Genomic DNA, 45442 nt, shown 5'->3' with positions numbered 1-45442 from the left:
CCTGAAAGGCCGGCGCGAAGACCGGGCATTCCGTCACCGCGGCCTCCGATCCTACCATGCGGCCTCCACCTCGGCAGCGTTTCTACACAGCCTCGACCCAGAGCAGACATTGGTGATTCCGCACCAGGCTGATAATATTGCCAGAGAGACAGGGGTTAACCGATGGCTTGGTGGAAGAGACTGTTCGGGCGGGCGAAAGATGAATCACTCGACGGAACGATGTATCGAGTTGCTTCCACCGTCTATAGCAAGGACGGCAAACGGTCCGCTGAGATTCGCAATTTTTCTAACGGTAAGACTTACCTTCTCGAAAGTGAATGGGTCGAGGGGACTACATTCAAGGATCGACATGCGGGAAAGCTGGTCGGCCCCTTTGGGTCGCCGAAGCTCGCGGAGCGATTTATCGTAGCAACGTCGTGGTTCAACGGCACCGAGCAATAGGTCCTTACTGGACGTCAGCGGAACAGCAGCTAACCACCATCCCGGCCGGCAAGACCCAAATCGGATCAGATTACCGGTTTCCACCACCCTCAGCCATTTTCGCTTGATGCGTTCACAACCTGCTCCGCCCCAAGCCCCTAAAACAGCCCCGGCACCTGCTGCTGCGCCGCCGTCGGCCGCAACGGCATCAGCAGGTCGCGCCGTTCGCCCGGCGCGCGCAGCGACTGGGTGGTGATCGGGGCCGGGCTGATCGCGGTGCAGCTTTGGCCTGCGATGAAGTTGAGCGCCTGGCGGGTCGATCCTTCCTGCGGATCGCCCATCCCGCGGGCGAGATCGTCCGGGGCCTGGCAACTCGCCTCCACGGTGCCGGCCAGACCATCGAAATAGCCGCCCTGCCGCGCGCTATTTTGCGTCGCAAAAGCGATCACGCGCAGGCGATCGTCGCACTGGCTGCGATCGAGCGCGATCTGGCCGACCGGCTTGCCATAGGTGTTGGTGCCGATCAGTGCGTTGCGGTTGTGGAGATAGGGGATGAAGGCGTTGATCACGAGTTCGCTGGCCGATGCCGTCCCGCCCGTGCCGATGAAGGCGATATGGGTGGGCGCCACCGATTGCGGCTGCTGCGCGAAGAACGCGGTGGAATTGCTCGACGATTTTTCCGAGCGAAATGTCGTGAAATCGAAGACCTCGGTCGACGCGCGATCGCGGCCGAGCAGATTGCCGAGCAGCTCGGCGATCGAGACCAGACCACCGCCATTGTAGCGCAGATCGACGATGACATCGGTGATGCCGGCCGCGCGGAACTGCGCAAAGGCATTGCGCAAGGCCGGATCGGCGGTGTCGATGAAGGTGCGCAGATTGACATAGCCGATCTGGCGGCCGGCATCGGTAATGATCTTGGCGCCGTAACGCGACGATACCGGCGTCAGCGCATAATCGACCTTGCTGACAGTGATGTCGTGCGTGCCGCTGCTGTCGGCAACGCGCAGCAGGCGGGTGACACCGGCGGTGCTCGGCCCGAGTGCGTCGGTGACGCCGGTGCTGCCGCTGGCCGCGATGATATCGCTGACGGTGCGCAGATCGGCGGTGCTGGTGCCAATCGCCAATATCTCGGTGCCGCGATCGATGCCGGCGGCGAGCGCGGGCGCCCCTTCGAACGCTTCGGTTACGAACACGCGCCGCGCCGTTGTGTCGATCGACAGGCGAATACCGATGCCGGCGCTCGATCCGGCCGAGAAGAAGGCATTCTCGGCGGCAATCGAGGTCAGATAGGTGAAATAGCGATCACGCCGTTGCGCGCGCGCCGTGGCCGTCAGCGCATCGACATAGTCGGAGACGCTCGCATAAGGCGTGGGATCGAGGCTGGTCGGCAGGGTTTCGGGGAAGAGATACCATTCCTTCATCTGCGCGAAGGCCCAATCCTGGCGGTCGCGCAGCGAACAGGTCGTGCCGGCGGTGGATGTCGAGCCCGTACCGGTGGTGCCCGTCACCGGGGTCGACGCGGTCGCGCTACCCGATCCCGATCCCGATCCGCCGCCGCCGCACGCCGACGTCATGGCGAACAGACCCAGGATCGTCAGAAACTGCCCGAGCTTCATATCTGCTCCCTACAGCCAATCAGCGCCACATAAGATCCGATCCCTAACGGCGCTTGCGCCCGGCCGGCCCCCACCCCCATATCGCCTTATGATCACCGCCCCGCAAGCCGCCACATATACGCCCGATCCGAAGCTGCTCGATATGGAGGGGCGGATCTACGATCCGGTCGCCCCCGCCGATTTCCCCACGCACCGCCTGCGCTTCCGCAACGATCGCTGGCATGGCGCCGTCGGCCTGAGCGAGCTGACCGACAGCGAATGGATCGGGCATTTCGGACGGTTCGATCCGATGCCCGGCAATTTGCCGCAGCCATTGGCGCTGCGCTATCATGGCCACCAGTTCCGTTCGTATAATCCCGATATCGGCGATGGCCGCGGCTTCACCTTTGCCCAGTTGCGCGACGGCGCGGGCCGGCTGCTCGATTTCGGGACCAAGGGATCGGGGACGACGCCGTACAGCCGGTTCGGCGACGGACGACTGACCTTGAAGGGCGGAATGCGCGAGGTGCTGGCGACCGAGATGCTCGAAGCGCTGGGCGTCGAAACCTCGAAGAGCTTTTCGCTGATCGAAACCGGCGAGCAACTGACGCGCAACGACGAGCCATCGCCCACGCGCGCCTCGGTGCTGGTGCGGCTCAGCCATGGCCATATCCGCATCGGCAGCTTCCAGCGGCTCGCCACCTTGCGCGACGAGGAAACGATGCGGCGGCTGATAGATTATGTGCTGGTCAACCTTTATGGCGAAACGCCGAACAGCACGCCGGCGGGGCAATTGCTGAACCTCGTCTGCGGGCGTACCGCGCGGCTGGCGGCCAGCTATATGGCGGCCGGCTTCGTCCATGGCGTGCTCAACAGCGACAATATCAATGTGACCGGCGAGAGCTTCGATTACGGCCCGTGGCGCTTCACGCCTTCATGGACGCCGGGCTTCACCGCCGCGTATTTCGACCGTCAGGGGCTCTACGCTTTCGGGCGGCAGGCGCAGGCGATCCACTGGGATGTCGTGCAGCTCGCGCTCGCGCTGCGGCTGATCGCCGAGCCCGAGGAACTGGCGCCGCCGCTCGATATGTGGCCCGAGCTGTATGAGGTCGCGCTGCGCGACGCGATGTTCGCGCGCCTCGGCATCGCGGCGAAAGACGATGCGAGCGACATTGCCCTGCTGCAGGCGATCGATACCGCGCTGCAGGCGAGCGAAGTCGGCGTGGATCGCTTCTTCTTCGATTGGCGCGGCGGGCGGCGGCGCGGGGCGTCGCCGGCTGATCCCGCTTATGATGGCGACAATTTCGCGACCTTTCGGGAGGCCATTGCAACCTTCGATGCCGCCGCCGATCTCTCGCATCCCTATTGGGCCGATGCCGATCCCTGTTCGATGCTGATCGACGAGGTCGAAGCGCTGTGGAGCGCGATCGACGAACGCGACGATTGGGCTCCGTTCGAGGCGAAAGTGGCGGCGATCCGGCGAATGGGAGAGGCGATGGGAGCTTCTTCCAGGTCGTGACTTCGATGATATCGCCGCCAAATAGTGCAGGCACGTTCGGGTGAAGGCGAGGCTGCCCCCTACCGCGTCACGACCATGAACAGCCGCGGGAACGGCAGCAGCACCGTGCCGTCCTCCAACTCCGGATAAGCGCCGGCCAGCGCCTCCTCATAGCGGGCGAGAAACATCTCCCGTTCGGCCGGATCGAGCGGTGCGAGGAAGGGCAGCAGGCCGGAGCCCTTGAACCATTCCACCACCGCAGCCGCGCCGCCGGCCAGCGGATGGAAATAGATCGTCCGCCAGATGTCGATCGCCGCAACCCGCCCCCGGAGCAGGCCGTAATAATAATTGGCGTCGCGAACATCGGTGCGTGCCCGCGACGCGCCGGCGAGCTTAGCCGCCCACGGGCCGTCGGCGGCGATATCCCGCATCAGGCTGTGTGCCGGCTCCTCGAGATTGTCGGGCATCTGGACGGCCAGACAACCGCCCTCGCGAAGGCGGGCGCACAACGCGGGCATCAGGGCGGTATGATCGGGAACCCAGTGCAGCACCGCGTTCGACAGGATCAGGTCGAACGGCCCGGGATCGCGCCATGTCGCGATATCGTCGATTTCGAAACGCAGCGCCGGCAGGCGCTTGCGCGCGGCCGCGATCATATCGGGCGAACTGTCTATGCCGATGATGTCGGCGTGCCGATAACGATACCGCAGCGCTTCGGTCGAATTGCCGGGGCCGCATCCGATATCGGCCGCCTTTCGCACATCGGGCGCCCTAATGCGGCCAAGCAGATCACCGATCGGCCGGTTCCGCTCCGCTTCGAACTTGGTATATTGGGCCGAAGACCAGCTCATGACACCCTCCTGAAGCAATATGCGTCAGGCTCACGTAGCGAGTTTTCGGTTCCACTTGAAAGCCGCAAGCCGGGCGTTTGCCCGGTTTGCCGGATTCAGGCGACGTGCCGCCACTTATGACCCTGGCGGATCAGCGCGCCCTGTTCCTGAAGGCGGCACATGATCGTGGCATGAGAACGGCGGCCAATCTTGCCGTTGAACATCCGCAGCAGCGATTCCCGCACTTCCTGCGCCGTCAGCCCCTCTTCGTGGCTGGCGACGATATCGATGATGGCGGATTTGATACGCCCGTGATTGGTAGCCGGAACGTCTGACAGCGCGGCAGCGTCATCGGTCGCCGATTGCCTGATTACGTCCAGCTCGTGGCTGAGATCGAGCAGTTCAGTTGCCATACGTGACAGTCGATCCGCAAGCTCGCTTGCTTCGATTGAATGTGAGGCCATATGTATAATCTTCCATCGGCATGTTCAGTAATCGGCTCCATGGGAGAGTGTAAAAATCCAGCCCGCAATATTACGGGTCAGAAACATTACAACGTCAATATCATGAACACCGGATTGATCAAGAAGCTTTCCCCCACCACCTCGCACCGCCCTCGCGAGATACAGCCCCCTATTTTCAAGGAATCTGTGCTTTATTGGGTCAAAGCGATCTCCGATGCGGCAATTACACCTGCCATCGCATGTCGCGCCGCGATTACATGCCTGGCAACATCGTCAGGAGCCCGGCTGATCGGCAAGCCTACCGATCCATGACCGATCCATGACTGTGTTGAGAGGCCTCTAGACCAAGCGGCTTACGCTAACCTTACAGATGGAAAGCGGGTGATCCGATTGAGCCCAATCGTTAAGATCGCGCCGCCAGTCGAGCGATTTTCGGCACTTAACCGCCCTTCGTGCGCGGAAACGATGCGTTCGACGATGGACAGGCCGATCCCCGCGCTATCGCTGCGCGCATGATCGGCGCGCCAGAATCGGGTTTGCAGCATGCCGATATCGGCCGCGGCGATGCCCGGCCCGTCGTCTTCGACGGCGACTGATCCGTCGGCACCGAGCACAACCTCGATATGCGTGCCCTTGGGTGTATGCCGGGTGGCATTGTCGATCAGGTTGGTCAGCGCCAGCGACATCAGCGTATCGCGCCCGGCCACCATGATCGGCCCTTCGCTGCCGGACAAGGCGATCGTTCGCTGTCCCTCGAACACCATGGGCGCGAGCGCCGCGACGACATCGCGCGCGACGACCGCGAGATCGAACATCTCCTCTGCGCCGATCATCAGTTGTTCGAGCGCTGCCAGATCGAGCAGTTGCGAGACCACATGGGAAATGCGCTGGATCGATGCGCTCAGCGATGCCTTGCGCGCCGGATCGTCGAGCCCGTCGATCTGGAGGCGGAGCAACGACAATGGCGTGCGCAGTTCATGCGCGACATTGGCGATGAACTCGCTCTGCGTCCGGAACGCCGCTTCGAGCCGATCGAGCGCCTGGTTCGTGGCATCGACCAAAGGCACGATTTCCACGGGCAACTGAGCCGAACTCAGCCGGATATCGAGATGGGTGGGATCGACCTGCGCGGCGCGGCGCGAAACCCGTAGCACCGCCTGGGTCGAACGCCAGATCAGCAGGGCGTTGATGATTGGCAGCAGCAGCAATACCGGCAGCAGGCACAGCAGGAAGCGGAACAGGAACGCCTCGACGATATCGTCCGCGACCACCTCCGGATTGTCCATGTCCTGCGTCATGACGATCCACAGATCGGTTCGCCCGCGCCGGACGGGGACGCTCAACCCCTCGACATTGCCTGCCCGGAAAAAAGTCGCCCGCCCGCCATGAGGCGCGGCCGATGCCGCCGCGCCGACGACATTACGGCTGACCGCCAGCGCCCGCCCGGCGCGATCGACCACGGCATAAGCCCGGCCGTCATAGCCCGCGGCGTAAAGCGCCCCCAATGTCGGATCGAGATTCACATGCCAGCCATGCCCCGGGTCCGCCACCAGCCCGCGTGCCACGGCCTGCGCCTGATGCGACAATACCCGTTTCTGATACCGCGTGCCGGTACTTTGCAGGAGGTAGGAAACGAGCAACGGCAATGCGAGCGCCGCTATGATCACCGTGGCCAGATGCGCCCAGACGATCTGCCAGAACAAAGAACGCGGATAGTATCTCATTCGACCGGGCGGAGCATGTAGCCGACGCCGCGCACCGTATCGATGCGTACGGCCGCACCCGTCGCCTCAAGGCGCTTGCGCAGGCGGTGGGCATAGACTTCGATCGCGTTCGATCCCAGGCTTTCGCTAGCCCCGAACAACTGATCCTCGGCCATCCGCTTCGGCACCACCCGCCCGATCCGGCGCAGCAACAGTTCGAGCAGATCGGTTTCGCGCACCGTGAGGATGATCGGTTCGTCATCGACAAACACTTCGCGCGTGCCGGTATCAAAACCGACATTGCCGACCATCAGCTTGCGATTGAGATAGCCGCCCTGCCGTCGAAGCACGGCATCGAGCCGGGCCTGCAGCTCATCGAAATCGACCGGCTTGACCAGATAATCGTCCGCCCCGGCGTTGAGCCCGCGAATGCGATCCTCGACGCTGCTGCGGGCCGTGAGCACAAGGACGGGGATTGGATCGTCGTTGCGGCGCAACCGCTTGAGCGCGGCCAGCCCATCCTCATCGGGCAGGCCGAGATCGAGGATGATCGCGGCATAGCGCACCGCATTCAGCAGCAATTCCGCATCGCCGACGCTCGCCGCATGATCGACGGCGATATCGCGCCGCGCGAAGGCCGCCGCGAGTGCCGCGGCCAGATCGGGATCGTCTTCAACAATCAGCAGCCGCATGTCTGCCCCACATTTCAAAGCCGGTTGGGTAGCGCGCCGATCCTGCGGGTCGGCCGCTGACGGTCGCTTCAACCTTCGATGAAGTCGAGAAACGCCACCACGTCATTTTCCGTCGCGAAGTACAGCGCGGCCTGCATATCCGCAGGTTGGCGCGCCGCAAGTGCCACGGCCTCTCCCAGCTTTCCGTAGAACAAAGTCACGGCCGAACCGCCGTCGTCCCCGTCATCGAGATGATAGAGCCGAACGGACACGGTATCGGATATCGTTCGCATGATCCCCAAACTCCCCCAAAATGGATCGATCCGCAAGCCGCATTGCCCAAACCCCCGTTATCGCTAGTCTAGACGCCACCGCCGGACAGGAGTCGCACGCTGCCGAGCTACCGAATCGACCTGGCCGGAACACGCCATGGGTTCGGCGATCTCCGCCGGCTGCTGGCCGCCGCAACGCCGCCGCGATCGGGCGACATGCTGGCCGGTATCGCCGCCGACAGCGACGAGCAGCGTGTGGCCGCCCGCTACATCCTGGCCGATCTGCCGCTCGGCACCTTCCTCGCAGATCTCGTCATTCCCTATGAGGCCGACGAGGTTTCCCGGCTGATCATCGACAGCCATGACGCCGCCGCCTTCGCCCCTATCGCGCATCTGACGGTGGGCGGCTTTCGCGAATGGCTGCTCGCCAACGAAACTGATGGCCCGATGATCGCGGCGGTCGCGCAAGCGATCACGCCCGAAATGGCCGCCGCGGTCTCCAAGCTGATGCGCAACCAGGATCTGATCGCCGTTGCCCGCAAGATTTCGGTCGTCACCGCCTTTCGCGACACGATCGGCCTGCCGGGGCACCTCTCGACGCGGTTGCAGCCAAACCACCCGACCGACGATCCCGCCGGCATCGCCGTCTCGATCCTCGACGGGCTGCTGATGGGATCGGGCGATGCGGTGATCGGCATCAACCCCGCGACCGACAGCATCGACACCGCCGCCCGGCTGCTGAACTTGCTCGACGAGGTGCGGCAGGCTTATGCGATCCCCACGCAAAGCTGCGTGCTCACCCATGTCACCAACACGCTCGCGTTGATCGAGCGCGGCGCACCGGTGGACCTCACCTTTCAGTCGATCGCCGGCACCGAAGCCGCCAATCGCGGGTTCGGGATCGATCTGGCCCTGCTCGGCGAAGCGCATCAGGCGACGCTTTCGCTGGGGCGCGGCACGATCGGCAATCATGTGATGTATTTCGAAACCGGCCAGGGATCGGCGCTGTCGGCCGACGCGCATCACGGCGTCGACCAGCAGACGCTCGAGGCGCGCGCTTATGCGGTGGCGCGCGCCTTCCGCCCGCTGCTGGTGAATTCGGTCGTGGGCTTCATCGGCCCCGAATATCTCTATGACGGCAAGCAAATCCTGCGCGCCGCGCTGGAGGATCATTTCTGCGGCAAATTGCTCGGCCTGCCGATGGGGCTCGACATCTGCTACACCAACCATGCCGAGGCCGATCAGGACGATATGGATGCGATCCTGACCCTGCTCGGCGTGGCCGGCGTCAGTTTCGTGATGGGCGTGCCCGGCGCCGATGACATCATGCTCAACTATCAATCGACCAGTTTCCATGATGCGCTCTATCTGCGCGAGACGCTGGGGCTGCGGCCGGCGCCCGAGTTTGAGGCGTGGCTCGCGGCGATCGGCCTGACCGACGAACGCGGACGGCTGCAGACGCCGCCGCGCGCCGCCCTCCCCTATCGCGCGATACCGGCGCTCGCGCATCTCGATGGCTGATCAGCCCGCTTTGCCCGATCGGCTGCGCGCGCTGACCCAGGCGCGGATCGGCCTCGGCCGGAGCGGACAGGCACTGCCGACATCAGCGATGCTCGACTTCCAGCTCGCCGCCGCGCGAGCGCGCGACGCGGTCCATGCCGAGCTGAGCGTCGACGGCTTTTCGGCGGCGATCGGCGGCCGGCCGGTGATCGCGGTCCGCAGCCGCGCGGACGACCGCACCACCTATCTCCAGCGCCCCGATCTCGGCCGGCTGCTCGACGAAGCCGACGCGGCGAGATTGCCGCGCACCGATGCGCAGGCCGCGTTCGTCGTTGGTGACGGCCTCTCGGCGAATGCCGTCCACGCCCATGCGGCGTCGCTGCTGCTCGCTCTGTTCGATCGCCTACCCGACTGGACGATCGCGCCGATCGTGGTTGCCCGGCATGCGCGGGTGGCGCTCGGCGACGAGATCGGTGCGGCGCTCGGTGTCGATCTGGTCGTGATGCTGATCGGCGAACGCCCCGGCCTCAGCGCGCCCGACAGCCTCGGCTGCTATCTGACCTGGGGCCCGCGGCGGGGCCGGCGCGACAGCGAGCGCAACTGCGTATCGAACATCCGCCCACCCGGCGGGCTCGATTATGCGACGGCCGCCTCACGCATCGCCTGGCTGATGCGCGAGGCCCGATCGCGGGGGCTGACGGGGGTGGCGTTGAAGGATGAGGCGGGCGGGGTTCCGCCGATTACGGGACCGGTCGGGGTGGTGGACTCATGATAGGGATCGTCGGGCAAGATCGCAGCGCAATTGGGTGAGCTACACCGCACAGAACTGATACGATCACGGCTTTGAACGATCGCTGTTCGCGTCGGCATGACAGATATCAAGTGTCCCACAAGCGGACAAAGCCAGTAAGCTCGCCAATCCGATAATACGGATGATCAACCTCTCAGATTTCTCCCGGCTACAAATCGAGCGATGCGACGCCTTAACTATAGGGTTTCCACGCCAAAATCCGCGACAGCCTCTTTCCTTTGGCCGATCAGAGCCATCGACATCGCCGAAAATAGGCATTGCATATGGTGCCGCAAAGCCCCGCGCTACCCCCGGTTCGTCAGACTGCAGGCGCTTCCGCCACAGCGTTGCCCAAGGTGTCGGCGTTCATCAGCGCGGCATCGAACACAACCCCCGTGGCCGCGCTAATCTGCGCGAGGGGCACCTGATAACGGGCATATTCGCCAGAGGCGAACTCGACGCCGAAGCGGGCGATCACATCTTTTTGGGACAGCAGAAAGCCATAGGTTCGCAAGGAACGTACCCCACCGGCATCTTGTGACGCCACTGCGACGACTTTCCAAAAGGTCTCCGGATATTGGACCAGGCCCGTCCCGAAATCCTCCTTCGGATCATCCGCCGCGAGGACGGGCCCGGCCAGGATGCAGGCCCGTGTATCGTCCGTCTGAAGGTTTTTCTGGATATGCCCCTCGAAGCCGCCCCATATGCCGACGACACCCGCATATTTGCCGCCAGCATTCTCGCGGTTGAAGGCTGCATGTTGCGGCGTGCAGTTGGTCCAATGGAATGTGTCGGCGTTGGCAAACTCGACCTCGCTCGCAGTATTACCCCAGGCATTGTCCTCGCGGCGCACGATATGGCCGCGATCGAACTGTCCCGCCGGACCATAAACGTCCACATCGGCGAGTTGGAACTTGGCCGGAATGCGTGGATCCCCAATCCAGCGATCGGTACCGAAAAACTGCCGCCCGCTGACCATTCGCTTGGCAGAATCATAGTCGACATTCACTGCGGACCACATCTGAATGCGGCGGCTCGCGTTTACGGCCAGGCTAAAGTGATGATATTTGAGAATGAGGATCTGCCCACTCTCCTTGACCATTTCGCTTTCGCGCGCCGCAGCGACCATGGGGAGCGGCACCGAAATGCCTTCCCCCAGAAATTCCGGATCATAGCCTTCGCGGTTGTCATAATCGGGATCAAATCGCAGCGATTTCTCATTCGCAGAGGCGCTTGTGGGCGTGACGGTAGCAAATGCAGCCGAGGTCGATGGCGCGCCCCCAACATAGATGGTTACCGGTCCCGAGAAGTTCATCGTCACGGCCATGTTTGCCCCCATGAATGATTGCGGTGCCGGAGGCGCGACTGTCGATCCGACCTTGGGCGCCGCCTCCGCTGCGCCTTGGGTCGTGAGCTTGGAGACATCGTCCGCAGGATCGATCGTGCCCTCGAGCAGTTCGTCGAGCAGGCGTCGACCGACGGGATTGACGGGCGTCACGGCGCTCATGGCCTTTACGACAAAGCTGATCCGAATACCTTCGTTGGCAATCCAGTCGATATCGTCGTCCGGCTCTCCGGGCGTCCAGACCGAACCATCCTTGTTCAAGACATCGTCACCGCGAACGCGCGGGATCGACGCATGATGGAGTGCACAAACCTCCCAAGCCTCGCTGAAACATGGCGAGCCGGATGAGCCTTCAGACGTGTCGGTTTCGTAGCGCAGGAAGCCATCGTCGCGCAGCTCCAGCAGTTTGCAATTGCTGGTGGCGTAACGTTTTGCACCACCGTCAGGATACTCCACCATGAGCATCGGCATTCCAGGCAGAATCTTCGAGGCTGACGCGTTGATCGACAGGAAGTTCAGCGGTGAGAGCAATTCCCCAGTCGGCGCGGTGGGACGCACAGCAACGATCGCGTAATCCAAACTCTCATCAGAATGGAACAATGTGTCAGGGTCGAGCTCGAAAGTGATGCCTCGCGCGACGCCTCGATCCCCCGCCTCGTGGAGAAAATTGGCCCCGGTACCGCGCGCGGATGCGATGTCGGGAAAAACGTGCCAATTTGTCAGCAGCACGGAGGGCGAAATCAAAAATCCGGTGGCAAAGCCAATCGGCTCCACCTTGGGGTCGGCCGAGACGACGATCCGCGCGACGGGGCGCCCCGCGGCGCGCGCAGCCTCAGTCGGCGGAGCCGCAATCCAGTCGAGCGTCGGGCCGATCTTACGTTCGATAAACACCGGGAGTCGCCCTTGCATCCGGAGCTCCCCGGCGTGGATCAGGCTGGCGCGGCGGGCATCGAAGCGGGCTTGTTGGGATGGCGAAATCGCGGTTGTTGCCGCGGTCGGCGGTTGCGCCTTCCAGCGCGCCGCAGCGGCGAGCATCATCACCCGGCGGCGTTGATCGACCAGATTGGTGTTCGCCATAACGGTCCCCTTGCAAGGTCAATCGGTTCTAGCAAACATTTGTGACGAAGCATCGACACTTATATTTTATCCAAGTCGTAAACTACGGAAACTCCATCCATCTTGGTTACATCTTCTGCACGTGATTTTTCGCTTTCGCGGGGCCGCCCTATCCTGTTCTTCGGCGCTTTGGCCGCCCTCCCGCCAACATTGAGCATTCATTACACCACAGGCATAAGGATCGCAGTCGGCGCGAACCGGCGACGGCAGAAGGGGTTGCGATGAACAGGGACGGGCTCCGGTGAACATGCGGCAGCAAGGCATCGGGACGATGCTTCGCCGCGCCGCCTTGCGGCATGGCGACCGCGAGGCCCTGATCTGCGGCGAGACCAGCTGGAGCTATCGCGATCTTGATGCGATCGCCGATCGGCTGTGCAACGGATTGCGGGATCGGGGGGTGGCCAAGGGCGATCGGGTCGCGATCATGGCCCGGAACAGCCATGCCTTCGTTGCGCTGCGTTTCGCCATAGCGCGTTCGGGCGCGATCCTGGTGCCGATCAACTTCATGCTGTGCGCCGATGATGCCCGCTATATCCTTGAACATGCCGGTGCGCGCCTGCTGTTTGTCGATGCCACGACGGCCGCCGTCGCCCGGGACGCGGGGAGCGGCATAATCGCGATCTATGGATTGCCCGGCGAACATGATGCCGCGCCCGCCGGCCTGGCAAGCTGGGACGAGCTGATGGGTGCGGCGGCGCGGGCCGAGGACCACACCGACGGCGAGGATATCCTGCAGATCATCTATACCAGCGGCACAGAATCGCGGCCGAAAGGCGCCGTCCTCACCCACTCGGCCGTTCTGTGGCAATATCAGAGCTGCGTGATCGACTGCGAATGGACCACCGACACGGTGGCGCTGCATGCCTTGCCTTTATATCACTGCGCGCAGCTCGATGCGATGCTCGGGCCGGCGCTGCAGGTGGGCGCGCGCAATATCGTGACGGCGCGGCCGTCGCCCGAAAACCTCATTCCTTTGATTGCCGGGCACCGCGTCTCCGCCTTCTTCGCGCCGCCCACCGTCTGGATCTCGCTGCTCCGTTCGCCGCTGTTCGACGCCTATGATCTTTCATGCCTGGCCAAGGGCTATTTCGGCGCGTCGATCATGCCCGAAGAAGTCCTGCGCGAAATGATGCGGCGCCTGCCGGGGCTGCGGCTCTGGAATCTCTATGGGCAGACCGAGATGGCGCCGGTCGCGACCGTCCTGTTCCCGCATGAGCAGGAAGCCCGCCTGTCCTCCTGCGGCCGCGCGGCGCTGCATGTGACGACGCGGGTCGTGGATGATGACATGCGCGATGTCGCGCCGGGCGAAGTGGGCGAAATCATCCATCGCTCGCCGCATCTGATGATCGGTTACTGGAACGATCCCGAGCGGACGCAGGCTGCGTTCGAGGGTGGCTGGCTCCATAGCGGCGACCTCGCGACGATCGACAGCGACGGCTACATCACCATCGTCGACCGCAAGAAGGACATGATCAAGACCGGCGGCGAGAATGTTTCCTCGCGCGAGGTCGAGGAGATCATCTACGCCCATCATTGCGTCAGCGAGGCGGCCGTCGTCGGGATCGCGCATCCCCGCTGGATCGAGGCCGTTACCGCATTTGTCGTGCCCCGGGCCGGCAGCAATATCACCGGGGACGAGCTCATCGCTTTTTGCCGCACGCGGCTGTCCGCGTTCAAGGTGCCGCGCACGATCCATCTGGTCGAGGATCTGCCGCGCAACGCCAGTGGCAAGATCCTAAAGCGCGAACTGCGCGCGCGATCCGAATGACTGAGAGGGGCGGCGATGCGCAAAATGCCGGCCATGATCAGCCGCGAAAGAAAAGTTCGCCCGCCCCAAAGCATCCTTCATTTGCGCAATGCGGGATGCCGGGCCATCTGGGCACCATGGTTTCCTTGCTCGATCCCAATGCGCGTGGGCGCGTGATCCTTGTCGGCGCCGGTCCGGGCGATCCCGGCCTGCTGACGGTGCGTGCCGTCGAAGCGCTGAGGATCGCCGATGTCGTGGTTCATGACGGGCTGATCGACATGCGCGTGCTCGATATCGCGCCCGTCGCCGCACAGCGCATCTCGGTCGCCAAGAAGCGCGATCGCCATACGCTGTCGCAGGAGGCGATCAACGCCTTGATCATCGCCCATGTGAAGACCGGATCGATCGTCGTGCGGCTGAAGGGCGGCGATCCGTTCATGTTCGGGCGCGGCGGCGAAGAGGTCGAGGCGGTGCGCGCGGCCGGCCTCAAGGTCGAGGTCATTCCCGGCGTTTCTTCCGCGCTCGGTTGCGCGGCCGAGGCGATGCTGCCGCTCACGCATCGCGACTGGTCGAGCGCGGTCAGCTTCGTCGCCGGCACCTGCCAGGGGCTGAGCGAGCAGAACTGGTCCGGGCTCGCCGGGCAAGGCCGCACGCTCGTCATCTATATGGGCGTGACCTGCGCCGGGCTGATCGCCGACAAGTTGATGGCTGATGGCGTGGCGCCGGACATGCCCGTGGCCGTGCTCGAGCGCGGCACGCTGGAGGGCTCCCGCGCGATGCGGACCTTGCTCGCCGATCTCGGCGACATGATGATCCGCGAACAGGTTATCAGCCCGGCGATCATCGTCGTGGGTGAAGTGGTATTGCTGTCCGATGCCGAAGATCGGCTGCGGAAGCTGGCCGTACAGGCCGAAACGGTAAGGGGTGACGCTTGAAAATCGTGACGGGGAACGATCTGGTGACCGGCGACGTGATCTGGTGGACCGGCAATGGCTGGTCGCGCCATGTCGCGGACGCGGTCGACGTGGGCCATGATGGCGACGGCATCGCCGCGCGCGAGGAAGCCGCATTGCGGGTCAACGGGCCTTATGTGATCGAGGCGACGGCTTCGAATGCCGGCCCCGTGCCGGGCCACATCAAGGATCGCATTCGCGCGCGCGGGCCGACCGTGCGCCTTGATCTCAATATCCAGCCGGCCGATCCGGCGGCGGGCAACTGGGTGATCTGATGTACAAATATGACGAATATGACCAGGCGATGGTCGAGGCGCGCGTCGAGGAATTCCGCGATCAGGTGCGCCGCCGCATCGCCGGCGAAATCACCGAGGACCAGTTCAAGCCGCTCCGGCTGATGAACGGCCTCTATCTGCAGCTCCACGCCTATATGCTGCGGATCGCGGTGCCTTATGGCACGATGAGCAGCCGCCAGATGCGGATGCTCGCGCATGTCGCGCGCAAATATGATCGCGATTACGGCCATTTCACCACGCGGCAGAACCTCCAGCTCAACTGGATCAAGCTGAGCGATGCGCCCGATATCCTCGCCGAACTGGCGACGGTAGAGATGCACGCGATCCAGACGAGCGGAAACTGCATCCGCAACATATCATCGGATCAGTTCGCCGGCGCCGCCGCCGACGAGGTCGAGGATCCGCGACCGTGGGCCGAACTGCTGCGCCAATGGTCGACCTTCCACCCGGAATTCACCTATCTGCCGCGCAAGTTCAAGATTGCGGTGATCGCGGCGGAAGAGGATCGCGCGGCGGTGCGGCTCCACGATATCGGGCTGCAGATCCATCGCAATGCCGATGGCGAGGTGGGCTTCCGCGTGTTCGTGGGCGGCGGCATGGGCCGCACGCCGATGATCGCGCCGGTGATCCGCGAGTTCCTGCCCAAGGCCGAGCTGATGAGCTATATGGAGGCGTGCCTGCGCGTCTATAATCGCTATGGCCGCCGCGACAATATCTACAAGGCCCGGATCAAGATCCTGATCCACGAACTGGGCGCTGACGAATATCGCCGCCAGGTGGAGGAGGAGTTTCTCCAGATCAAGCCGCTCGGGCTCGATGCGCCCGCATCCGAACATGCCCGGATCGCCGCGGCCTTCGCGCCGCCGCCGTTCGAAACCGGCCTGCCCGACACGATCGATCGCAGCGATCCCGATTTCGCCGTATGGGTCGACCAGAATGTCCGCGCGCACAAGGCGCCGGGCTATGCGATCGTCAATATCAGCTTGAAGCCGACCGTCGGCATCCCCGGCGACGCCACATCGGCGCAGATGGACGTAATGGCCGATCTCGGCGAGCGTTACGGCATGGACGAACTGCGCGTCACCCATGCACAGAACATCGTCCTGCCGCATGTGAAGAAGGCCGATCTCTATGCCGTGTGGCAGGCGCTCGACGCGGCCGGGTTGGCAACCGCCAATCTCGATCTGATCGGCGACATCATCGCCTGCCCGGGCCTCGATTATTGCGCTTTGGCCAATGCCCGTTCGATTCCGCTCGCGCAGAAGATCGCGGCACGTTTCGCGAACCTCGACGAACAGCGCGATCTGGGCGAGCTCAAGCTCAAGATTTCGGGCTGCATCAACGCCTGCGGCCACCACCATGCCGGCCATATCGGCATCCTGGGTGTCGACAAGAAGGGCGAGGAGAATTTCCAACTGCTGTTCGGCGGTTCGGCGGCGCAGGATACGAGCCTCGCCAAGATCGTCGGCCCCGGCTTCTCCGAAGATGGCGTCGTCGACGCGATCGAGACGGCCGTAAATGTCTATAAATCGCTGCGGTCCGAGGGCGAGCGCTTCGTCGACACCTACCGCCGCGTCGGCGAGAAGCCGTTCAAGGAGGCGATCTATGGGTAATGTCATCCGCTATCGCGACGATGCCGAGCATGAAGAACCGGCCGTCACGCTCGACGCCTTCCTCGGCCAGACCAACGCCACCGCCGTGCGGATCGAAACCGGCGACGATGCGCGCAAGCTGCTGCCTTTTCTCGATCGGCTGGCACTGATCGAGGTCTCCTTCCCGAAATTTCGCGACGGCCGCGGCTATTCATCGGCGCGGATCCTGCGCGAGGCCGGCTATACGGGCGAATTGCGCGCGGCCGGCGACGTGCTCGTCGATCAGATCCTGCCGATGCGCCGCTGCGGCTTCGACAGTTTCGTCGCCGATGCCGAAATCGACGAGGCGGTGCTGGCCAAGCTGAGCGGCCTTTACGATAATGTCTATCAGCGGACGGCCGACGGCCGCGCCCCGATCTGGGCACGCCGGCATGGCTGATCTGGCGCGCGTCATCGATCGGATCGACACATCTCCCCGCTTCACGGCGGCCGACGTCGCGCGCCTGAACGCGCGCTTCGCCGGGGTCGGCACCGAAGCGATGATGCGCACCGTATTGCAGGAAAAGCTGCTGGACGAGGTGGCGATCGTCTCGTCCTTCGGCGCGGAATCGGCGGTGCTGCTGCATCTGGTGGCGTCGATCGATCCGTCTGTGCCGGTGCTGTTCCTCGACACCGGCAAGATGTTCCCGGAAACGCTGGCCTATCGCGATCTGCTCGTCGAGCGGCTGGGCCTGACCGATTTCCGCAACCTGACCCCCGATGCCGACGTGCTCGCCAGGAAAGACGGGACCGGTTTGCGCTGGTCCTATGATCCCGACGGCTGCTGCGAGATCCGCAAGGTGATCCCGCTCGAAAAGGCGATGCGTGGCTTCACCGCCTCGATCACCGGCCGCAAGGGATTCCAGGCATCGACCCGGAGCGGCCTGGCCTTCTTCGAACTCGACGGCGATCGCATCAAGTTCAACCCGCTCGCCAATTGGGCCAAGGCCGATCTCGACGCCTATTTCGCGGCGCACGATTTGCCGCGCCATCCGCTGGAGGCACAGGGCTATCTGTCGATCGGCTGCGCGCCCTGCACGAGCATCGTCAAGCCGGGCGAAGACCCGCGCGCGGGCCGCTGGCGTGGCTGGGACAAGGTGGAGTGCGGAATCCACGGCGAAGTGATCGTGAAGCCAGGGGAAGAGCCGGTTTTCTGATCCTCTCGCGACAGGTGGTTTTCGATTATCCTGTTGCTCGCAGGAGAGCGGCTATGACGAGAAAACCCGGAAGAACTTCATAACTTCGTCATGCTGAACTTGTTTCAGCATCCACCTATTCACAAGTGATGCGCTGCATGTTGAAGAGTGGATCCTGAAACAAGTTCAGGATGACGGCCGATTATGTTTCTGCCGAGCCCTCAACTGGATGCTCTGCTGCTCCGCATTCGCCGCCCCCGATCACTCGTCCATCGGCGTGAAATAATCCTCCGCCAGATCCGAGAATTTCGTAATCCGGCTTTCGAACTTCATGGCGACCGTCCCCGTCGAACCATGGCGTTGCTTGGCGATGATCAGGTCCGCGCGGCTGTGCGCTTTCTCCATGCGGCGCTGCCATTCCTCGAACGCGGTCACGTCGGCCGCGGAATCGCCCTCGGCGATCGACGCCTCCTTCGGGCTGCTCAACGCAACATAATATTCCTCGCGATAGACGAACCACACCATGTCGGCGTCCTGCTCGATCGATCCCGATTCGCGCAGATCCGACAGCACCGGCTTCTTGTTCTCGCGCTGCTCGACCGCGCGGCTGAGCTGCGACAGCGCGATCACCGGCACGTTGAGTTCCTTGGCCAATGTCTTCAGGCCGCGGCTGATCTCGGAGATTTCCTGCACGCGATTGCCGTCCGAACTGCGGCCCGAGCCCTGCAAGAGCTGAAGATAGTCGACGACGATCAGGCCAATCCCGCGCTGGCGCTTCAACCGGCGCGCCCGGGTTCTGAGCGCGGCGATCGTCAGCGCCGGCGTATCGTCGATATAGAGCGGCAGCGTTTCCAGTTCACCGGCTGCCCGCGCCAGATTGCGGAAATCCTGCTGGCTGATCTTGCCCATGCGCAGATTTTCCGAGCTGATCCCCGATTGTTCGGACAGGATGCGCGTCGCGAGCTGATCCGCCGACATTTCGAGGCTGAAAAAGGCCACCGCTGCCCCCACCGATTTTTCGTCGGGGATATTCGCCTCGTGGTCCCGCACCAGCCGCATCGCCGCGTTGAACGCAATGTTGGTGGCAAGCGAGGTCTTGCCCATGCCGGGACGGCCGGCGAGGATGATCAGATCGGACGGGTGCAGGCCGCCGACCTTGGCGTTGATGCTGTCGAGTCCGGTGGTAATGCCCGAAACATGCCCGCCCGAATTGAGCGCACGTTCGGCGGTGGCGACCGCAATCCGGGTCGCCTGGCCGAACGTCTTGACCCCGCCTTCCTCGCCGCCCTGTTCGGCGACCCGATACAGCGCGACTTCCGCTTCCTCGATCTGCGACTTGGGATCGACCGACTCGCTGGTATCGAGCGCGGTTTCGACCATGCCGCGGCCGACCGCGATGAGGGCGCGCAGCAGCGCAAGCTCATAGACCTGCGTCGCGAAATCGCGCGCGCCGATCAGCGCCGCGCCGCTTCCGGTCAATTGCGCCAGATAGCCCGCCCCGCCGAGATCACGCATCGACACATCGGCCTCGAACATCGGCCGCAAGGTCACGGGGTTGGCGATCATATTCTTGTCGACCAGCCGCAATATCGCTTCATAGACGCGGCCGTGCAGCGGTTCGAAGAAATGTTCGGGCCGCAGCTTGAGCTGCACATCCTCGGCGATGCGATTGTCGATCATCATCGCACCCAGCAGCGCCGCTTCCGCCTCGATATTGTGCGGCAGGCTGGGCGCTTCGGGCTCCGACGGAGCACCGGAAAGGATACGGATCGGTTCTAGCATGCGCGCCTTATCCTCCTGTGCGGAGCGATGCTCAAGCGGCTGCGCAAAAAGATGACGGGACAAGCTTGTGGATAAAATTACCGCCAGCATCGTTCTCGCTTGCAACAGGAGAAGCAAGCCATCACAATGTAAGCATGCTTGCAACTCTGTTCAACACAGTCCCGGCGCTCGTCCACGACATCACCCGCCAGGTGCGATACCGGTTTGATGCGCGTACGCGCACGATCGGCGTAACGCGGCCGCAATGGCGCGTGCTGCTGGTGATCGCGCGGCTGGATCGCCCGTCGCAAAGCGAAGTCGCCGAATTGCTCGAGGTGGAGCGCATCACGTTGTGCCGGATGGTCGATCGGCTGGCCGAGATCGGCCTGGTCGAGCGCCGCGCCGATCCTGCCGACCGGCGCGTGTGGCGGCTCCATCTGACCGACAAGGCACTGCCGTTGATCGATCGGCTGAGCGCGATCGGCGAGGAACTGGAGAGCGAATTGCTGTCCGTCCTGACCCTCGAAGAGCGCGACACTCTCACCGATCTGTTGACGCGCCTGCGCGCCGGAATGGCTTCGCGTGATGAGGATAGCGCCGCTGCGGATCGCAACAGGGCGGTCGCATGAACGATATGAGCAAAATCGCTGCGGGTGACGCCGTCGAAGCGGCAGACGTGCCGATGTCACGCCGATTCGGCCGTCTGGCGATCATGCTGTCGGTGCCGTTGTTGCTCGTCCTTGTCGGCAGCTATTTCTGGTTGACCGGCGGCAAGACGGTCTCGACCGACAACGCCCAGGTGAATGCACGCGTCGTCCAGGTCTCCCCCGAAATTGCCGGCCGCGTATCGGACGTGTTCGTCACCGAAAACCAGCACGTTCGAAAAGGCGATCTGCTGGTTCGGCTCGATCCCATCCCCTACCAGATCGCGCTGATGCAGGCCGACGCCGCTGTCGGCAATGCGCAGCTTTCGATCACCCAGATGGAAAGCAATTTCCACGCCAAGGAAGCCGACACGCAGAAGAGCGTATCGGACGTGAACCTGGCGCGCGACACCTTCAAGCGGCAGCAGGAATTGTTGGCACGTGGGTTTACGACCCATGCCAATTATGACGCGGCGAAGGCCGGCCTCGCAGCAGCAGAAGCCGAGCAGGCCTCAGCCCGGTCGAGCGCCGAATCGGCGCAGGCGATGCTCGGCCGGTCATCTGGCGGCGGCCATCCGCAGGTCGAAGCGGCGATCGCGATGCGCGACAAGGCTAAATATGATCTGAAGCGCACCGAAATTCGTGCGCCGATCGACGGCATCGTCAGCCAGACGGACAAGCTCGCGCCAGGCACCATGGCGATGCAGATGCTGCCGCTCATTAATGTCGTCAGCGCCGACGGCTATTGGATCGATGCCAATTTCAAGGAAACGCAGCTTGCCACCATCAAGATCGGTCAGCGTGCCGACATTACGATGGATGCGATTCCGGGAAAGACCTTTGCCGGGCATGTCATCGGTATTGGCGCCGGCACCGGTTCACAATTTTCGGTGCTGCCCGCCCAGAATGCGACCGGCAACTGGGTCAAGGTTACGCAGCGCGTACCGGTGCGAGTGGCGCTCGACGATAAACCCGAACAGCCGCTGGTCGCCGGATCGAGTGCGCACGTCACGGTACACGTCGCCGATTGAGTTCCCCCCCGCCTGGAAGCACGCAAGGTTTTGTGCCTTGCGTGCTTCGCTTTGCCATTCGCCTCGCGCTTGGCTAAGTCGGTTCTCACATGTCCGATCCCCGCATCATCGCCGTCGACCTCGATGAAAAGACCATCATCTGGCGCAATGCCGATGTCGAGCAGGAGCGACGCATTGCCATCTTCGATCTGCTCGAAGACAATCATTTCGCACCGAAGCGCGCTTATCCGATGGGCTATGCCGGGCCCTATCGCGTCAAACTGCGCGTCGAGGAAGGACGGCTGGCGATCGACATATCAGCCGAGAGCGGGGAATTGCTCGAGACGCTGATCCTCGGCCTCGGCAGCTTCCGCCGGCCGATCAAGGACTATTTCGCAATCTGCGACAGTTACTTCCAGGCGATTCGGCAATCGACAGCACAGCAGATCGAAACGGTCGACATGGCCCGGCGCGGCATTCACAACGATGCCGCCAACCTGTTGATGGAGCGGCTCGATGGCAAGATCGACGTCGATTTCGATACTGCCCGCCGGCTGTTCACCCTGATTTGCGTGCTCCACATCCGTGGCTGAACCGGTCGATATGAGCGAAGTCGCCGGTCGCGTGCTGGTCGATGCGGCGCGCGCCGCCGCCGCCAACGCCCATGCGCCTTATTCGCGATTCGGCGTCGGCGCGGCCGTGCTGCTCAAGGATGGCAGCATCGTCACCGGCACCAATTTCGAAAATGCCAGCTACGGCCTGTCGCTCTGCGCCGAGACGGTCGCGCTGGCGACGGTGAACGCGCAGGGGCGGTTCCGCGACGTGGTGGCGATCGGCGTGATCGGCGGCGTGCTCGCGAAGGACGGCACGATCGCTGGCAGCGCCCCGGTGCGGCCGTGCGGACGCTGCCGCCAGATCATCAACGAAGCCGCGCAGATGGGCGGGAATGACATCGACATCCATTGCGGATCGGCCGATGGCATGATCGTCGAGCGCCATCGCGCGTCGGAGCTTCTTCCCTACGCCTTCGGGCCCGCCGATCTCGGCATCGCCACAACCGGAGAATAGCCCACTCATGTCGATCATGTCGGATAAATGGATTCGCGAACGCGCCGTGCGGGACGGCATGATCGAACCGTTCGTCGAGGCGCAGCGGCGCGACGGGTGTATCAGCTACGGCCTGTCCTCCTACGGCTATGACGCGCGCGTCGCCGACGATTTCAAGATCTTCACCAATGTCGATTCGGCGACGGTCGACCCCAAGAATTTCGCGTCGAACAGCTTCGTCGACCGCAAGACCGACTGCTGCATCATCCCGCCCAACAGCTTCGCGCTCGCCCGCACGGTCGAATATTTCCGTGTTCCCCGCGACGTGCTGGTGATCTGCCTCGGCAAATCGACCTATGCGCGCTGCGGGATCATCGTGAACGTGACGCCGCTGGAACCGGGCTGGGAGGGGCATGTAACGCTGGAATTCTCCAACACCACGCCGCTACCGGCCAAGATCTACGCGAACGAAGGCGCCTGCCAGTTCCTGTTCCTGCAAGGCAATGAGCCCTGCGAGGTCAGCTATGCCGACCGGGCCGGCAAATATATGGGCCAGCAGGGGGTGACGCTGCCGCGGTTGTGATGCCCCATTGGAAGACCCATGCAAACTGAGCGCCCCTTCGAAGCACGTGCATCGAGCTATCGCACCGCAGGATTGACTATTCTTGGTTTTCTTTTCGTGCTCATTGGCGTTCGTGGCACCCACGTGATTGTTCCCGACCCCCGGGAGACTTCACTCTACGAATCCCTGTCAGCGCTTTGGCCATCATTACTCAGATCATTGAATGATCCGGCGACGTGGACATCCTGGTTCGTCTTGATCTTCTTTGGCGCCTGCACATGGAGCTTCTTGGCCCAATGGGCGTTTGTTCGGCCTATCGTGCGGATCAATGACCATGGCGTTTATTGGAGCCGCTGGTCGACGGAAACAATTCCGTGGAATCGGATTACGAATCCAAGAATCGTCCAGGCCAGTAGAACGCGCTTTCTTTGCTTCGATCTGATCGACCGCAGAGCCATCAGACATAAGCGGCTGCTCGCACCACTCGCATTTATAAATCGCAGGCTAGGCTATGGCGACATCTGGCTTACTACGATAAATCTTGACCGTTCATTCGAGGACCTCCTCGCTGCCTTTGGCACATTTTCGCCGGTTGCGATCTCCTAGGCGCTACAGCGCCGCCTTCGCCGCCTCATATTCCGCCGCCAGCCGCGCGACCAGATCGCCCGCACCAACAACCGCTTTCACCGCACCGACACCCTGCCCCGCGCCCCAGATATCGCGCCACGCCTTGGCCCCACCGCCGCCGAAGTCCATCGTCGACGGATCGCCCTCGGCCAGATTGTCGGGATCGAAGCCCGATGCGACGATCGATGATCGCAGATAATTGCCGTGCACGCCGGTGAACAGGTTGCTGTAAACGATATCCGCCGCGCCGCTGTCGACCACGGCCTGCTTATAGCCATCGGGCGCATTGGCCTCGGTGGTCGCGATGAAGGCGGAGCCGATATAAGCGAAGTCGGCGCCCATCGCCCGCGCCGCGAGGATCGAACGGCCACAGGCGATCGCGCCCGACAGCGCCACCGGCCCGTCGAACCACGCGCGCGTTTCCTGCATCAGCGCGAAGGGCGACTGGACGCCGGCATGGCCGCCCGCCCCGGTCGCGACCAGGATCAGCCCGTCCGCGCCCTTCTCGATCGCCTTGTGCGCGAAGGGCTGGTTGATCACGTCATGCATGACGATGCCGCCATAACTATGCACCGCGTCGTTGACTTCGGTCTGCGCACCCAGCGATGTGATCATCAGCGGCACCTTGTGGCGGACGCACACCTCCAGATCATGCGCGAGCCGGTCGTTCGACTTGTGGACGATCTGGTTGACCGCGAAGCGCGCAGCCGGACGATCGGGATGACGCGCATCATGTTCGGCGAGTTCGGTGGTGATCCGGTCGAGCCATTCGTCGAGCAGATGCGCAGGCCGGGCATTGAGCGCGGGAAAGGCACCGATCACGCCTGCCTTGCACTGGGCGATCACAAGATCCGGGGTCGATATGATGAACATCGGCGACGCGATCACCGGGAGCCGCAGTCCGCGCTGCAAGGAAGCCGGCATCACCATGTCGTATATTTCTCCGCCCGTTCGACTACCGCCCCTTCACACCATTTCGGGGCATGAAGAAAGCCCTATCGCTTGCCGCCGCGATGCCGGATATTGGCGGGGCGGCCGCGGCGGCCGGTCGGGCGGCGGTCTTTGCCGGGCCCTCCACGTCGCATCGGCAGGTGGCTCGCGCCCTCGACAAGCTCGAAGCGCAGCGAGCCGTTGACCGGATTGGCCTCGACCAGCCGCAGCTTCAGACGCTGGCCGATCGTGTAAGCGTCGCCGCTTTCTTCACCGATCAGCGCATGCGTCTTCTCGTCATAGCGGAAATATTCGGTGCCGAGCGTGGAGACCGGCACGAGCCCGTCACCGCCAAACCCCTCCACCGTCGCGAAGAAGCCGAACGACTGGACGCCGGTGATCCGCGTATCGAGCACGTCGCCGACATGCTGGCTGAGATAGGCCGCGACATAGCGGTCGATCGTCTCGCGTTCGGCCTCCATCGCGCGGCGCTCGGCCTTGCTGATCAGTTCGCCGAGCGCGGGCATGCGTTCGGCTTCTTCGCCGGTGAGCGCTGTCGTCGGCGCCACGCCATCGGCACGGCCGCCACCGCGCAGATGCGGCTTGCCGGCCTCAAGGCCATAAGCCCCGACCAGCGACCGGTGAACGAGCAGATCGGCATAACGCCGGATCGGGCTGGTGAAATGCGCGTAGCTGCCCAGCGCCAGCCCGAAATGACCGGTGTTGGCGGGCGCATAATAAGCCTGGGTCTGGGTGCGCAGCACCTGCTCCATGATCTGCGGCCGCTCGTCGCGCTCGCCGATCTTCGTCAGGATGTGATTGAAGGTCGACGGCCGCACCACCTGCCCCAGCGCGAATTCGAGATCGAAGGTCGCCAGATAATCCTTGAGCGCAACCAGTTTCTCGCGGCTCGGCGGTTCATGGTCGCGGTACATCACCGGCGCCTTCTTTGCCTCGAGCGCCTTGGCGGCGGCGACATTGGCAGCGATCATGTAATCCTCGACCAGCCGATGCGCATCGAGCCGCTCGCGCGGCGCCACCGAAAGGATGCGCCCCATTTCATCGAGGACGACCCGGCGCTCGGGCAGATCGAGATCGAGCGGTTCGCGACGGTCGCGCGCCTTGGCGAGCAGCGCCCAGCAAGCCCAGAGCGGCTTGAGCGCGGTTTCGGTGAGGGCGAAGTCAAAGCCCTCGCCCCCGCTTGCGGGGGAGAGGGTTGGGAGAGGGGGCAGTGGGGAAGAGGTTCCCGACGGAGCCTCCAGCACGGCCCCCTCTCCCCGACCCTCTCCCCCTAAAGGGGGCGAGGGAGTGAGGGCGTCGATCGCCGCTTGCGCATCCTCATAGGCAATATTCGCCGCGATCCGCACCAGCGCGCGCGTAAACCGCCAGCCGGACACGTTCCCATCCGCCCTGACGGTCAGATGGCACACCATCGCCGCGCGGTCCTCGTTTTGCTTCAGCGAGCAGATATCGGCCGACAGCGCCTCGGGCAGCATCGGCACCACCCGATCGGGAAAATAGACGCTGTTGCCGCGCTTCTTCGCTTCGCGATCGAGTGCAGATCCCGGGCGGACGTAGAAGGCGACGTCGGCGATCGCCACGATCGCGCGGAAGCCGCCCGTGTTGGCGGGATCGTCGTCGGGCGTCGCCCAGATCGCATCGTCATGATCGCGCGCATCGACCGGATCGATCGCGACGACCGGCAGGTGGCGCAGATCCTCGCGCCCCTCGCCGAGATCGAGCCGCGGCACAATCCCCGCCTCCTCGATCACCGCATCGGGAAAGACGTCGGGGATCTCGAACTTATGGATCGCGACCAGGCTGAAGCTGCGCGGCGCGAACGGATCGCCGAGCCGTTCGACCACCTTCGCGGTGATCCGCGGCGGCCGCCCCGCCTTCTGCGCGAGCACGAGATCGCCGGCATCGGCATCGCCCGCATCGGACACGAGCAGTTCGCGGCGCTCCTTTTTGTCGACCGGCTTCAGCCACAGCCGATCGCCCTCGCGGTGGAGGATGCCGAGCACCATCTCCTCGCCGCGCGCGAGCTTTTTCAGCGGATGCGCGATCCAGCCGCGCCCTGCCTCCTCGGTCCGCGCGAGCAGGCGATCGCCGACGCCCAGCGGCGGCCCCTTGCGCCCGCGTTGCTCCTTAACGCGGAGCTGCGGAATGGCCCCCTCGCCATGCCAGCTTTCGGGCACCGCCAGCGCAACGCCCTCATCAGTGATATCGGTGACGCGGAGCACCGTGACCTTGGGGATACCCCCCATCTGATGAAAGGCCCGCCCGCGCTCGCTGTCGATCAGCCCCTCGTCAGCCATATCCTTGAGCAGGGCCTTGAGACTGATCTTCTCCTGCCCCTGCAACCCGAAATGGCGGGCGATCTCTCGCTTGCCGGCCGGGGTGTCGGACGTGGTGATGAACTGCAGAATTTGGTCGCGGCTCGGCAGGCCGGGTGTTGGGCGAGGCATGGGGTGAGCATAGGGGCGTTCGCGGTCCGCGTCACTCCCTCGCCCCGCATGCGGGACGAGGACTATACCGCCGTCCTTCTCCGCAGATCCTCCACGCACCGCCCCGCCGTGTGCCCGTCCCAGAACTCCGGCCGCTTGCGATCCTGCTTCGGCTGCGCCAGCGCATCCTTCAATTCGGTCAGCAACGCCGGCGCCTTCACCAGCCGCGCCGTCCCCTCGCTGATCGTGATCGGCCGCTCGGTATTGTCGCGCAACGTCAGGCAGGGGATGCCGAGATAGGTGGTTTCCTCCTGGATGCCGCCGCTGTCGGTGATCACCGCCGCAGCACCCGAAACGAGGCTCATGAACGCGATGTAAGCGGCGGGACCGACCAGCCTGATGCCGGCGGCCTCCAGCTTCGCCTGTCCGGCCTCGCCGAGCCGCTGGCGGGTGCGCGGGTGGACCGGGAAAATCAGCGGCAACACCGCCTGCACCGCGATCAGCGCCTCGACCAGTTCGGCGAGCTTTTCGGGGACGTCGACGTTGGACGGGCGGTGCAAGGTGACGACGCCATAGCCGCCCTTCGCAAAACCCAGTTCGCCCGGATAATCGGCCGCCTCGATCGCGGGCCGCACGAGTTCGTAGCTGTCCATCATGATATTGCCGACGCGGGTGATCCGTTCGGCCGGGATATTTTCCGCGAGCAGATTCGCATCGGCATCGGGCGACGGGGTCCACAAGACGTCCGCCAGCACATCGGTGACGAGCCGGTTCAGTTCCTCGGGCATATCGCGATCGCGGCTGCGCAGCCCGGCCTCGAGGTGGATCGTGGGGATGCGCAATTTGCCCGCCGCCATCGCGCAGGCAGCGGTCGAATTGACGTCGCCGACCACGATCAGCCAGTCGGGCCGATCCTCCATCGCCAGTTTCTCATAGGCGATCATCACCTTTCCGGTCTGTTCGGCATGGGTGCCCGATCCGATTCCCAGATGATAATCGGGCGCCGGCAGCCGCAGATCGGCGAAGATGTCGTCGGACATCGCCGCATCATAATGCTGGCCCGTATGGATCACGACCGGCTGGAAATCCGGCGCGGCGGTCAGTGCATGCCAGAGCGGCGCGACCTTCATGAAATTCGGGCGGGCGGCAGCGATCAGATGAACGCGCGCAGGGGATGATGTCATGCAGCCTTGGCTCCCGTAGTGTCAGGATCGGTGATGCACGGAGCGAACGCCGCGCTCAAGCCGCTTCACTGCGGCGCGCAGCCGCCACTATCCGCACAAACGCCACGCTCGATCTGGAACGTGCTGTGCGCAATACCGAAATCCTTGCGAATCATCGCCGTCGCCGCGGTCAGGAAAGCATCGTCGCCGCCCGGCTCGGGCATCAGCAGGTGCGCGGTCAGCGCCGTCTCGGTCGTGCTCATCGGCCAGATGTGAACGTGATGCACCGCCGCCACGCCGGGCAATCCCGCGAGCCGCCCCGTAACCTGCGCCGAATCGATCCCGCCCGGCACGCCCTGGAGCGACATCGAGAGTGAATCGCGGAACAGCCCCCATGTGCCCACCACGATCACGCATACGATGACGATACTGATCAGCGGATCGATCCACGTCAGCCCGGTTTCCAGCACGATCAGGCCGGCCACCACCACGCCGGCCGACACCGCGGCGTCGGCAGCCATGTGCAGGAAGGCCCCGCGAATGTTGATGTCATCCTTGCCGCCGCGCATGAACATCAGGGCGGTGCCCAGATTGATCGCGATTCCAACCGCAGCAACCACCATTACCAGCCCGCCCTGCACCGGCACCGGCTCCAGCAACCGCTCGACAGCACCGGTGATGATCGCGCCGCATGCGATCATCAGGAATATCGCGTTGAACAGCGCCGCCAGGATCGACGATCCGCGCAAACCATAGGTATATCGCGCCGATGGCGGCCTCTTGGCCAGTGTATGCGCGGTCCAGGCCATCAGCAGGCCCAGCACGTCCGACAGATTATGCCCGGCATCGGCGATCAGCGCGATCGAACCGGCATACCAGCCGGCACCGCCCTCCACGAGAACGAAGCCGATATTGAGCGCCACGCCGATCGCAAAGGCGTTGCCGAATTCGGTCGGCACATGATGGTGGCCGCCATGGCCATGGCCCTCGTGCGCCTCATGATCATGACCATGGTCATGATCGTGCCCGTGATGATGTGCCGCCATGCTCGTGCGCTCCGTGAAGGCTCCCCTCCACCCGAGCCGGAGCCTTCCGTCAAGCGGATATCCGCGATTCCCCCGACCGGCAGCACCCGCGCGCGCCGGGCAATCGCAAATTGTCGTATCGCCGGCGGTGGTTGCAGCGCGCGCGCAAGACGAAACACGCGCTTCCAAACCCTATCCGGATATTCACTTAGCCGTCGTAATAGTCCTGTAATTCGGCGCATTTAAACACCTGCCCCCCTCATGCGCCGCCCCCATGTTTCCTGTTGAGAAGATTCAAACTTTACATGGGGGTACACGCACCATATATCGCGCTTCCGCTGCCCCATGGGACTTCCAACCGCAAGGCAGCTTTCCTTGCCCACGACACTCCTGGAGGTCCCTTGAATTGCACAAGCATCATAGCGCGCTGGGGCTAGCTTCGCTCCTTAAGCCGGTTCAGCCGGTAACGCTCGTTCGTCCCCACGCTGCAGCGCGGGCCGCCCGGTTCTTTGTCGAAAAGTTCCAGGGTCGGTCAATGTATGCGGTCAAGGCGAATCCGTCCCCCGATCTGCTCCAGATCCTGTGGGATAACGGCATCACGCATTACGACGTGGCATCGATCGCCGAAGTGCGCCTCGTGTCCGGGCTTCTGCCCGAAGCGACCTTGTGTTTCATGCACCCGGTGAAGGCTGAAGAAGCCATTGCCGAGGCCTATTTCGATCATGGAGTCCGCACCTTCTCGCTCGATTCGACCGAGGAGCTGGACAAGATCATGCGCGCGACGAAGGACGCGACCGATCTCACGCTGTGCGTGCGGCTGCGCGTATCGTCCGATCATTCGAAGCTCAGCCTCGCGTCGAAGTTCGGCGTCGAGGTCGGCAAGTCGAAGGAATTGCTGTTCCGCGCCCGTCAGGCGGCGGATGCGCTGGGCATATGCTTTCATGTCGGTAGCCAGGCGATGAGCCCGTCCGCCTACACGCAGGCACTCGCGCTTGTCCGTGCGGCGATCGTCGGCGCGGCGGTGACCGTGGACGTGATCGACGTCGGCGGCGGCTTCCCCTCGGTCTATCCGGGCATGGAGCCTCCGGCGCTGGAAGCCTATTTCAAGGCGATCCACGACACGTTCGAAAGCCTGCCGGTCAGCTATTCTGCGGAACTGTGGTGCGAGCCCGGCCGTGCGCTCTCGGCCGAATATGCAAGCCTGATGGTCCGCGTCGAGCAGCGCCGCGGCGACGAGCTCTACATCAACGACGGTGCCTATGGCGCCCTGTTCGATGCCGCGCATATCGGCTGGCGCTTCCCGGTGCAGTTGCTCCGCGAACCGGAGTCGGACGCGCGCGACATGCCGTTCAGCTTCTACGGCCCCACCTGCGACGACATGGATCGCATGGCGGGCCCGTTCATGCTGCCGGCGGACACCAGGGCGGGCGACTATATCGAGATCGGCATGCTGGGTGCTTATGGCTGCGCGATGCGCACCGGCTTCAACGGCTTCACCGCCGGCGATACGGTAATCCTGACCGACGAGCCGATGGCGAGCGTGTACCTGACCGAGGACGAGCCGCAGGCGGTTCCGTCGAACGTCATCAAGCTGTAAGAGCCCAGCCGCACTAACTGCCCATGCCCAAAGCCGTCATTCCCGCGAAAGCGGGAACCCACGGTAACGGGCCGCAAAAGATCTGGCGTGTCGCCGTCCATGGGTTCCCGCTTTCGCGGGAATGACGAGGAGGGCGGCGCGCCAGCCGTACATTCGAGGATGAAACCATGAACGACGCCACCGCCAACGACACGCGCAAGGCCGAACTGCTGTCTACCGTCGTCGAGCATATCGACATCACCAGCTTCGATGCGCGCCCGATCGTCGACGCGATGGCGAAGATGAGCTTCACGAGCCGCGATCTCGGCCGCGCGACCAGCATCTACAATCAAATGCTCGCCGATCCCGATTGCACGATCTTCCTCGTCATCGCCGGTTCGACCTCGGCCGGCGGCTGCATGGACGCTTATGCCGAGCTGGTCCGCTCGAACATGGTCGACGGCATCGTCGCCACGGGGGCCTCGATCGTCGACATGGATTTCTTCGAAGGACTCGGCCACAAACATTATCAGGCGCTCGACGTGCCCGATGACGATACGTTGCGCTCGCTGCTGATCGATCGGATCTACGACACCTATATCGACGAGGAGCAGCTTCAGGATTGCGATCATACAATCTACGAGATCGCCAATTCGCTCGAGGCGAAGCCCTATTCGAGCCGCGCCTTCATCCGCGAGATGGGCAAATATCTGGTCGAGCATGGCAAGAAGGACAACAGCCTCGTCAAGCTCGCTTATGAGCATGACGTGCCGATCTTCTGCCCGGCGTTCGTCGACAGCTCGGCGGGCTTCGGCCTCGTCAAGCATCAGGTCGATCGCGCGAAGGAGGGCAAGCCCTATATGGTGCTCGATGCCATCGCCGATTTCCGCGAACTGACCGACATCAAGATCAAGGCCGGCACCACCGGCCTGCTGATGATCGGCGGCGGCGTGCCGAAGAACTTCATCCAGGATACCGTCGTCTGCGCCGAAATCCTCGGCCATGACGATGTCCAGGTCCACAAATATGCGGTGCAGATCACCGTCGCCGACGTCCGCGACGGCGCCTGCTCCTCCTCGACGCTGCAGGAGGCGGCAAGCTGGGGCAAGGTCAATACCGGCATCGAGCAGATGGTGTTCGCCGAAGCCGGCTCGGTGATCCCGCTGCTCGCCTCCGATGCCTATCACCGCGGCCATTGGAAGACCCGCGCCAAGCGTGCCTGGGCGCGCAACTTCGACTGACGCGAGGACCTCCACAGCAGATAAGCTTTCCCCCCGAACTTGCCCGCCCCGATATCCCGACTAAGAGGGGAACAAGCGGGGGCATGGTTCGGGGAAACTATGATACGATGGGGATGGCTGCTGGCGCTAGCAGTTTCGTGCGCGACGAGCTTGCAGGCTGCTCCGGAAATCACAGCGCCTGCAAAAGTGCCGGTATCTTCCCAGCCGCTACGCCGCATTCCCACCGACGATTTCGCGCAGCAACCGTTCCTGCTCGGCCCGGTCATTTCGCCCGACGGCACTCGGGTGCTGACGCGTTTCATCAACGCTGGGAAAGAACAGCTTGCCATCTATGCGGTAGCGGACAAGCAGCTGACGCTGATCAACATCCCCGAGAAAAACCGTCTCCAGAAATATCGCTGGGCCGGTAATGGCCGTGTCCTGATCAGCATGGCAAGGCCGGTGACATTTTTCGGCGCGCAACTACTCGCTACGGGGCTAATCTCCTACGATATCCGTACCCATTCGATCACGCAGATCCAGCCGGCCGCCGGCGGGATTGTCGGGGACGACATCTTGTACGTCGATCCTGCCGGCGAATGGGTGCTGCTCGCCTTCCAGGCATCGATCTTCGATTCTGCATCAGTATCGCGAATCGATCTTGCGACCGGCAAGGCAACACGGGTGATCGATAGCCGGAACGACGTGGACGATTGGTATGCCGATGATAAGGGCGTCGTGCGCGCCGGGACCAGCACCAGCGACCGCGGCCTGTCCATGATCTACCGACGAACTGCCGACGAGAAATTCCGCAAGCTTCCGCGTGTCAAATCGGACGACCAAGATGGCACGCTCGATCTGCTGCATTTCATCGGTGGATCCGACGAAGGCTATATGCTGAGCAACAAAGAGACCGGAAGGTTCGGCCTATACCATTTCAACTATGCGACGAAGGAACTCGGCGAGCAGGTCTTCCGCAGCGACAACTATGACGTCATGGATTTCACTACGTCCAACGACGGCAAAGCCGTCGCATCGGTCGAATATACCGACGATCGCGATCGGATCGTGTGGTTCGACGAACGCATGAAGCGTCTGCAGGCACAGATCGATCACGCGCTCCCCGGAAAGGACAACCGCATCGTTTCGATGAATTCCGACAATACGTCGATACTGATCTGGTCCGGCGCATCGAATGACCCGGGCGCCTATTATAATTTTCTGCCTGCCGCGCACCGAATGTTTCTGCTCGCGAGCGACAACGAACGGCTGCAGCCCGCCGAACTGTCCGAAACACGCTACGTCAGTTACAAAGCGCGCGATGGGTTGGAAATTCATGCATATCTCACCCTCCCGGCTGGAAGGGCACCGAAGGGGCTGCCGCTGATCGTTTTCCCGCATGGCGGCCCGTACGACCTTCGCGACAAGCTCGGCTACGATCCGGAAGTCCAGTTCTTCGCCAATCGCGGCTATGCCGTGCTCCAGCCCAATTTCCGGGGATCGGGCGGCTACGGGAAGGAGTTCTACGCCAAGGGCGAAGGCCAGTGGGGCCGCGCGATGCAGGACGATCTCGACGACGGCATGGACTGGCTCGCCAACCAGGACATCATCGATCCTAAGCGCGCATGTATCGTCGGCGCCTCCTATGGAGGCTATGCCGCGCTTTGGGGCGCCAACCGCAATCCGGAGCGCTATCGCTGCGCCGCAAGCTATGCCGGTATCAGCGATATCAGCAAACAACTGAAATATCAGATTAATTTCCGGATCAGTCCACGCTATCGTAAAGATTGGCGGCGAACTGTTCAGGGAGCACCCGATTTCGACACGCGTACCGTGTCTCCGATCGCCAGCGTCAATTCGCTCATGGTGCCCGTGCTGATCATGCATGGAGACGCCGATCAGACCGTTCCCTACGAGCAATCGAAGCTTTATGCCGATGCGCTGAGAAAGGCCGGCAAGACCTTCGAATTCTACACGCACGACAAGGAAGGTCACGGCTTTTCGAGCAGCGCCAACTTCAAGGACTGGCTCGACCGGCTCGACGCCTTCCTCGCCAAATACAACCCATCGTGAAGCGGCAGACAGGAGAACGGACAATGCACACCCCCATCCTCGGCGCCGTCATCGGCCTGGTCTTATGGTCGTTCGTGATGTGGGCATGGCTCTATGCCACACGGCTGCCGGCGATGTTCCGGCTCAAGATCGTCTATGATCGCAACCGGCCGAACAACGAATTCATCGATCAGATCCCGCCACGCGTCCGGTGGAAGGCCGACAATTACAATCATCTGATGGAGCAGCCGACATTGTTCTACGCGACGGCAATTACTCTGTCGTTGCTGGGCGCCGGCGGCGGGATCAACGCGACGCTGGCGTGGATCTATGTGGCGCTGCGGGTCATCCACAGCCTGGTGCAGGCCTTGGTCAATATCGTCGAGCTGCGCTTCGCCGTCTTCATGGCGGGATCGCTCGTTCTGCTGCTGCTCGCGATCCGGGCGGCGATCCTGCTCCTGTCCGGGCCGGCCGCCTGATCAGAAACGATAGGCGGCCGATATCTGGAACATCGGGGCATAAGCATGCCCGCGGATGTCGCGCCGCGACTGGCCTTGCGCGCCCGCCATGTCGGCCGGCGTCATCAGCGTGCTGCCCGATGCGGACATCGGAGTGATCTGCCGCCCCTGAAATACCAGCCCGACATCGCCGCCGAAGGACAGGCCCCGAGCGACCGTGCGCCCGTAGCCGAAGGCGACGACCGGCGCATATCGCCCGGTCGTGACCTCATCGGCCGGCCTGCCCGGCTGCGGGGACACCTGCAGCAGCATGTGATTGCTATCCTCGCGCACGCCGGCCGACAGGCGCAAACCGTTGCCCAAAGTATAGACATCCCCCATCAGAGCATAATTTTTCAGCTTCAGGCGGGGATGATCGTCAATCCGCGGGCTGCCGACGATCGCCAGCAAGCTCCTGCCACGAAGCTGCGATAGCCAGCGATCGGGATGAAAGCTGACATCCTGCCCAATGGCGAACACGTTGAGATTCAAAGCAAGCCGGAAATGGCTTGGCGAAGGGGCGGCCGCATGCGCGGCCCCTGCGACCGCCAGCAATGTGCCTGTCAGGAAAGACTTCAAAAATGCCATACCACCCGCCGCCATAAGGACTACGGGAAGAGTACGACCTGCGCCGTAAAATATGATTAACGGGCGTCCTCGGCAAAGCCCTTAGCAGCGGCGTAACGATCGCCCCGTGCCCCCTGCGCCAAATTCGTCAGCGGCTGAATTCCGCCACCAGCTCGACGTGGGTGGACCACCGAAACTGGCCGACCGGCGTGATGCCCACCAGCGCCCAGCCGGCGTCGATCAACACCTTGGCATCGCGCGCGAAGGTCGCCGGGTTGCACGAGACATAAGCGATCCGCTTCGCCGTACAGGCCGCGAGCGCCGCCATCTGTTCCCAGGCGCCCGCGCGCGGCGGATCGAGCACGATCGCGCCGAAGCGGTTGAGCTCGGTCACCTCCATCGGCCGGCGAAACAGGTCGCGCAGTTCGACCGCGATCAGCCGCTGGGCACGCCCCGATCCGAGCTTGAGCGCGGTCGCGGCGGGACGCGCGCCCTCGACGGCCATTACCCGCGCATGCTGCGACAAAGGCAGGCCGAAGGTGCCGATACCGGCGAACAGATCGATCACCGTAGGCGCATCGCCGACGATCTCCTTCACCCGCGCCAGCAGGGCAGCCTCACCCTCCGCCGTCGCCTGCAGGAAACCACCCGCTGGAAAGGGGACGGCGACTCCGCCCAGCGTGACAGTCGCCGGCTCGGGCTCCCAATACGGCTGAAACCCGTCGGCATCCTCGATCGAGAGGCGCGCCAATTTATGTTCGCGCGCGAAATCGTTGATCGATTCGATCGCGGCCAGCCCCTCGATCTTCACCTTGTCGAGCAGCACGTCGACACCCTGATCGACGAGCGTCAGCCGGACACCCGCCGATTTCTTGTCGCGGACCAACGGCAGCAGCAATGTCCGGAGCGGGGCGATCAAGGCGAACAGGGCCGGATGCAGGATCGAGCACATCGACAGATCGACGATATCGTGGCTGCGGCCCTCGTTGAAGCCGATCACCATCCTCTTGCCGGACCGTTCTGCGCGCAGCGAGGCACGGCGGCGGCTCTCGGGCGGCGTCAGGATCGGGGCGGCAAATGGCGGCGGGGTCAGCGCCTGCGCGGTCAACGCGCCGCTGATCCGCTGGACGAGGAATTCGGCGAAGGCGGCATCGTCGACATGCTGGATCTGGCAACCGCCGCATTTGGGAAAATGCCGGCACGGCGGCACCGCATGATGCGGGCCGGGCACGACCAGCCCCTCGGCGGTCAGCGTGTCGCCGGGGGCGGCCAGCCGGGCGTGGCGGCCGTCGGCGGTCACGCCTTCGCCGCTGGAGGCGATGCGGACGATGGTATCGGTCATGCAGCAGTCCCAAGTGCCACCGCGACATACGGCAGCAGATCGTCAGCGACCAAAGCGGCGCCGGCGCGATGCCCCGCCTCTGCATGCAGCCAGACCGCAGCGCAAGCGGCATCGAACGGATCGAGCCCGCGCGCGACGCAGGCCCCGCATATTCCGGCGAGTACATCACCGGTACCCGCGCTCGCCAGCCAGCCCGATGCGGGCGGTGCGATCGCGGCGCGGCCATCCGGCGCCGCGACGACGGTGTCGGGCCCCTTGAGGATGACGACGGCCTGCGCCTGTGCGGCCGCCACCCGCGCGCGATCGATGCGGCTGCCCCGCAGATCGCCGAACAAGGTCGCGAATTCGCCCTCATGCGGCGTGAGGATCGGCGTTGCAGCGAGGTCGTGCAGCACGTCAAGGCGCCCGGCAAGCAGCACCAGCGCATCCGCGTCGAGCACCAGCGGGCGGCCCCCGGCGAGCGCGGTGGCGAGGAGTTCTCTGCCCGCATCCTTCCGCCCCAGCCCGGGGCCGATCACGACCGCGCCGACCCGGCGATCGGCGATCACCGCCGCAAGTTCATCGTCGCGGCGGACGAGCGAGGCCGGCCCACCCTGCCCGCCGCCGACCAACGTCACATAGCCCGCCCCGCCGCGCTGCGCCGCCATCGCCGCAAGCAAGGCCGCGCCCGGCATCGCGCCGGCCGCGACCACGACGTGGCCGCGCGTATATTTGTGATCAGCCGGGCCCGGCGCCGGCAGTTTCGGCTTCGCCATTTCGGTCAGCCTGGACGTCAGCGGCAATCCGATATCGGCGAGCACGATCCGCCCCATTAGCGACACCGCCGGCTGCAGCCGGTGCGCCGGCTTGAGCGTGCCGAGCGCGACCGTGAGATGATGCGCGACAGCCGGCCCCAGCAGTGCGCCATCATCGGTGCCGATTCCGCTCGGCACGTCGATCGTGATCCGCCGCGTCGCCCCGGCCGCAAGCCGCGCGAACGGATCGGCCACCGCCGGGTCCAGCGCGCGCGCGAGGCCTGTGCCGAAAAGCCCGTCGATCAACACATAAGCAGGAGCAGCCTCCGCCAGCGGCTCGACCGGCCCGGCCCATTTGGCGCGTGCGGTACGAGCGGCATCGGTGCGAGGATCGCCCGTCGCGGCGATCCGCACCGTCAGACCGCGTTCGCGCAGCACGCGCGCCACCACATAGCCGTCGCCGCCATTGTTGCCCGGCCCGCACAGCACCAGAACCGGATGATGGCCGCCGAAGCGCCATGCCGCCTCGGCAACCGCCGTCCCGGCTTTTTCCATCAGTTGCTCGACCGATACGCCCGTGGCGAACACAGCCTCTTCGGCGGCCTTGGTCTCGGCCGCGGTCAGGATCGGCCGGGGGCTCATGGCGTGACCCGCGCGGGCAGGCGATAGACCATGCCGCCAATCTCCACGTCGATGGATTTGGCATCGCCCGGCCCGACGATTGCCGGCTCGGCCCCATCTGCGGCGATCACCCCGCGCCCGTCGCCGACCAGCAGCAGGCGGCGAAACGAGCCGTCGGGATTGCGAAGGGTGAGCGTCGTACCTTCGGGCGTGGCCATCCGCTCGACCGTGCAATCGGCGTTCAGCGCGGGGGCGGCGGATGCGCGGCAGGGAATGGGCTCGGCGCCGGTCGGGTTTCCGGCATCGGCCTGGTGTCCGCAGGCGGTGAGGCCACTCGTCACCGATATCAGGGCCACGACGAACAGGGGATTCGATGGTCGGGTCATATGAAGCACCCGAGACATTTATCGATTTGCATCGCCTAATTTCCCATGATGCGATCACGCACCGCCATGATAACAGGCGCCAGCACATCCGCCCAATGCGCGACGCCGGCTTCGTCGCCGATCAGATCCTGCCGCACTTCCAGCCCCAGATACGCTATACCGTTCGCCTCGGCATGGGCATTCATCGTCGCGTTGAGGACTTGCCCCGAATAGGGTTCGTTGTCGCCGGTCATCACGCCGGCCGCTCGCAACGCGGCAATCCCCGCATGCGCGGCCCGATCGTCGCGGTTATACAGCACACCCACCTGCCACGGACGCGCTTCCTGCGGGCGGGTCGACAATCGCGGCGTGAAACTGTGGAGCGAAACGATCAGCTTCGGCGCCTGTGCAGCGATCACATTGGCAAGGTGTCGGTGATAAGGCCGCCAGAAGCGATCGACACGCGCTATCCGCCCGGCCGCGTCGAGCAGCACATTGCCGGGGATCGCAAAGCCGTCGCTTTCGACCGGGATCAGCCCGGCCGCATGCTCCTCGCGGTTGAGATCGATCACCAGCCGCGAGACGGCGCCGAGCAGGCCCGTCATCGCCAGCCGTGCGCACAGTGACGCCCCAAGCGGCGCGACGCCGATATCGATCGCCATATGCTGATCGAGCAGCACGGGATCGATGCCGAGATTGATGTCGGCGGGCACCGCGTTCGACGCATGATCCGCGATCAACAGCAGCCCACTCTCCGGATCGCCGGCGATGTGCGTGACGACATCCGTCATGCGGTGAAATCCGGCCGGCGGCGGTCACGGAATGCCCGGACACCCTCGATGAAATTGGCACTCCCGAAGGCATCTTCGAATAACGTGTCGGACGCCCGATCACCGGCCAATGAGCGCTTGAGGACAGCGATGCTCGACGGGGAGTTGGCCGCGATCGTCGCCGCCAGCGCCTGCGCGGCGGCGTCGGCATCGTCCACCATCTCTTCGATCAAACCGATCGCCCTGGCCTCGATCGCTACGATCGTCATGGCCGAATATAGCAGCCGCGCCGCCTGCCCCGGCCCCACCAGCGCGCGCAGCCTGGCGACATCGCTTGCGGGATAACTGATGCCGAGCTTCGCCGGCGTGATCCCGAACGCCGCTTTGGCCCCTGCCAGCCTTATGTCGCATGCCATTGCCAATGCGACGCCGGCGCCGAAACAGCCGCCGTCGATGGCGGCAATCGTAGCGATCGGGAGAGCCGCGAGCGCCTCGATCGCCTGGGCCATCATCGTTCGAAAATGGCCACGCAGGGCTGGGTCGGCGTGCAGCCGATCAAGATCGGTAATATCGGCCCCGGCGCAGAATATCCCCGGCACCGCCGAGCGCAAGATCAAGACGCGCGCGCCAGACCGCCCCACCGAGGCGATCGCCTCGGCGAAGCCCTCCCAACTGGCGATGGCGATGGCATTGCGCGCTTCGGGCCGGCTCAGGCTGATCCGCGCGACGCTGCCAATGGATTCGATTTGAAACATGGCAGACCTGTTGCCGCTTGCGCGCGAAAATGTCACCACTTGGCGGCCAGTCCGAGGAATATCATGTGGATCCTTCCGAAAACGTGTTGACCCATGTCTCGCGCCGCGATGTCGCCGGGATGCTGGCGGGCGGTGCCATCGCGGCTACGGCACCTGCCATCGCCGGCCGTCGACCGCCGGCCTGCCCGATCACCAACCCGCTCGATGCCATCGCCGACACGTTGCTCGATCATACGCCGGAGATCGGCACCTATGGCGGCGTTCCGGCATCGCTGGGCGGCGGCCCGCTCGCTCGGCGGATGGATGATTATTCGCCCGAGGGCGAGGAGAGTTGGCGCACCGCGATCGGCGAGGCCGGGATCGCAATCGAGAAGATCGGCTGTACCGCCGATCCGCTCGGCGAGCTTCGGCTCAAGATCGCGGCAGCTGTACTGGAAAATGGCTCTCGTACCGCTGCGATCGGCTATGGCCGGCCCAACCCATTCTGGTTTTCGGGCCACGAACCCTATCTGATCAGCCCGATTTCGGGGCCGCATATCAACACTCCGAATGTGATGATGGCGCAGCAATCGGTGTCGAGCCCGATCGAGGTCGATGCCTGGATCGAAAAGCTTGATGGATTCGCTTCGGGTTTTGCCGGCGTGATCGAAAAGACAAAGGCGGACGAGGCCAAAGGCTGCCGGCCGCCGCGCATTCTGATCGAGAAAAGCCTGCCAGTGCTCGACGGCTTCCTGACCGGCCCGGCTGATAAGCATCCGCTGATCGTCTCGCTGCGCGATCGCATGCTCACCGCCGGGCTCGACAGTCAGACGCGTGCGGCGGCGGAGACGCGTGCGATCACCGCGCTCGAAAAGCGCGCGCGCCCGGCCTTCGCGAAGCTGCGCGAGCGGATCGCCGACATGGCCGCGCGCGGCCGGGCCGAGGCCGGTGTGTGGGCCCAGCCTGACGGCGAAGCGCTCTACGCCGCCAACGTCCTGTCGGTCGGCGACAGCCGCCAGTCCCCAGCCGAGATCCATGCGATCGGGCGCGAACAGGTCCGCCGCGTTACCGCGCGGATCGGCGCGCGGCTCAGGGAACTGGGCTTCTCCAGAGGGAGCCTGCGCCAGCGGCTCGATGCGCTGGCCAATGATCCGAAGGAGCGATTCGCGGACAATGATGCCGGTCGCGCGGGCGTGATCGACTATGTCCGCGGGCTGGTGCGCGACATGGAGGCCCGGCAACCGGCGTTCCTGCCGCCCGCGATGATCCCGACCCAGCATCTCGAAATCCGCGCGGTGCCCGTCGCCACGCAGGATAGCGCACCGGGGGGCTATTATGATGGCCCGTCGCTCGATGGATCGCGGCCCGGCATCTACTGGATCAACCTGCGCGACATGGCCGGCATCCACCGCTACGCGCTGCCCACCCTCACCTATCATGAGGGCGTACCTGGCCACCACACGCAGGGCGCCACCGCGCTTTCGCTGCCGCAGGCGCCGCTGATCCTGCGGATCGCGAGCTTCAACGCCTATCAGGAAGGCTGGGCGCTCTATGCCGAGCGGTTGGCCTCCGAACTCGGCGCTTATGCACATGATCCGGCCGGCGATGTCGGCCGGCTTGCCGACGATCTGTTCCGCTGCGTGCGGCTGGTGGTCGATACCGGGCTGCATCAGCTGCGCTGGACCCGCGAACAGGCGATTGCCTATATGCAGGCCAATACCGGATCGCCGATGAGCGAGGTGGTGGCCGAGATCGAACGCTATATGGCGTGGCCGGGCCAGGCGCTCGGCTACAAGATCGGCCAGCTTCGCCTGCTGGCGATGCGCGACAGGATGAAGGCGCGACAAGGCCACGCCTTCTCGCTGCGCGCATTCCACGCGAAGGTGCTCGGCTATGGCGCGATGCCACTCGATCTGCTCGAGCCGCTGGTGGTGCCGGCGCGAAGACGGCGTTGAGCCGGTGCTGGGTTACGGCGCATGTTACTCCTGGCCGTTGCCCACCTTATTTGGCGAGGCGCTCGCGTAGGAAATCGACAAATACACGCACACGAGCGGGCGTATTGGTGCCGCCGACGAACACCGCGTGAATCGCCTCCGCATCGCCGGGATTGAACGCATCCAATATCGGCACCAGCCGGCCGGCGGCGATATCTTCGACGACGCTGAACGCGCCGACACGCGCCACTCCGACGCCCGCTGCAGCAAGCTGGCCAAGCGTCTCGCCATTGTTGGCCTCGATGTTGCCCTTCACCGACAGCGCGAAGTCCTGTCCGTCGCGACGGAACGGCCAAACCGGTTCCACGCGGCGAAAATTGAAGTTGAGGCAATTATGGCGGTGCAGGTCTTCGGGCACGACCGGCGTGCCATGGCGGGCGAGATAGTCCGGCGCGGCGACGATTACGCGACCGGTCTCGCCCAGCTTGCGCGCCGTCAACGAGCTGTCGGCGAGAGGCCCGAACCGGATCGCGACATCCGCCTGGCCGGCAGCGATATCGATGATCGTGTCGGTCAGTGCAATATCGACCAGAATATGCGGATAGAGCTGCGTGAAATCGCCGAGCAGCGGAACTATGCAAAGCCGCCCGTGCGACAGTGCCGCGCTGATGCGCAATCGCCCGCGCGGGGCTCCCTGATCGGCGATCTGCTGCTCAGCATCGTCAAGGTCGGCGAGTATCCGCCGCGCGGTCAGAAGATAGGCTTGCCCTTCCGCCGTCAGCGTTAGCGTACGGGTCGAGCGCAGCAGCAGTCGCACGCCGAGCCGCTCTTCTATCCGGTCGATCGACCGCGCGACCGCCGAAGGCGTGAGGCTCAGTCTGCGTCCGGCTGCGGAAAAGCTGCCCTCGCGCATCACCGCAGCAAAGATTTCCAGCGCACGGGCCCGGTCCACACCGACGACCATCTTTGCGTTCAAATCAAAAGTCCTTCGTCACAGTGGCGGCTTATCGCTCAACGGAGCATCGCCCACTTATGCATCACTAACGCAACTGGAGAAACAGGCATGAAATATGCCCCGCAGGTCGCGACCAATTGGCGGCTGCGATGCCCGACCAGGCTGAACCCACCACTGGATCTGAGGAACGATCGATGAAGCTAAATCCCGGCCTTCTGGCCCTGGCTATCGGGGCTTTCGGAATCGGAGTGACCGAATTCGCGCCAATGGGGCTGTTGCCCGTGATCGCGGGCGACCTCGGTGTGTCGATCCCGACCGCGGGACTGTTAATCAGCGCCTATGCGCTCGGCGTTGTGATCGGCGCGCCGCTGATGACGCTGACGACCGGGCGCATACCCCGGCGGATGCTGCTGATCGTGCTTGCCGGCATCTTCACTGCTGGCAACCTGCTGGCGGCGATATCGGACAGCTATGGCATGTTGCTCGCGGCACGCATCCTCACGTCGCTGAACCATGGAGCCTTTTTCGGCGTCGGCTCGGTCGTCGCGGCGAGCCTCGTGCCGGCGGAGCGCCGCGCCGGCGCGGTTGCGGCAATGTTCATGGGGCTGACGATCGCCAATGTCGTCGGCGTACCGCTCGCGACATGGGTCGGGGAGCATCTGGGCTGGCGTGCGTCTTTCTGGGGCATCTCCGCACTAGGCGTCGCGACGATGGCTGCGCTTCGGCTAACCCTGCCCGCACTGCCAGCGCCAGAAAATGGCAATGCGATGGCGGAACTGCGAGTGCTTTCACGCGGACCGGTGCTGGGCGCGCTCGGCCTGACGGTTGTCGGTGCGAGCGCGATGTTCACGGTCTTTACCTACATCACGCCGATCCTGCGCGAGGCGACCGCTGCGTCGCTCGGTTTCGTTACTGCCATGTTGGTGACCTATGGTGTTGGACTCACCGTCGGCAACTGGCTGGGCGGGCGCTATGCGGATCGATCGGTCGATCGGACGTTGGCCGTCACGCTGGCATCGCTTGCCGTAATCCTCATTGCTTTCGCGATGCTGATGCCGTTCAAGGCGCCGACTGCCATCCTCGTGTTTTTGTGGGGGATCGCGAGCTTCGCGCTGGTCCCCCCGCTTCAGGTGCGAGTCATGCGCGCGGCAACCGATGCGCCGAACCTCGCCTCAGCGATGAACATCGGTGCGTTCAATCTGGGCAACGCGATCGGCGCGGCCGTAGGCGGTGGAGTGATTGCTGTCGGCCTGGGCTTTCCCACCGTGGCATTGGCCGGAGCCACGGCGTCGGCACTCGGGTTCGTCGCGATTATTGCCAGTATTCGGCGAAAATCCCAGACAGATCCGCGGCGTTTTTGCGACACCGTGGCGGTGGCTGCGGACTGCCGATAATGAACAGGCTTCCCGGTGCTTGAATTGATGGCCACTCAGCACCGAATCGCGATCTGGCGCGAAACACATTTCCCCTTCCCGCTTCACGACGCGCCACGCGTCAGATCCTCTGCAACCATCGATCCATTGGGCGATCTACGTACGGACTTCGCCAAGCATTTTGATGCAAAATGGCGATGTGGGCGAGGCGTTTGCGCGTCGACCCAACGATGACTGGCTTGCGGGAAAGGTCGTGCCTGCGGCCCTTCTGACAAACGGGGTGGGGAATGCCTTTACGCGTTTCGGCGACACTGGCGCTCGTCCTCATATTGCTGCTGTTCGCGGTCGCGGCCCTTGTCGAGCGACGGCGCGCGGCATTGGAGCATCGGCCGCGCCTTCGCCGCTGGGCCTATATGCTTGCGCTCGCCGTCTATTGCTCGAGCTGGACGTTCTACGGCGCGGTCGGGACTGCCGCGCGCGAAGGGTGGAACTACTTGCCGATCTACGCGGCACCGATATTGGTGCTGGTGCTCGCGCCGCGCCTGCTCGAACGATTGACGAGGGCGGTCGTCGAGGAAAAAGCCACTACCGTATCGGACTTTATCGCCGCACGCTTCGGGCATGATATCGTCGTCGCGCGGTTGGTGACGATCATCGCGCTGCTTGGCTCAATTCCGTATATCGCGCTGCAATTGCGATCGATCGGTGTGGCTATGTCGATCGTCTCGGGGCGCTCGGTCGTCGAACCGGCGATGATGGTTTCAGCGCCGCTGCTCGCGATCTTCGCGGTCTTGTTCGGCGCGCGGCGCTATGAACTGTCGGGGCGAAGCGAGGGGCTGGTTTACGCGATCGGCGCAGGCTCGCTGCTCAAGCTGCTTGCACTGGCTGTTGTCGCGCTGTTCGCCTGCCTGTTGCTGATCAATGCCGATCCAGCCAGCCTGCGCCACGGGCTTGCCGCGCTTGCCGACCGGTTCGAGCCAAGCCACCTCTCGATCGAGGTCGCCGTGATCGCATTGATCTCTGCAATGGCCATCGTGGCGCTCCCGCGGCAATTCTACATGGGCTTCGTCGAGGGGAGCGCGTCCGACGGCCTGGTCCGCGCGCGCCTCGGGCTGGCAGGCTATTTCGCCGTGATGGCGCTGATGGTGCTACCGATTGCGCTCGCCGGCACGGTGCTGCTGCAACCTGGCATCGTCGCCGACGGCTATGTCTTGCAGCTTCCCGCCAGTTCCGGCGCCAGTCTGGTTCTCGCGGCGGCATTGCTTGGCGGCGTGAGCGCGGCGGCATCGATGGCGATCGTCGACTCGACCGCCCTCGCGACGATGATCTCCAACGACCTTGTCTTCCCTTCGATATTGAAGGGCAGCGCCGCACGCGGATCCGGCGCGATGGGCCGGCATATGCTGCGGGTCCGACGGCAGGCGATCCTGATCATATTGGCCCTCGCACTGACATGGGGCTTGCTGGTATCGCCGACCCGATCGCTGGCTTCGATGGGGCTGATCGCGTTCGCGGC

General features: G+C 64.0%; 43 protein-coding genes (1 of these 43 running past the window's edge). 24 read left to right on the top strand and 19 right to left on the bottom strand.

What is annotated here, in order from left to right; all coding sequences use genetic code 11:
• Positions 1 to 162: 162 nt before the first annotated feature.
• Positions 163 to 441, top strand: coding sequence for a hypothetical protein (locus BLS13_RS15015; RefSeq protein WP_093453330.1), 279 nt, complete (start codon positions 163 to 165; stop codon positions 439 to 441).
• 137 nt (positions 442 to 578) lie between these two features.
• Here BLS13_RS15015 and BLS13_RS15010 read toward each other — a convergent pair whose 3' ends face one another.
• Positions 579 to 2039 (bottom strand): S41 family peptidase, encoded by a 1461-nt coding sequence (locus tag BLS13_RS15010; RefSeq protein WP_093453328.1) that lies wholly within the window; start codon positions 2037 to 2039, stop codon positions 579 to 581.
• Between the two features lie 88 nt (positions 2040 to 2127).
• On the opposite strand from BLS13_RS15010, the gene BLS13_RS15005 reads away from it, so the two are divergent.
• Positions 2128 to 3537, top strand: a complete 1410-nt coding sequence (locus BLS13_RS15005; RefSeq protein WP_093453327.1) for a protein adenylyltransferase SelO family protein — start codon at positions 2128 to 2130, stop codon at positions 3535 to 3537.
• 59 nt (positions 3538 to 3596) lie between these two features.
• Here the strand turns inward: BLS13_RS15005 and tam are convergent, their stop codons facing one another.
• On the bottom strand, positions 3597 to 4367 hold the full coding sequence (gene tam / locus BLS13_RS15000; protein ID WP_093453325.1) for a trans-aconitate 2-methyltransferase: 771 nt from the start codon (positions 4365 to 4367) through the stop codon (positions 3597 to 3599).
• A 95-nt stretch (positions 4368 to 4462) separates the two neighbouring features.
• Positions 4463 to 4759 carry a hypothetical protein gene (locus BLS13_RS14995; RefSeq protein WP_143011971.1) on the bottom strand — a complete coding sequence of 99 codons (297 nt, stop codon included), beginning with the start codon at positions 4757 to 4759 and terminating at the stop codon, positions 4463 to 4465.
• A 51-nt stretch (positions 4760 to 4810) separates the two neighbouring features.
• On the opposite strand from BLS13_RS14995, the gene BLS13_RS20435 reads away from it, so the two are divergent.
• Positions 4811 to 5122: a hypothetical protein gene (locus BLS13_RS20435; protein WP_143011970.1), complete on the top strand. Its 312-nt coding sequence runs from the start codon at positions 4811 to 4813 to the stop codon at positions 5120 to 5122.
• 41 nt (positions 5123 to 5163) lie between these two features.
• On the opposite strand, the gene BLS13_RS14990 is transcribed toward BLS13_RS20435, so the two are convergent.
• From BLS13_RS14990 to BLS13_RS14980, 3 genes are all read right to left on the bottom strand, one after another.
• Positions 5164 to 6534 carry a sensor histidine kinase gene (locus BLS13_RS14990; protein WP_093453322.1) on the bottom strand — a complete coding sequence of 457 codons (1371 nt, stop codon included), beginning with the start codon at positions 6532 to 6534 and terminating at the stop codon, positions 5164 to 5166.
• On the bottom strand, positions 6531 to 7205 hold the full coding sequence (locus tag BLS13_RS14985; protein WP_093453321.1) for a response regulator: 675 nt from the start codon (positions 7203 to 7205) through the stop codon (positions 6531 to 6533). Before BLS13_RS14985 ends, BLS13_RS14990 begins: the two co-directional genes overlap by 4 nt.
• Before the next feature lie 68 nt (positions 7206 to 7273).
• Complete coding sequence (locus tag BLS13_RS14980; RefSeq protein WP_093453319.1) at positions 7274 to 7477, bottom strand: hypothetical protein; 204 nt, start codon at positions 7475 to 7477, stop codon at positions 7274 to 7276.
• A gap of 99 nt (positions 7478 to 7576) precedes the next feature.
• On the opposite strand from BLS13_RS14980, the gene BLS13_RS14975 reads away from it, so the two are divergent.
• Both BLS13_RS14975 and eutC read left to right on the top strand, forming a co-directional pair.
• Entirely contained in the window at positions 7577 to 8977 is a 1401-nt protein-coding gene (locus BLS13_RS14975) for an ethanolamine ammonia-lyase subunit EutB (protein WP_093453318.1), read from the top strand.
• Entirely contained in the window at positions 8970 to 9728 is a 759-nt protein-coding gene (eutC, locus tag BLS13_RS14970) for an ethanolamine ammonia-lyase subunit EutC (RefSeq protein WP_093453316.1), read from the top strand. The genes BLS13_RS14975 and eutC overlap by 8 nt, the downstream gene beginning before the upstream one ends.
• Before the next feature lie 337 nt (positions 9729 to 10065).
• On the opposite strand, the gene BLS13_RS14965 is transcribed toward eutC, so the two are convergent.
• Complete coding sequence (locus tag BLS13_RS14965; RefSeq protein WP_093453315.1) at positions 10066 to 12168, bottom strand: DNA/RNA non-specific endonuclease; 2103 nt, start codon at positions 12166 to 12168, stop codon at positions 10066 to 10068.
• A gap of 310 nt (positions 12169 to 12478) precedes the next feature.
• Between BLS13_RS14965 and BLS13_RS14960 the strand changes: the two genes are divergently transcribed.
• The 6 genes from BLS13_RS14960 to BLS13_RS14935 all read left to right on the top strand — a co-directional run bounded on the left by BLS13_RS14960 (position 12479) and on the right by BLS13_RS14935 (position 17991).
• Positions 12479 to 13975 (top strand): fatty acyl-CoA synthetase, encoded by a 1497-nt coding sequence (locus BLS13_RS14960; RefSeq protein ID WP_371128209.1) that lies wholly within the window; start codon positions 12479 to 12481, stop codon positions 13973 to 13975.
• Between the two features lie 116 nt (positions 13976 to 14091).
• Positions 14092 to 14889: a uroporphyrinogen-III C-methyltransferase gene (gene cobA, locus BLS13_RS14955; RefSeq protein ID WP_093453351.1), complete on the top strand. Its 798-nt coding sequence runs from the start codon at positions 14092 to 14094 to the stop codon at positions 14887 to 14889.
• Positions 14886 to 15182, top strand: a complete 297-nt coding sequence (locus BLS13_RS14950; RefSeq protein WP_093453312.1) for a DUF2849 domain-containing protein — start codon at positions 14886 to 14888, stop codon at positions 15180 to 15182. Before cobA ends, BLS13_RS14950 begins: the two co-directional genes overlap by 4 nt.
• On the top strand, positions 15182 to 16816 hold the full coding sequence (locus tag BLS13_RS14945; protein ID WP_093453310.1) for a nitrite/sulfite reductase: 1635 nt from the start codon (positions 15182 to 15184) through the stop codon (positions 16814 to 16816). The genes BLS13_RS14950 and BLS13_RS14945 overlap by 1 nt, the downstream gene beginning before the upstream one ends.
• Positions 16809 to 17234: a DUF934 domain-containing protein gene (locus tag BLS13_RS14940; RefSeq protein ID WP_037523724.1), complete on the top strand. Its 426-nt coding sequence runs from the start codon at positions 16809 to 16811 to the stop codon at positions 17232 to 17234. Before BLS13_RS14945 ends, BLS13_RS14940 begins: the two co-directional genes overlap by 8 nt.
• On the top strand, positions 17227 to 17991 hold the full coding sequence (locus BLS13_RS14935; RefSeq protein WP_093453309.1) for a phosphoadenylyl-sulfate reductase: 765 nt from the start codon (positions 17227 to 17229) through the stop codon (positions 17989 to 17991). The genes BLS13_RS14940 and BLS13_RS14935 overlap by 8 nt, the downstream gene beginning before the upstream one ends.
• A gap of 240 nt (positions 17992 to 18231) precedes the next feature.
• Here BLS13_RS14935 and BLS13_RS14930 read toward each other — a convergent pair whose 3' ends face one another.
• Complete coding sequence (locus tag BLS13_RS14930) at positions 18232 to 19752, bottom strand: replicative DNA helicase (RefSeq protein ID WP_093453307.1); 1521 nt, start codon at positions 19750 to 19752, stop codon at positions 18232 to 18234.
• Between the two features lie 134 nt (positions 19753 to 19886).
• Between BLS13_RS14930 and BLS13_RS14925 the strand changes: the two genes are divergently transcribed.
• The 6 genes from BLS13_RS14925 (at position 19887) to BLS13_RS20430 (ending at position 23600) form a co-directional block, all read left to right on the top strand.
• The gene (locus BLS13_RS14925; RefSeq protein ID WP_093453306.1) at positions 19887 to 20360 is read left to right on the top strand and encodes a MarR family winged helix-turn-helix transcriptional regulator; all 474 of its coding nucleotides are present in this window, start codon (positions 19887 to 19889) and stop codon (positions 20358 to 20360) included.
• Positions 20357 to 21406: an HlyD family secretion protein gene (locus tag BLS13_RS14920; RefSeq protein WP_093453304.1), complete on the top strand. Its 1050-nt coding sequence runs from the start codon at positions 20357 to 20359 to the stop codon at positions 21404 to 21406. Before BLS13_RS14925 ends, BLS13_RS14920 begins: the two co-directional genes overlap by 4 nt.
• An 89-nt stretch (positions 21407 to 21495) precedes the next feature.
• Positions 21496 to 21978 (top strand): UPF0262 family protein, encoded by a 483-nt coding sequence (locus BLS13_RS14915; RefSeq protein ID WP_093453303.1) that lies wholly within the window; start codon positions 21496 to 21498, stop codon positions 21976 to 21978.
• A 10-nt stretch (positions 21979 to 21988) separates the two neighbouring features.
• A complete protein-coding gene (locus BLS13_RS14910) occupies positions 21989 to 22453 on the top strand; it encodes a cytidine deaminase (RefSeq protein WP_093453349.1) in 465 nt (154 codons plus the stop codon).
• 7 nt (positions 22454 to 22460) lie between these two features.
• Positions 22461 to 23015, top strand: a complete 555-nt coding sequence (dcd, locus tag BLS13_RS14905; protein WP_093453301.1) for a dCTP deaminase — start codon at positions 22461 to 22463, stop codon at positions 23013 to 23015.
• A gap of 18 nt (positions 23016 to 23033) precedes the next feature.
• Positions 23034 to 23600: an STM3941 family protein gene (locus BLS13_RS20430; RefSeq protein WP_143011969.1), complete on the top strand. Its 567-nt coding sequence runs from the start codon at positions 23034 to 23036 to the stop codon at positions 23598 to 23600.
• Positions 23601 to 23603: 3 nt separating this feature from the next.
• On the opposite strand, the gene BLS13_RS14900 is transcribed toward BLS13_RS20430, so the two are convergent.
• The 4 genes from BLS13_RS14900 to BLS13_RS14885 all read right to left on the bottom strand — a co-directional run bounded on the left by BLS13_RS14900 (position 23604) and on the right by BLS13_RS14885 (position 29207).
• Complete coding sequence (locus tag BLS13_RS14900) at positions 23604 to 24551, bottom strand: NAD(P)H-dependent flavin oxidoreductase (protein WP_093453300.1); 948 nt, start codon at positions 24549 to 24551, stop codon at positions 23604 to 23606.
• Between the two features lie 65 nt (positions 24552 to 24616).
• Positions 24617 to 27019, bottom strand: coding sequence for a ribonuclease R family protein (locus BLS13_RS14895; RefSeq protein WP_093453298.1), 2403 nt, complete (start codon positions 27017 to 27019; stop codon positions 24617 to 24619).
• Between the two features lie 62 nt (positions 27020 to 27081).
• The gene (gene wecB, locus BLS13_RS14890) at positions 27082 to 28182 is read right to left on the bottom strand and encodes a non-hydrolyzing UDP-N-acetylglucosamine 2-epimerase (RefSeq protein ID WP_093453296.1); all 1101 of its coding nucleotides are present in this window, start codon (positions 28180 to 28182) and stop codon (positions 27082 to 27084) included.
• Between the two features lie 65 nt (positions 28183 to 28247).
• A complete protein-coding gene (locus BLS13_RS14885; protein WP_093453295.1) occupies positions 28248 to 29207 on the bottom strand; it encodes a cation diffusion facilitator family transporter in 960 nt (319 codons plus the stop codon).
• Positions 29208 to 29592: 385 nt separating this feature from the next.
• Here BLS13_RS14885 and BLS13_RS14880 point away from each other — a divergent pair, with 385 nt between their 5' ends.
• The 4 genes from BLS13_RS14880 to BLS13_RS14865 all read left to right on the top strand — a co-directional run bounded on the left by BLS13_RS14880 (position 29593) and on the right by BLS13_RS14865 (position 34513).
• Positions 29593 to 30783, top strand: a complete 1191-nt coding sequence (locus BLS13_RS14880) for a type III PLP-dependent enzyme (RefSeq protein ID WP_093453293.1) — start codon at positions 29593 to 29595, stop codon at positions 30781 to 30783.
• Positions 30784 to 30950: 167 nt separating this feature from the next.
• Positions 30951 to 32003: a 1,9-bis(guanidino)-5-aza-nonane synthase gene (locus BLS13_RS14875; RefSeq protein ID WP_093453292.1), complete on the top strand. Its 1053-nt coding sequence runs from the start codon at positions 30951 to 30953 to the stop codon at positions 32001 to 32003.
• A gap of 186 nt (positions 32004 to 32189) precedes the next feature.
• Positions 32190 to 34055: an alpha/beta hydrolase family protein gene (locus BLS13_RS14870; RefSeq protein WP_176943603.1), complete on the top strand. Its 1866-nt coding sequence runs from the start codon at positions 32190 to 32192 to the stop codon at positions 34053 to 34055.
• Between the two features lie 23 nt (positions 34056 to 34078).
• Positions 34079 to 34513, top strand: coding sequence for an MAPEG family protein (locus BLS13_RS14865; protein ID WP_093453289.1), 435 nt, complete (start codon positions 34079 to 34081; stop codon positions 34511 to 34513).
• On the opposite strand, the gene BLS13_RS14860 is transcribed toward BLS13_RS14865, so the two are convergent.
• From BLS13_RS14860 to BLS13_RS14835, 6 genes are all read right to left on the bottom strand, one after another.
• Positions 34514 to 35119, bottom strand: a complete 606-nt coding sequence (locus BLS13_RS14860) for a hypothetical protein (protein WP_093453287.1) — start codon at positions 35117 to 35119, stop codon at positions 34514 to 34516.
• A 127-nt stretch (positions 35120 to 35246) separates the two neighbouring features.
• Positions 35247 to 36440 (bottom strand): class I SAM-dependent RNA methyltransferase, encoded by a 1194-nt coding sequence (locus BLS13_RS14855; RefSeq protein ID WP_093453286.1) that lies wholly within the window; start codon positions 36438 to 36440, stop codon positions 35247 to 35249.
• Positions 36437 to 37816, bottom strand: a complete 1380-nt coding sequence (locus BLS13_RS14850; protein WP_093453284.1) for an NAD(P)H-hydrate dehydratase — start codon at positions 37814 to 37816, stop codon at positions 36437 to 36439. The genes BLS13_RS14855 and BLS13_RS14850 overlap by 4 nt, the downstream gene beginning before the upstream one ends.
• Positions 37813 to 38181, bottom strand: a complete 369-nt coding sequence (locus BLS13_RS14845) for a hypothetical protein (RefSeq protein ID WP_093453283.1) — start codon at positions 38179 to 38181, stop codon at positions 37813 to 37815. The genes BLS13_RS14850 and BLS13_RS14845 overlap by 4 nt, the downstream gene beginning before the upstream one ends.
• 35 nt (positions 38182 to 38216) lie before the next feature.
• Entirely contained in the window at positions 38217 to 38951 is a 735-nt protein-coding gene (locus tag BLS13_RS14840) for an N-formylglutamate amidohydrolase (protein ID WP_093453281.1), read from the bottom strand.
• Positions 38948 to 39685: an enoyl-CoA hydratase/isomerase family protein gene (locus BLS13_RS14835; RefSeq protein WP_093453280.1), complete on the bottom strand. Its 738-nt coding sequence runs from the start codon at positions 39683 to 39685 to the stop codon at positions 38948 to 38950. Before BLS13_RS14835 ends, BLS13_RS14840 begins: the two co-directional genes overlap by 4 nt.
• Positions 39686 to 39750: 65 nt before the next feature.
• Here BLS13_RS14835 and BLS13_RS14830 point away from each other — a divergent pair, with 65 nt between their 5' ends.
• Positions 39751 to 41619 carry a DUF885 domain-containing protein gene (locus BLS13_RS14830; protein ID WP_256325907.1) on the top strand — a complete coding sequence of 623 codons (1869 nt, stop codon included), beginning with the start codon at positions 39751 to 39753 and terminating at the stop codon, positions 41617 to 41619.
• Between the two features lie 46 nt (positions 41620 to 41665).
• Here BLS13_RS14830 and BLS13_RS14825 read toward each other — a convergent pair whose 3' ends face one another.
• Positions 41666 to 42562 (bottom strand): LysR family transcriptional regulator, encoded by an 897-nt coding sequence (locus tag BLS13_RS14825; RefSeq protein ID WP_371128211.1) that lies wholly within the window; start codon positions 42560 to 42562, stop codon positions 41666 to 41668.
• Between the two features lie 185 nt (positions 42563 to 42747).
• Here BLS13_RS14825 and BLS13_RS14820 point away from each other — a divergent pair, with 185 nt between their 5' ends.
• The gene (locus tag BLS13_RS14820; protein ID WP_093453275.1) at positions 42748 to 43947 is read left to right on the top strand and encodes an MFS transporter; all 1200 of its coding nucleotides are present in this window, start codon (positions 42748 to 42750) and stop codon (positions 43945 to 43947) included.
• A 266-nt stretch (positions 43948 to 44213) separates the two neighbouring features.
• On the top strand, positions 44214 to 45442 hold the 5' portion of the coding sequence (locus tag BLS13_RS14815; protein WP_093453273.1) for a PAS-domain containing protein. It continues 2128 nt past the right edge of the window; only the first 1229 of its 3357 coding nucleotides appear in the window; the start codon lies at positions 44214 to 44216; its stop codon lies beyond the right edge, outside the window.

It is taken from the genome of Sphingomonas sp. YR710 (assembly GCF_900101455.1).
Taxonomy (GTDB): Bacteria; Pseudomonadota; Alphaproteobacteria; order Sphingomonadales; family Sphingomonadaceae; genus Rhizorhabdus.
This window is presented reverse-complemented; position numbering and strand designations above follow the sequence as displayed.

Bases quoted from the DNA above. Each gene is read 5' to 3' on its own strand.
- BLS13_RS15015 (WP_093453330.1), top strand. From the start codon at position 163: ATGGCTTGGTGGAAGAGACTGTTCGGGCGGGCGAAAGATGAATCACTC.
- BLS13_RS15010 (WP_093453328.1), bottom strand. From the start codon at position 2,039: ATGAAGCTCGGGCAGTTTCTGACGATCCTGGGTCTGTTCGCCATGACG.
- BLS13_RS15005 (WP_093453327.1), top strand. From the start codon at position 2,128: ATGATCACCGCCCCGCAAGCCGCCACATATACGCCCGATCCGAAGCTG.
- tam (WP_093453325.1), bottom strand. From the start codon at position 4,367: ATGAGCTGGTCTTCGGCCCAATATACCAAGTTCGAAGCGGAGCGGAAC.
- BLS13_RS14995 (WP_143011971.1), bottom strand. From the start codon at position 4,759: ATGGCAACTGAACTGCTCGATCTCAGCCACGAGCTGGACGTAATCAGG.
- BLS13_RS20435 (WP_143011970.1), top strand. From the start codon at position 4,811: ATGTATAATCTTCCATCGGCATGTTCAGTAATCGGCTCCATGGGAGAG.
- BLS13_RS14990 (WP_093453322.1), bottom strand. From the start codon at position 6,534: ATGAGATACTATCCGCGTTCTTTGTTCTGGCAGATCGTCTGGGCGCAT.
- BLS13_RS14985 (WP_093453321.1), bottom strand. From the start codon at position 7,205: ATGCGGCTGCTGATTGTTGAAGACGATCCCGATCTGGCCGCGGCACTC.
- BLS13_RS14980 (WP_093453319.1), bottom strand. From the start codon at position 7,477: ATGCGAACGATATCCGATACCGTGTCCGTTCGGCTCTATCATCTCGAT.
- eutC (WP_093453316.1), top strand. From the start codon at position 8,970: ATGGCTGATCAGCCCGCTTTGCCCGATCGGCTGCGCGCGCTGACCCAG.
- BLS13_RS14965 (WP_093453315.1), bottom strand. From the start codon at position 12,168: ATGGCGAACACCAATCTGGTCGATCAACGCCGCCGGGTGATGATGCTC.
- BLS13_RS14960 (WP_371128209.1), top strand. From the start codon at position 12,479: ATGCTTCGCCGCGCCGCCTTGCGGCATGGCGACCGCGAGGCCCTGATC.
- cobA (WP_093453351.1), top strand. From the start codon at position 14,092: ATGGTTTCCTTGCTCGATCCCAATGCGCGTGGGCGCGTGATCCTTGTC.
- BLS13_RS14945 (WP_093453310.1), top strand. From the start codon at position 15,182: ATGTACAAATATGACGAATATGACCAGGCGATGGTCGAGGCGCGCGTC.
- BLS13_RS14940 (WP_037523724.1), top strand. From the start codon at position 16,809: ATGGGTAATGTCATCCGCTATCGCGACGATGCCGAGCATGAAGAACCG.
- BLS13_RS14935 (WP_093453309.1), top strand. From the start codon at position 17,227: ATGGCTGATCTGGCGCGCGTCATCGATCGGATCGACACATCTCCCCGC.
- BLS13_RS14930 (WP_093453307.1), bottom strand. From the start codon at position 19,752: ATGCTAGAACCGATCCGTATCCTTTCCGGTGCTCCGTCGGAGCCCGAA.
- BLS13_RS14925 (WP_093453306.1), top strand. From the start codon at position 19,887: ATGCTTGCAACTCTGTTCAACACAGTCCCGGCGCTCGTCCACGACATC.
- BLS13_RS14920 (WP_093453304.1), top strand. From the start codon at position 20,357: ATGAACGATATGAGCAAAATCGCTGCGGGTGACGCCGTCGAAGCGGCA.
- BLS13_RS14915 (WP_093453303.1), top strand. From the start codon at position 21,496: ATGTCCGATCCCCGCATCATCGCCGTCGACCTCGATGAAAAGACCATC.
- BLS13_RS14910 (WP_093453349.1), top strand. From the start codon at position 21,989: ATGAGCGAAGTCGCCGGTCGCGTGCTGGTCGATGCGGCGCGCGCCGCC.
- dcd (WP_093453301.1), top strand. From the start codon at position 22,461: ATGTCGATCATGTCGGATAAATGGATTCGCGAACGCGCCGTGCGGGAC.
- BLS13_RS20430 (WP_143011969.1), top strand. From the start codon at position 23,034: ATGCAAACTGAGCGCCCCTTCGAAGCACGTGCATCGAGCTATCGCACC.
- BLS13_RS14900 (WP_093453300.1), bottom strand. From the start codon at position 24,551: ATGGTGATGCCGGCTTCCTTGCAGCGCGGACTGCGGCTCCCGGTGATC.
- BLS13_RS14895 (WP_093453298.1), bottom strand. From the start codon at position 27,019: ATGCCTCGCCCAACACCCGGCCTGCCGAGCCGCGACCAAATTCTGCAG.
- wecB (WP_093453296.1), bottom strand. From the start codon at position 28,182: ATGACATCATCCCCTGCGCGCGTTCATCTGATCGCTGCCGCCCGCCCG.
- BLS13_RS14885 (WP_093453295.1), bottom strand. From the start codon at position 29,207: ATGGCGGCACATCATCACGGGCACGATCATGACCATGGTCATGATCAT.
- BLS13_RS14875 (WP_093453292.1), top strand. From the start codon at position 30,951: ATGAACGACGCCACCGCCAACGACACGCGCAAGGCCGAACTGCTGTCT.
- BLS13_RS14865 (WP_093453289.1), top strand. From the start codon at position 34,079: ATGCACACCCCCATCCTCGGCGCCGTCATCGGCCTGGTCTTATGGTCG.
- BLS13_RS14860 (WP_093453287.1), bottom strand. From the start codon at position 35,119: ATGGCATTTTTGAAGTCTTTCCTGACAGGCACATTGCTGGCGGTCGCA.
- BLS13_RS14855 (WP_093453286.1), bottom strand. From the start codon at position 36,440: ATGACCGATACCATCGTCCGCATCGCCTCCAGCGGCGAAGGCGTGACC.
- BLS13_RS14850 (WP_093453284.1), bottom strand. From the start codon at position 37,816: ATGAGCCCCCGGCCGATCCTGACCGCGGCCGAGACCAAGGCCGCCGAA.
- BLS13_RS14845 (WP_093453283.1), bottom strand. From the start codon at position 38,181: ATGACCCGACCATCGAATCCCCTGTTCGTCGTGGCCCTGATATCGGTG.
- BLS13_RS14840 (WP_093453281.1), bottom strand. From the start codon at position 38,951: ATGACGGATGTCGTCACGCACATCGCCGGCGATCCGGAGAGTGGGCTG.
- BLS13_RS14835 (WP_093453280.1), bottom strand. From the start codon at position 39,685: ATGTTTCAAATCGAATCCATTGGCAGCGTCGCGCGGATCAGCCTGAGC.
- BLS13_RS14825 (WP_371128211.1), bottom strand. From the start codon at position 42,562: ATGGTCGTCGGTGTGGACCGGGCCCGTGCGCTGGAAATCTTTGCTGCG.
- BLS13_RS14820 (WP_093453275.1), top strand. From the start codon at position 42,748: ATGAAGCTAAATCCCGGCCTTCTGGCCCTGGCTATCGGGGCTTTCGGA.